Annotated in this window: 56 protein-coding genes, 1 tRNA gene, 1 pseudogene and 1 other annotated feature (1 of these 59 running past the window's edge); of the genes and pseudogenes, 44 read left to right on the forward strand and 14 right to left on the reverse strand. The window is 65.6% G+C overall.

Annotated features, from left to right (window positions below; all coding sequences use genetic code 11):
• Together rsmG and QME71_09230 are read left to right on the forward strand one after the other, a co-directional pair.
• Positions 1-840 (forward strand): 16S rRNA (guanine(527)-N(7))-methyltransferase RsmG (gene rsmG / locus QME71_09225; protein ID MDI6858479.1); only part of this gene is annotated, 840 nt, incomplete at its 5' end.
• Positions 841-981: 141 nt separating this feature from the next.
• Positions 982-1,596: a hypothetical protein gene (locus QME71_09230; protein ID MDI6858480.1), complete on the forward strand. Its 615-nt coding sequence runs from the start codon at positions 982-984 to the stop codon at positions 1,594-1,596.
• 66 nt (positions 1,597-1,662) lie between these two features.
• Here the strand turns inward: QME71_09230 and QME71_09235 are convergent, their stop codons facing one another.
• A complete protein-coding gene (locus QME71_09235) occupies positions 1,663-2,856 on the reverse strand; it encodes a CaiB/BaiF CoA-transferase family protein (GenBank protein MDI6858481.1) in 1,194 nt (397 codons plus the stop codon).
• Between the two features lie 207 nt (positions 2,857-3,063).
• On the opposite strand from QME71_09235, the gene QME71_09240 reads away from it, so the two are divergent.
• The 4 genes from QME71_09240 (at position 3,064) to QME71_09255 (ending at position 7,064) form a co-directional block, all read left to right on the forward strand.
• Positions 3,064-3,139 (forward strand) — tRNA-Ala (locus tag QME71_09240).
• Positions 3,140-3,151: 12 nt separating this feature from the next.
• Positions 3,152-3,390, forward strand: a binding site (T-box leader).
• A gap of 15 nt (positions 3,391-3,405) precedes the next feature.
• Complete coding sequence (locus QME71_09245; protein ID MDI6858482.1) at positions 3,406-3,900, forward strand: MgtC/SapB family protein; 495 nt, start codon at positions 3,406-3,408, stop codon at positions 3,898-3,900.
• On the forward strand, positions 3,884-6,331 hold the full coding sequence (gene leuS / locus QME71_09250; protein MDI6858483.1) for a leucine--tRNA ligase: 2,448 nt from the start codon (positions 3,884-3,886) through the stop codon (positions 6,329-6,331). The genes QME71_09245 and leuS overlap by 17 nt, the downstream gene beginning before the upstream one ends.
• Positions 6,332-6,353: 22 nt before the next feature.
• A complete protein-coding gene (locus QME71_09255) occupies positions 6,354-7,064 on the forward strand; it encodes an alpha/beta fold hydrolase (protein ID MDI6858484.1) in 711 nt (236 codons plus the stop codon).
• Positions 7,065-7,150: 86 nt separating this feature from the next.
• Here QME71_09255 and QME71_09260 read toward each other — a convergent pair whose 3' ends face one another.
• The 5 genes from QME71_09260 to QME71_09280 form a co-directional block, all read right to left on the reverse strand.
• On the reverse strand, positions 7,151-7,597 hold the full coding sequence (locus QME71_09260) for a hypothetical protein (GenBank protein ID MDI6858485.1): 447 nt from the start codon (positions 7,595-7,597) through the stop codon (positions 7,151-7,153).
• A 90-nt stretch (positions 7,598-7,687) separates the two neighbouring features.
• Positions 7,688-8,164, reverse strand: a complete 477-nt coding sequence (gene coaD, locus QME71_09265) for a pantetheine-phosphate adenylyltransferase (protein MDI6858486.1) — start codon at positions 8,162-8,164, stop codon at positions 7,688-7,690.
• Entirely contained in the window at positions 8,161-8,715 is a 555-nt protein-coding gene (gene rsmD / locus QME71_09270; protein MDI6858487.1) for a 16S rRNA (guanine(966)-N(2))-methyltransferase RsmD, read from the reverse strand. Before rsmD ends, coaD begins: the two co-directional genes overlap by 4 nt.
• Before the next feature lie 21 nt (positions 8,716-8,736).
• Positions 8,737-10,395 carry a hypothetical protein gene (locus tag QME71_09275; protein MDI6858488.1) on the reverse strand — a complete coding sequence of 553 codons (1,659 nt, stop codon included), beginning with the start codon at positions 10,393-10,395 and terminating at the stop codon, positions 8,737-8,739.
• On the reverse strand, positions 10,392-11,504 hold the full coding sequence (locus QME71_09280; protein ID MDI6858489.1) for a trypsin-like peptidase domain-containing protein: 1,113 nt from the start codon (positions 11,502-11,504) through the stop codon (positions 10,392-10,394). The genes QME71_09275 and QME71_09280 overlap by 4 nt, the downstream gene beginning before the upstream one ends.
• 269 nt (positions 11,505-11,773) lie before the next feature.
• Between QME71_09280 and greA the strand changes: the two genes are divergently transcribed.
• The 5 genes from greA (at position 11,774) to serS (ending at position 16,496) form a co-directional block, all read left to right on the forward strand.
• Entirely contained in the window at positions 11,774-12,247 is a 474-nt protein-coding gene (gene greA / locus QME71_09285) for a transcription elongation factor GreA (GenBank protein MDI6858490.1), read from the forward strand.
• A gap of 78 nt (positions 12,248-12,325) precedes the next feature.
• The gene (gene lysS, locus QME71_09290) at positions 12,326-13,810 is read left to right on the forward strand and encodes a lysine--tRNA ligase (GenBank protein MDI6858491.1); all 1,485 of its coding nucleotides are present in this window, start codon (positions 12,326-12,328) and stop codon (positions 13,808-13,810) included.
• A 2-nt stretch (positions 13,811-13,812) separates the two neighbouring features.
• Positions 13,813-14,463, forward strand: coding sequence for an HAD family phosphatase (locus QME71_09295; GenBank protein ID MDI6858492.1), 651 nt, complete (start codon positions 13,813-13,815; stop codon positions 14,461-14,463).
• Between the two features lie 267 nt (positions 14,464-14,730).
• A complete protein-coding gene (locus QME71_09300; GenBank protein MDI6858493.1) occupies positions 14,731-15,231 on the forward strand; it encodes an NUDIX domain-containing protein in 501 nt (166 codons plus the stop codon).
• Positions 15,225-16,496 (forward strand): serine--tRNA ligase, encoded by a 1,272-nt coding sequence (serS, locus tag QME71_09305; GenBank protein MDI6858494.1) that lies wholly within the window; start codon positions 15,225-15,227, stop codon positions 16,494-16,496. The genes QME71_09300 and serS overlap by 7 nt, the downstream gene beginning before the upstream one ends.
• Before the next feature lie 51 nt (positions 16,497-16,547).
• Here the strand turns inward: serS and QME71_09310 are convergent, their stop codons facing one another.
• Positions 16,548-16,835, reverse strand: a complete 288-nt coding sequence (locus QME71_09310) for a GYD domain-containing protein (protein MDI6858495.1) — start codon at positions 16,833-16,835, stop codon at positions 16,548-16,550.
• 153 nt (positions 16,836-16,988) lie between these two features.
• Positions 16,989-17,276 carry a GYD domain-containing protein gene (locus QME71_09315; protein MDI6858496.1) on the reverse strand — a complete coding sequence of 96 codons (288 nt, stop codon included), beginning with the start codon at positions 17,274-17,276 and terminating at the stop codon, positions 16,989-16,991.
• Between the two features lie 132 nt (positions 17,277-17,408).
• Between QME71_09315 and QME71_09320 the strand changes: the two genes are divergently transcribed.
• Positions 17,409-18,506 (forward strand): DUF1786 family protein, encoded by a 1,098-nt coding sequence (locus QME71_09320; GenBank protein ID MDI6858497.1) that lies wholly within the window; start codon positions 17,409-17,411, stop codon positions 18,504-18,506.
• 80 nt (positions 18,507-18,586) lie between these two features.
• Here QME71_09320 and QME71_09325 read toward each other — a convergent pair whose 3' ends face one another.
• Positions 18,587-19,876, reverse strand: a complete 1,290-nt coding sequence (locus QME71_09325) for a hypothetical protein (GenBank protein MDI6858498.1) — start codon at positions 19,874-19,876, stop codon at positions 18,587-18,589.
• Positions 19,877-20,880: 1,004 nt separating this feature from the next.
• On the opposite strand from QME71_09325, the gene QME71_09330 reads away from it, so the two are divergent.
• The 3 genes from QME71_09330 (at position 20,881) to QME71_09340 (ending at position 25,087) form a co-directional block, all read left to right on the forward strand.
• A complete protein-coding gene (locus QME71_09330) occupies positions 20,881-22,287 on the forward strand; it encodes an OB-fold domain-containing protein (protein ID MDI6858499.1) in 1,407 nt (468 codons plus the stop codon).
• A 14-nt stretch (positions 22,288-22,301) separates the two neighbouring features.
• Positions 22,302-23,477 (forward strand): acetyl-CoA acetyltransferase, encoded by a 1,176-nt coding sequence (locus QME71_09335; protein ID MDI6858500.1) that lies wholly within the window; start codon positions 22,302-22,304, stop codon positions 23,475-23,477.
• A gap of 179 nt (positions 23,478-23,656) precedes the next feature.
• Entirely contained in the window at positions 23,657-25,087 is a 1,431-nt protein-coding gene (locus QME71_09340; protein ID MDI6858501.1) for a CoA-binding protein, read from the forward strand.
• A gap of 18 nt (positions 25,088-25,105) precedes the next feature.
• Here QME71_09340 and QME71_09345 read toward each other — a convergent pair whose 3' ends face one another.
• Positions 25,106-25,837, reverse strand: a complete 732-nt coding sequence (locus QME71_09345; protein ID MDI6858502.1) for an HD domain-containing phosphohydrolase — start codon at positions 25,835-25,837, stop codon at positions 25,106-25,108.
• Positions 25,838-25,981: 144 nt separating this feature from the next.
• Here QME71_09345 and QME71_09350 point away from each other — a divergent pair, with 144 nt between their 5' ends.
• Both QME71_09350 and QME71_09355 read left to right on the forward strand, forming a co-directional pair.
• Positions 25,982-26,176 (forward strand): hypothetical protein, encoded by a 195-nt coding sequence (locus tag QME71_09350; protein ID MDI6858503.1) that lies wholly within the window; start codon positions 25,982-25,984, stop codon positions 26,174-26,176.
• Between the two features lie 136 nt (positions 26,177-26,312).
• Complete coding sequence (locus QME71_09355; protein ID MDI6858504.1) at positions 26,313-28,136, forward strand: AMP-binding protein; 1,824 nt, start codon at positions 26,313-26,315, stop codon at positions 28,134-28,136.
• Positions 28,137-28,385: 249 nt separating this feature from the next.
• On the opposite strand, the gene hpt is transcribed toward QME71_09355, so the two are convergent.
• Positions 28,386-29,297: a hypoxanthine phosphoribosyltransferase gene (gene hpt, locus QME71_09360; GenBank protein ID MDI6858505.1), complete on the reverse strand. Its 912-nt coding sequence runs from the start codon at positions 29,295-29,297 to the stop codon at positions 28,386-28,388.
• Between the two features lie 180 nt (positions 29,298-29,477).
• On the opposite strand from hpt, the gene QME71_09365 reads away from it, so the two are divergent.
• The 27 genes and pseudogenes from QME71_09365 (at position 29,478) to QME71_09495 (ending at position 55,062) form a co-directional block, all read left to right on the forward strand.
• Positions 29,478-30,206, forward strand: coding sequence for an ABC transporter permease (locus QME71_09365; GenBank protein MDI6858506.1), 729 nt, complete (start codon positions 29,478-29,480; stop codon positions 30,204-30,206).
• Complete coding sequence (locus tag QME71_09370) at positions 30,196-30,981, forward strand: ABC transporter ATP-binding protein (protein MDI6858507.1); 786 nt, start codon at positions 30,196-30,198, stop codon at positions 30,979-30,981. Before QME71_09365 ends, QME71_09370 begins: the two co-directional genes overlap by 11 nt.
• 2 nt (positions 30,982-30,983) lie before the next feature.
• Positions 30,984-31,580 carry a methyltransferase domain-containing protein gene (locus tag QME71_09375; protein MDI6858508.1) on the forward strand — a complete coding sequence of 199 codons (597 nt, stop codon included), beginning with the start codon at positions 30,984-30,986 and terminating at the stop codon, positions 31,578-31,580.
• Between the two features lie 63 nt (positions 31,581-31,643).
• Positions 31,644-32,456 carry a class I SAM-dependent methyltransferase gene (locus tag QME71_09380; GenBank protein MDI6858509.1) on the forward strand — a complete coding sequence of 271 codons (813 nt, stop codon included), beginning with the start codon at positions 31,644-31,646 and terminating at the stop codon, positions 32,454-32,456.
• Between the two features lie 3 nt (positions 32,457-32,459).
• A complete protein-coding gene (locus tag QME71_09385) occupies positions 32,460-33,089 on the forward strand; it encodes a hypothetical protein (protein ID MDI6858510.1) in 630 nt (209 codons plus the stop codon).
• Entirely contained in the window at positions 33,082-33,693 is a 612-nt protein-coding gene (locus QME71_09390) for a hypothetical protein (protein ID MDI6858511.1), read from the forward strand. Before QME71_09385 ends, QME71_09390 begins: the two co-directional genes overlap by 8 nt.
• Positions 33,690-34,199, forward strand: coding sequence for a dual specificity protein phosphatase (locus QME71_09395; GenBank protein MDI6858512.1), 510 nt, complete (start codon positions 33,690-33,692; stop codon positions 34,197-34,199). Before QME71_09390 ends, QME71_09395 begins: the two co-directional genes overlap by 4 nt.
• Before the next feature lie 165 nt (positions 34,200-34,364).
• A complete protein-coding gene (locus QME71_09400; protein MDI6858513.1) occupies positions 34,365-35,777 on the forward strand; it encodes a polysaccharide biosynthesis tyrosine autokinase in 1,413 nt (470 codons plus the stop codon).
• Positions 35,777-36,403 (forward strand): class F sortase, encoded by a 627-nt coding sequence (locus tag QME71_09405; protein ID MDI6858514.1) that lies wholly within the window; start codon positions 35,777-35,779, stop codon positions 36,401-36,403. The genes QME71_09400 and QME71_09405 overlap by 1 nt, the downstream gene beginning before the upstream one ends.
• A 79-nt stretch (positions 36,404-36,482) precedes the next feature.
• Positions 36,483-37,058: an Ig-like domain-containing protein gene (locus QME71_09410; GenBank protein MDI6858515.1), complete on the forward strand. Its 576-nt coding sequence runs from the start codon at positions 36,483-36,485 to the stop codon at positions 37,056-37,058.
• A 110-nt stretch (positions 37,059-37,168) separates the two neighbouring features.
• On the forward strand, positions 37,169-39,070 hold the full coding sequence (locus tag QME71_09415; protein MDI6858516.1) for a DUF4012 domain-containing protein: 1,902 nt from the start codon (positions 37,169-37,171) through the stop codon (positions 39,068-39,070).
• A gap of 11 nt (positions 39,071-39,081) precedes the next feature.
• Complete coding sequence (gene gmhB / locus QME71_09420) at positions 39,082-39,648, forward strand: D-glycero-beta-D-manno-heptose 1,7-bisphosphate 7-phosphatase (GenBank protein ID MDI6858517.1); 567 nt, start codon at positions 39,082-39,084, stop codon at positions 39,646-39,648.
• Complete coding sequence (locus tag QME71_09425) at positions 39,645-40,415, forward strand: nucleotidyltransferase family protein (GenBank protein MDI6858518.1); 771 nt, start codon at positions 39,645-39,647, stop codon at positions 40,413-40,415. Before gmhB ends, QME71_09425 begins: the two co-directional genes overlap by 4 nt.
• 32 nt (positions 40,416-40,447) lie before the next feature.
• A complete protein-coding gene (locus tag QME71_09430; protein MDI6858519.1) occupies positions 40,448-41,479 on the forward strand; it encodes a GHMP kinase in 1,032 nt (343 codons plus the stop codon).
• A 2-nt stretch (positions 41,480-41,481) separates the two neighbouring features.
• Positions 41,482-42,906: a sugar transferase gene (locus tag QME71_09435; GenBank protein ID MDI6858520.1), complete on the forward strand. Its 1,425-nt coding sequence runs from the start codon at positions 41,482-41,484 to the stop codon at positions 42,904-42,906.
• Positions 42,903-43,625, forward strand: coding sequence for an SIS domain-containing protein (locus QME71_09440; GenBank protein ID MDI6858521.1), 723 nt, complete (start codon positions 42,903-42,905; stop codon positions 43,623-43,625). The genes QME71_09435 and QME71_09440 overlap by 4 nt, the downstream gene beginning before the upstream one ends.
• Before the next feature lie 51 nt (positions 43,626-43,676).
• Positions 43,677-45,245, forward strand: a complete 1,569-nt coding sequence (gene murJ, locus QME71_09445) for a murein biosynthesis integral membrane protein MurJ (protein ID MDI6858522.1) — start codon at positions 43,677-43,679, stop codon at positions 45,243-45,245.
• A gap of 1 nt (position 45,246) precedes the next feature.
• A complete protein-coding gene (locus QME71_09450; protein MDI6858523.1) occupies positions 45,247-45,969 on the forward strand; it encodes a class I SAM-dependent methyltransferase in 723 nt (240 codons plus the stop codon).
• A complete protein-coding gene (locus QME71_09455) occupies positions 45,962-47,143 on the forward strand; it encodes a polysaccharide pyruvyl transferase family protein (GenBank protein ID MDI6858524.1) in 1,182 nt (393 codons plus the stop codon). The genes QME71_09450 and QME71_09455 overlap by 8 nt, the downstream gene beginning before the upstream one ends.
• An 11-nt stretch (positions 47,144-47,154) precedes the next feature.
• Positions 47,155-48,369: a glycosyltransferase family 4 protein gene (locus QME71_09460; protein MDI6858525.1), complete on the forward strand. Its 1,215-nt coding sequence runs from the start codon at positions 47,155-47,157 to the stop codon at positions 48,367-48,369.
• A 21-nt stretch (positions 48,370-48,390) separates the two neighbouring features.
• Positions 48,391-49,632, forward strand: coding sequence for a glycosyltransferase family 1 protein (locus QME71_09465; protein MDI6858526.1), 1,242 nt, complete (start codon positions 48,391-48,393; stop codon positions 49,630-49,632).
• On the forward strand, positions 49,629-51,038 hold the full coding sequence (locus QME71_09470; protein ID MDI6858527.1) for an O-antigen ligase family protein: 1,410 nt from the start codon (positions 49,629-49,631) through the stop codon (positions 51,036-51,038). Before QME71_09465 ends, QME71_09470 begins: the two co-directional genes overlap by 4 nt.
• A complete protein-coding gene (locus QME71_09475) occupies positions 51,022-52,218 on the forward strand; it encodes a glycosyltransferase family 1 protein (protein MDI6858528.1) in 1,197 nt (398 codons plus the stop codon). The genes QME71_09470 and QME71_09475 overlap by 17 nt, the downstream gene beginning before the upstream one ends.
• A pseudogene (locus tag QME71_09480) lies at positions 52,215-52,313 on the forward strand (DUF1972 domain-containing protein). The gene QME71_09475 and the pseudogene QME71_09480 overlap by 4 nt, the downstream one beginning before the upstream one ends.
• 297 nt (positions 52,314-52,610) lie before the next feature.
• Positions 52,611-53,867: a DUF1972 domain-containing protein gene (locus QME71_09485; GenBank protein MDI6858529.1), complete on the forward strand. Its 1,257-nt coding sequence runs from the start codon at positions 52,611-52,613 to the stop codon at positions 53,865-53,867.
• Entirely contained in the window at positions 53,807-54,505 is a 699-nt protein-coding gene (locus QME71_09490; protein ID MDI6858530.1) for an exopolysaccharide biosynthesis polyprenyl glycosylphosphotransferase, read from the forward strand. The genes QME71_09485 and QME71_09490 overlap by 61 nt, the downstream gene beginning before the upstream one ends.
• A 98-nt stretch (positions 54,506-54,603) precedes the next feature.
• Positions 54,604-55,062, forward strand: a complete 459-nt coding sequence (locus QME71_09495; GenBank protein MDI6858531.1) for a dTDP-4-dehydrorhamnose 3,5-epimerase family protein — start codon at positions 54,604-54,606, stop codon at positions 55,060-55,062.
• Here the strand turns inward: QME71_09495 and QME71_09500 are convergent.
• The 3 genes in view from QME71_09500 to QME71_09510 are tightly spaced (at most 36 nt apart) and all read right to left on the reverse strand, a layout consistent with a single transcriptional unit that may run on beyond the window.
• A complete protein-coding gene (locus QME71_09500; GenBank protein ID MDI6858532.1) occupies positions 55,029-56,138 on the reverse strand; it encodes a hypothetical protein in 1,110 nt (369 codons plus the stop codon). The two genes, QME71_09495 and QME71_09500, sit on opposite strands and share 34 nt — an antisense overlap.
• 36 nt (positions 56,139-56,174) lie before the next feature.
• Entirely contained in the window at positions 56,175-56,891 is a 717-nt protein-coding gene (locus QME71_09505) for a DUF3047 domain-containing protein (GenBank protein ID MDI6858533.1), read from the reverse strand.
• 13 nt (positions 56,892-56,904) lie between these two features.
• Positions 56,905-57,197, reverse strand: partial view of a CaiB/BaiF CoA-transferase family protein gene (locus tag QME71_09510; protein ID MDI6858534.1) — the final stretch only. It continues 859 nt past the right edge of the window; 293 of the gene's 1,152 nt are visible here — the last part of the coding sequence; its start codon lies off the right edge, out of view; its stop codon occupies positions 56,905-56,907.

Here is a 57,197-nt window from a genome sequence, read left to right on the forward strand (position 1 = left end):
TTCCTCTCCCCACGTGGCATTATGGTGTACGGAATGTATCTGGACGAGCGCACTCAAGCCGGCGTGCGCTTTGCTATAATCTCTCTTCCGGAGGCGCCAGTGCTTGAAGTCCTGTCACAAGGCGCCCGCGAGCTCGGCCTTGAACTGGACGCGCTGCAGCTAGAGCGGTTCGAGCGCTACTACCGGCTGCTCGCGACCTCGGGCAGGAGGGCGGGCGTCACATCGATAACGGACTACGAAGAGGTGCAGCGACGGCACTTTCTGGAATCGCTCGCGGTTGCCGCAACCCTGCTCCAGCTCGGCGTCCTCGGCGGCGCATCGCCGGGCTCTGCGCTCGATCTCGGCAGCGGCGGCGGCTTCCCCGGCCTGCCGATGAAGATCCTGCTTCCCGCGCTGGAGATGACGTTGCTGGAGGCGAGCGCGCGAAAGAGCGCCTTCCTGCGGGAGACGGTCGACGCGCTGGGGCTGGAGGGCGCGCAGGTGGTGACGGCGAGGGCGGAGGAGGCGGCGCAGCAGCCGGCGTACCGCGAGCGGTTCGATCTCGTGGTCGCGCGGGCGGTGGCGCCGCTGCCGGCGCTCGTCGAGCTGGCATTGCCGTTCCTGAGGGTCGGCGGCCATCTCGCCGCGCCGAAGGGCAGCCGCGCGTCAAGCGAGGTGAAACAGGCGTCGTTTGCCCTCGAGGCACTGCATGGGGAAGTCGTCGGGCGATGGCCGCTGCCGCTCGCGGGCGCAGCGCACTCGCAGACGCTCGTCTTAGTCCGCAAGACGGCGCCGACGCCTGAGCGCTACCCGAGAAGGGCGGGGGTCCCCGCTAAGCGGCCGCTGCTGCAAAGAAAATGATCTTCCGCTAAATCTTTTGCTCTTTTCTCTACCCTTTCCCGCAACAGGGTGCTAAAATACCGCCAAGAAAACGCAAGGAGGTGAGAGAGGGAGCTCGACAGATCGGTGGGCGACACTTGAACAGGACAAGGAGGACGTGCATTGGACTACCAGGTAACGACTAACCGTCTGATGCGGTTGCTGCGGCTGGATACTGCGGTATTCGACGAGGTCCGGCTGGACGCTACAGCCACCGCTTCTTCCCTTGTGGTGGCGGCGGTAGCGACGTTTCTCGCCGGATTCGGCGGCTGGCTCTGGTGGGTCATCGCCTCCGACTTTGAGGGAGGCTCAGGCGATGTCCTGCTCAAGTCAGCCATCCTGGGCAGCATCTTCTCGATCGCCCTTTGGGTAGCGTGGGTGCTGGTGACCTACGTGGTTCTGACCCAGGTGTTCCAGGCGCAGGCCGACCCGCAGCAGCTCGTCCGTACGATGGGGATGGCGGCGGCGCCCTTGGGGCTGAGCATACTGATGTTCATCCCCGAGATCAGCTTCGGCATAGCGCTGGCTTCGGTGGCGCTTTTCTTCGGGTTGAGCTACGTCGCGGCCATGGCCTCGACGAACGCCGGCCCGGGGCAGACGCTGGTGGCAACCATCGCCGGCTTTGCCGTCTGGGCCATCGTGCTGACCATCCTGTCGGGCGATATAAGCGTTGGCCTGGGTGGCATCTCGCCCGACATCTATGCGCCGGGCATATTCATATTCGGGATCGGCAGCTAGCGGGGGGCCCTGAACGGCCCGGACTGCGTGGTAACCTGAAGCAGCGGCCGACAGCCATTACGGCCTTCAGCTAATCGCGCCCAGTCGCCTGAGGGTGTCGATTTGCGCCCGGTCGTGGCCGAGGGCGGCAAGCACCTCGTCGGTGTGCTGGCCGGGCCGCGGCGCCAAGGAGCGCACGGCCCCCGGCGTCTCCGAGAACTTCGTCCCGATCCCCACCTGACGCACCTTCCCCAGCGTCGGGTGGTCTATCTCCAGCACCATGCCCCGGTGCCGGTTGTGCGCGTCCTCTGCCGCCTCGTCGAGACCGTACACCGGCGCCACGCAGACGTCCGTTTGCCGCAGCAAGTCGAACCACTCATCGCGCGTCTTCTCTCGGAACGCTTCGCGCAGGAAGGTGGACAACTCGTCCCAGCGCGACGTGTCGCCCTGCAGCGGAACGAAGTCCTCGCGGCCAAGGGCGCGGCAGAGGTTGGCGTAGAAGTGGGGCTCGAGGCTGCCGATGCTCAGCCAGCGGCCGTCTTTCGTTTCGTAGACGTTGTAGAAGGGGGCGCCGCCGTTCAGCATCTCGGCGCCCGGACGGAGCGGGCGGCCGCTCGCGAAGTACTGCATGAAAGGCAGCGCCAGCAGGTAGATGACGCCGTCGGACATCGCGATGTCGAGGTACTGGCCGCGGCCCGTCCGTTCGCGGGCGAGCAGGGCGGCGAGGATGGCGTATGCGGCGTGCAGCCCGCCGGCCGCGAAATCGGCGATGATGTTGAAGGGGATCGCCGGAGGCCCGTCAGGCGAGCCGATGATGCCGAGGGCGCCGCCGATTGAGATGTAATTGATGTCGTGGCCCACGAGGCCGCTGTACGGCCCGTCCTGCCCGTAGCCGGAAAGCGAGCAGTACACGATGCGCGGGTTGATCTCTCTGAGCGTCTGGTAGTCGACCGCCAGCCGCGTGACGACGCCGGGCCGGAACCCCTCGAGGACGACGTCCGCCGTCTCCGCCAGCCGGTAGAAGATGCGGCGGCCCTCCTCGTGGCGGAGGTTGAGGACGATACTGCGCTTGTTGCGTCCGAGGGCATTGAAGGCGGCCGCGCGTTCTGCGCCTTCGTCTTCGCCTGCGAGGGCGGGACGGGCGCCGCCGCTGGGCAGCGCATCGGCGGGGGCCTCGACGAGAAGGACGTCGGCGCCGAGATCGCCGAGGAGCATGGTGCAGAAGGGCCCAGGGGCGAGGCGTGAGAGATCGAGGACGCGTATACCTTCCAGCGGCATCATGTCGAGCGCACCTCCGTGGTCAGCTAGGGCGATGATGGGTCAGGGCCGTCGGTGGTGTCAAGGAGCGCTGCCGGACACTCTCGTTGCGGGATGCAGACGACGCGGCATTGTTGGAAGTCCGGTGTAAGCTCATGCCGCGCCCTTCAGGCCGCCGGTCCCCAAACCTGTTGCGCCGCGCCATTCGCATCTGCTACGATATGAAAGCGTGGGGCTGTAGCTCAATTGGGAGAGCGTTTGTCTGGCAGACAAAAGGTAGGGGGTTCGAATCCCCCCAGCTCCACCAGATTCATATTCGAGAACTGCGGGGAACAGGAGTAGTAGGCCCCGATGCCCGTCCAGAGAGCCGGCGGTCGGTGCGAGCCGGCAAGTGAGGGCTGAACTCGCCTGGGAGCAGCGCCGGTCAGCGAAAGCAGCCGGCGACGGCGGCGCCCGTTATCGCGCCTCTGAGCGTCCCGGTTGCGGCGATGGCTGCGAGCCGTCGTTTCACAACCGGGAAATCAGGGTGGTACCGCGGAGCAGCCCTCCGTCCCTGGGACGGGGGGTTTTCGTTTGAGGGATAACGCACTGGACGCAATCGACCAGATCGAGATCGTGGGCAGGGTCGCCCTCGCCGCCGTCCTTGGCGGGGCCGTCGGCCTCGAGCGGGCACTCCGCGGCCATCCCGCCGGAGTGCGCACCATGGCGCTCGTCACCGCCGGCGCCGCGCTCTTCAGCGACATATCGCGGCTCAGCGGAGGCGACGACCGCATCGCCGCAAGCATCGTCACCGGCATCGGCTTTTTGGGCGCGGGCGCAATCGTCCGTGAAGGCTTCACCGTCGAGGGCATAACCACCGCCGCAACCATCTGGGCGACGGCCGCCGTCGGCATGGCCATCGGCCACGAGCTGTACCTAACAGGGCTGCTGGGAGCGGTCCTGATACTGCTCATCCTGGCGGCGCGTCCTTTCGTCCGCAGGGCCGACGAGCTTATCAAGCGACAGACCGGCGGCGGTGGCGGTGAGACCGGACATAGAGAAGAGAGAGAAGATGAGCGACAGGCATAACCCGCCGGAGATCGAGAAGAAGTGGCAGCGACGCTGGGACGCCGATGGGCTCTACCGGACGCCGGACGATGACCCGCGCCCCAAGTGGTACGCCCTTACGATGTTCCCCTACACCTCCGGCGACCTCCACATCGGCCACTGGTACGCCATGGCCCCCTCCGACGTCCAGGCGCGCTACAAGCGCATGCGCGGCTACAACGTCCTCTTCCCCATGGGCTTCGACTCCTTCGGCCTGCCCGCGGAGAACGCCGCCATCAAGTACCAGATACACCCCTACGAGTGGACGATGAACAACGTCGAGCACATGCGCAAGCAGCTCCGCTCGATGGGGGCGATGTTCGACTGGGAGCGCGAGGTCATAACGTCCGACCCCGACTACTACAAGTGGACGCAATGGTGGTTCCTCCAGTTCTATAAGAACGGCCTCGCCTACAAGGGGCTGGCGCCTGCCAACTGGTGCCCGTCCTGCCAGACCGTCCTCGCGAACGAGCAGGTGCTCCCCGACGGCACCTGCGAACGCTGCCACACGCCCGTCGTGCGGCGGCTGCTCGAGCAGTGGTTCTTCCGCATCACCCGCTACGCCGACGAACTGCTCGACTTTGGCGGTATCGAGTGGCCGGAGCGCATCGTGACGATGCAGCGCAACTGGATCGGGCGCAGCGAAGGGACGGTGATCGCGTTCGGCCTCGACGCGCCGGGAGCGGAGGAAAAGGAGATACGCGTCTTCACCACCCGCCCCGACACCGTGTACGGCGTGACCTTCATGGTCATCGCGCCCGAGCACCCGCTTGTCGAGAAGCTGACGACACCGGAGCGGCGGGCGGAAGTGGAGGCGTACGTGGAAAACAGCCGCCGCATCACGGAGATCGAGCGGCTGTCGACGGAGCGGGAGAAGACGGGCGTCTTCACGGGCTCGCACTGCATCAACCTGCTCAACGGCGAGCGCGTCCCCATACTCGTCGCCGATTACGTGCTGCTCACTTACGGGACGGGCATCGTGATGGGCGTGCCCGCCCACGACGAGCGCGACTTCGAGTTCGCGCGGAAGTACGGCATCCCCGTGCGCGTCGTCATCGCCCCGCCCAACTACGACGGCAGTCCCCTGAGCGAGGCCTATCTCGAGCCGGGGGTAATGGTGAACTCCGGCCCCTTCGACGGCACGCCCAACGAAGAGGGAAAGGCTGCGGTCACCCGCTACCTCGAGGAACGCGGCTGGGGCGGCCCGACGGTCAGCTACCGCCTGCGCGACTGGCTGCTGTCGCGGCAGCGCTACTGGGGCGCGCCCATCCCCATCGTCTACTGCGAAAAGTGCGGCACGGTGCCGGTGCCCGAGAAGGACCTGCCGGTGCTTCTGCCCTCCGACGCCGAGTTCCGGCCGACGGGGGAGTCGCCGCTGGCCAGGCACGAGGGGTTCGTCAACACTAGCTGTCCGCAGTGCGGCGGCGCGGCAAGGCGCGAGACCGACACGATGGACACCTTCGTTTGCTCGAGCTGGTACATGTACCGCTACGTCGACCCCCACAACCCCGAGCGGCCGATGTCGCGGGAGCTGGCCCGAAAGTGGCTCCCCGTCGACCAGTACACGGGAGGCGCCGAGCACGCCGTCATGCACCTGCTCTACTCTCGCTTCTTCGCCCGCGCGGCGCGCGACATGGGCCTCGTCGAGTTCGCCGAGCCCTTCCTGCGGCTGTTCAACCAGGGGATCATCGTCTCCGGCAAGGCGAAGATGAGCAAATCGCGCGGCAACGTCGTCGCCCCCGACGAGTACGTGGCCCGCCAGGGCGCCGACGCCGTGCGCGTCTACCTCATGTTCATCGGGCCGTGGGAGCAGGGCGGCGAATGGGACGACTCCGGGCTCGCGGGCGTCTCGCGCTGGCTCAATCGCGTGTGGAACCTGGTGCTGACGCCCGCGAAAACGGTGGCGGAAGCCGACCCGACCGCCGTCCGCGAGCTGCGGCGCATGACCCACAAGACAATCCGTCGCGTCACCGAGGACGTGGAGCGCTTCCGCTTCAACACGATGGTCGCAGCGCTCATGGAGTACACCAACTACCTGACGCGCATCCGCGATGCCGGCCCCGTGCCCGAAGCCGCCTGGAACGAAGCAATGGAAACGCTGCTCCTGTTGCTCGCGCCGTCGGCGCCGCACCTGGCGGAAGAGCTGTGGGAGCGCACAGGGCGTCCGTACAGCATCCACAACCAGCGCTGGCCGGAGTGGGATGCGGGTCTCGCCGCCGAAGAGCAAATTACGCTCGTGGTGCAGGTAAACGGGAAGCTGCGCGACCGAATCCTGGTGCCGGCCGATATCGGCGAGGCGGAGGCGACGGAGCGGGCGCTAGCGAGCGCGAAGGTGAAGCCACATCTTGAAGAAAAGTCCATACAGCGGGTAATCTACGTACCGCAGCGGCTCGTGAACATCGTCGTGAGATGAGGGCCGTCAGGGACGTGGAAACGTGCGCGCGCGGACGAAAGCACTCCTGCCGCTAATCGCCATTGCGGCCGCCGTCTTCCTCTCGTGTGGGGACGACGAAGAGGCGACGCCGACGCCGGCGCCGCTCACATCGGAGAAAGTTAGCTTCCACACCGAGGACGGCATCACCATCCGCGGCCACCTCTTCGGCGACGGCGATGTGGCCGTCATCCTCTGCCACATGCGCCCCAGCGACCAGACATCGTGGTACCCGTTCGCCGAGGAGCTGGCGGATGCCGGCTACGCTGCCCTGACGTTCGACTTCCGCGGGTACGGCGAGTCGGACGGCGAGCAAGAGCTCTCGCTGGTGGACCTGGACGTCGAGGCAGCGCTGCGGGCGATGCGCGAGCGCGGCCACGACACGGTGTATCTCGTCGGCGCGAGCATGGGCGGGACGGCCTCGCTGATGGTCGCCGCGCGCGAAGAAGTGGCGGGCGTGGTGGCGATATCGGCGCCGGCGCAGTTCGAGGGGTTGAACGCGGAAGAGGTGATAGCGGAGGTGGGGGAGCCGAAGCTGTTCATCGCCGCCGAGGGGGACGCATCGGCGACAACCAGCCTGGAGACATTGTTTGAGCTGGCGCCGGAGCCCAAGGAGCAGCGCGTGTTCGGAGGGTCGGCGCACGGGACGGCGTTGCTGGAGGAGGAGCACGCCGCGGAGGTGAAGGCGGCCATCACCTCCTTCCTCTCACGGTAAGGGGGCAATTCTGGGGAAGTCCAGAGAGGGTAACCCCCTCCGACGGGGGTCTGGGCTGCCCGCCGGCAGGCAGGGCGTCCCCCAGACTACCTGATCTGGGCCTTGTTCTCCATGCTTTCGATGCCCGCGCGCACGCTCGCCAGGAACGCCGATAACTGCGACTCCAGCTTCTTCAGCATCTCCATCGCGTAGCGGTCCGCCTCGTCCATCTGCTGCGCCGCCACCGATTCCGCCTGGCTCAGCCGCGCTCTCATCCGCTCCTCCGTCTCCTTGAGCAGCGCCTCCGCCTGCTCCTCCGCCTTGCGCGCGATCTCTTCGCCGCGGGCGTGCGCTGCCTTCACGATCTCGCTCTCGCTCAGACGTTCCTCCACCTCCTCCTGGGCGCGGGCGATCATGAGCTGTGCCTCCTCGCGCGCCTCCGACAGCACCTCCTCCTTCCGCGAAAGCACCTCCTGCGCCTCCCGCAGCTCACCGGGCGCGGCGACGCGCATCTGGTCGATGAGGTCCAGCAGGCGGCGCCTGTCGACGGCCACGCGGCCGCCGATGGGCAGTCTCGTCCCTTCGCCTACCAGCTCTTCCAGCCGGTCTATCAGGTGCAGGATGTCGATTTCGCGCCTCCTTCTTTACTCCCGCCCGAACTTCCTCCGCAGGGCCTCAGCGACGTGCGGCGGCACGAGGTCGGCCACGTCGTAGCCCAGGCTGGCGACCTCCCGGATGCGGGCGCCGCTGATGAACAGGTGCTCGAGGCTGGCCATGAGATAGACGGACTCGATCTCCGGCGCCATGATCTTGTTCATCAGCGCCATGTCGAACTCCGTCTCGAAGCCGGTGACGGCGCGGATCCCCCGCACGAGCACGGTCGCTCCCTGGCTGCGCGCGAAGTTCACCACTAGCCCGCGGAACGGCTCGACGGTGACGGCCGGGTTGTCCTTCACCGCCTCGCGAAAGAGCGCCAGCCGTTCTTCGGTGGAGAACAACACTTCCTCCAGATCGTAGACGGCGACGACGACGCGGTCGAAGAGCGAGGCAGCCCTCCTGACGATATTGAGATGACCGTTGGTGACGGGATCAAAGCGTCCGGGGTACATTGCGATGGTCAAGGGCTACCTCCTGCGCGATAGAAAGAAATGACGGTGTCGCCGTGCCGCCGGCTGGTCACGAGGGGGCGCCGGCCCAGAGCCGGGGGCGGAGGGCGCCGGCGCGAATGTTCCATCACTATTACGGCCTCCGGCTCCACAAGCGGTGAATCGCCGATTCTCTGGAGGACGTCCTCCGCCTTTTCGTCCCCGTAAGGCGGGTCCGCCAGAATGAGGCTATACCGACCCTGCAATCTCGTCAAGACCTTTTCCACCGGCCAGCAATGAACGGCGGCGTTTTCGGAAAGGCCGGTCGTTTCCAGGTTCTGGCGGATGAGGCGGCAGGCGCGCTCGTCCTTCTCCACGAAGTCGCACCGGCCTCCGCCCCTGCTCAGCGCCTCGATCCCCAGCGCGCCCGTGCCGGCATAGAGGTCGAGGACGCGCGAAAGGTCGGCGCCCATGGCCGCCAGCATATCGAAGATCGCTCCCCGGATCAGGTCGGATGTCGGCCTGAGATCGCGGCCGCGCGGCCCCTTGAGCGGGCGTCCTCTGGCTGTTCCGGCGATTACGCGCATTCCCTGCCGCGCTGCGGGACGCTATTCTCCGACATCGATGCTGAGGCGCTGCCCGAGGCGGGCGAGGCCGTCACTCACGATGAGGGCGACCCGGTAGGTGCCCGGCTCGTCAGGGGCCTTCCACGTAATCGATCCGTCGCCGGCGTCCTGGATTTCGCCCGCTTCCGCCTCCCATTGCGGGGCAAGCATCGTCCCGTTGGGCTTTGCGAGCGACGCCTTCCCCGTGCTCATGAACTCGTCGAGCAGCGGCCAGATGTCGCCGAGGCCGGGGCCGGTCGAAACATCCTCCAGAGCGACGCCGGCGAGGTGAAAACGGGAGACGAGGTTCAGCCTGAAGGCGAAGCTGAAGGAGTTCTCGATCCAGACGGTCCGCGCGCCGCCGAGGCCGGGATAGGTGAAAGAAACGGCGGCCGCTTCCTCGTCCCAGTGGATGCCGGAAGCGCCATCCTCCTGACAGATGTTCTCGCCCAGCACCCGTACGCGCCCGCCGGGGGCGACGGGCCCGTCGTCGCGGTCCAGCTTCATGCTGCCCGCGATCGAAAGCGCTTCCAGCAGGCTGAGGTTGCGTATCCCCTCGCCCCCTTTCTCGTGCGCCCAGGGGCTGAGAACGAGGGACAGCTTCGCCGGTGGTATTTTCTGGTCCTTGATCAGAAAGTCGAGCGCCTGCTCCATCTTCCTATAGTAGCGGGACGGGTCCGGGTCGGGCCGTATCTTAACGGTGTCGGCGGCGGCCGCGAGCTGCTGCCAGTCGTAGGCGCCGGTGTCCCACTCGCTTCCCTGAAGGATGGGGAGCGGCGCCGTGAGCGTCAGCGCGAGGTCGCGTCGGTGCAACTGCTCGGCGAGGGCGGCGACGAATTCCGTGAACTCGTCCCGTCGCAGCGGGTCCAGCGCGCCGTAGTCGATATCCACGCCCCCGTAGGGGCCGGACTCCGCCATTTCGAGGATGGCGTCGATGTGGGCGTCGCGCAGGTCAGGGGAGCCCATGATCGCGTTCACGGCCTCCGTCTCCTCCGGCGTGGAGGCGCGCACCGATGGCTGGACCTCGTAGGCAGGCTCTCCTTCGGGGGGCGCCGGCGCCTCACCTATGAGCGAGCCGTCGAAGGCGGGGGCAAAGGCCACCGGGTTGAGCACGGAGAGGAGCGGCGCCGCCTCCGCGTTCAATTGCGAGCCGGCGGGCAGCCATCCTGAAAGCTCGTTGGGGGCGCCGGTGCTCTTCAGGACAGCGAGGTTGCCGGGGATTTCGGCCAGGTCCGCCTGGGCGGCGGCGCCTTCCAAGGCAAGCCGGACGGATGCGATGCGCCGCCATTCGCCGTCCTCGAACGTGTAGAAGGAAAGGCCGCGCGCGTTCCCGAGGGGCGATGGGAGGCTGAGGGTGATCTGGGTGGGCCCTTCAATCTCGCCCGAGACGGAAATGTCGTAAAGAGGGGTCACCGCCTCCAGCCCTTCGGGCAGAGACGGCATGTTCTTGCGCGCCTTCGCCTCGATCTTCACCTCCTCTCCAGCGCCCCCGTCGCCGTCGCCTCCGCCTCCGCTGAGTATGGAGACGGGCGGCAGTACGAGCACCAGCAGGAAGAGTCCGAGGACGATCATCGCGCCGATGACGAAGGGGGCGCGCCGGTCGCGCCGCTCCGGCTCCTGGCGCAGTATCTTGTCGAACGGGCCGGGTTCCTCGTCCGTCATCGGTCTCTCGGCACCAGCTTCACGCGCAGGGTCATTTCTTCGCCCTCGCGGTTCACGAGAAAGTCGACTTCGGCGTCGGGTGGGAGCCTGCCAAGGGCGTTGATGAAGGGCATGTCAGGCGTGAGGTCCATGTCGCCCATCCGCAGGATTATATCACCCTCGAGCAGGCCGGCCTCGTCGGCGGGAGTATCGGGGGAGACGCGCAGGACGAGGGCGCCCCGGTCGGAGAAAAGGCCCAGCGGGACAAGCGATGGATCGACGTCCTGGTGCGCGATGCCCAGGTACGCTCTCGGATAGCGCCCGTCGGCGATGATGGCGTCGACAATCGGCGCCGCCACCTTACTGGAAATCGCGAAGCCGATCCCCTCGACGATGTCGCCGCCGTCGGTGCTGCGGATTATCGTGCTGTTTATGCCGACAAGCTCGCCCCGCGAGTTTATCAGCGCGCCACCGCTGTTGCCGTGATTGATGGCGGCGTCCGTCTGCACCAGGTCTTCCATAACCACGCCCTCGCGGGCCCAGCGGCGGTGCAGGCCGCTGACGACGCCCACGGTTACCGACCCCTCGAACTCGTGGAGGGCGGTGCCGATGGCGATCACTTTCTCACCCGGCCGCAGCGCATCGGAATCGCCCCAGCGAAGGGCGGGCAGCCCGGACGCGTCGATCTTGATGACGGCCAGATCGGTGAAGGGGTCGTCCGCCGCGACGAGGGTTGCCTCGTGTTCCTCGCCGCCGGGCATGACCACGGTGAGACGGGCGGCGTTGCGGACGACGTGCTCGTTGGTGACGATAAACCCGTCACTGTCGACGATCACGCCGGAGCCCACCGCTACCGATTCCAGCGCATCGCCGAACGTGTTCCTGGCGGGCAGCAGCTCGTTGACGACCGTGACTACCGAGCGCGCCGCCTCACCTGCCACATCGGCGTCCGGCGAGTCGACGGCGCTGGTCGGCTGCGGCCCGTCCGTGGGCTCAGAGACGATCGAAGGACGGCCCGAGTCATCGTCGTCGAGAAAGTGGACGGTGACTCCGCCTGCTGCGCCTCCCAGCGCGGCCGCGAGGAACAGCAACGCAACGAGTGGAAACAGACTGAGTGGTCTTCCCGCCATCTCCTCCACCGATCACAGAGGGGACCAATACGACGGTCGGCTGCGTTCAGTCATTTTAGCACGACGGTTTTCGCTGCCGGAAGCCGCCCCTCCTCAGTGTCGAACCGCCGCTTCAGAGAGGCGCGCTGACTGCCGATTACTTGACATGATAGGGGAGACCACTTTACAACGGACGGCCCGCTCTTTATAATAAGGCCACCGTATATACAAGCGACTGAGGGCTCGGCGCGCTCAGTCTCTTTTTTCAGTAACGTTTCAGGAGCAGCGAGATGCCGGAGAAGCCGGTTCCCCTCACCAAAGAGGGCTTGGCCAAGCTGGAGAAAGAGCTTGAATACCTGCGGACGGTGCGCCGCCAGGAAGTAGCCACGCGTATCCATCAGGCCAAGGAGCTGGCGAGTACGCAGAACAACGCCGAATACGAGGACGCGAAGAACGAACAGGCGTTCGTAGAGGGCCGCATCCTCACTCTCGAGAAGATAATCGCCAACGCTGAGATAATCAACCAGGAGGAGGCGCACCGCTCGAAGAAGGTGCAGCTCGGCTCCAGGGTCACGGTCCTTACCCCCAAGGGCACGAAGGAGACTTACACCATCGTAGGTAGCGCCGAGGCGCAGCCCCGGGAGGGCCGCATCAGCAACGAATCGCCTGTCGGTCAGGGGCTGATCGGCAAGGGCGTCGGCGACGCCGTACTCATCGAGGCGCCGGCGGGAACGCTCAGGCTCACGATCACGGACGTATCCTGACAGCAACGTTGAAGTAAGCGAGCGGGGCGGGCGAGGCCGGACGGCGGACGCCCGCCATCGATTATCCAGGACTATTCAATGGCGGGAAGAGAAGAAAGCTATCAGCTCCGGCGGGAAAAACTGGAGCGACTGCGCACTCGGGGAGTTGATCCTTATCCCCCACGGTTCAGGCGGACTCACACCGCCCGGCAGGCAGTCGAGGCGTTTCTCGAATGGGAGAAAGCGAAGCCCGTGGAACAGGCGCCGGAGGTCACGGTCGCGGGCCGCCTCACGGCCATGCGCGACATGGGGAAGGCGACGTTTGCCGACCTCCGCGATGGCAGCGGCCGCATCCAGGTCTATCTTAAGAGCGACGCGCTCGGCGCTCAGGCGTACGCCATGCTCGAAGACATCGACCTGGGCGATTTTCTCGGGGCGCACGGCCGCCTGTTCCGCACGCGCGCCGGCGAAGTGACGGTCGAGGCGGCGGGATACGTGGTGCTCGCGAAGTCGCTGCGCCCGCTTCCCGAGAAGTGGCACGGCCTGGTGGACACCGAGACCAGGTACCGGCAGCGCTACCTCGACCTTGTCGCCAATGAGGAGGTGCGCGATCTCTTCCGCACACGCGTGCAGATAATCGCTGCTATCCGGCAGTACATGAACGACCGCGGCTTCCTTGAGGTCGAGACGCCCGTTCTTCTGCCGGAGGCGGGCGGCGCGGCAGCGCGGCCCTTCGTCACTCACCACCGCGCGCTCGACCGCGACCTGTACCTGCGCATCGCTACCGAGCTCTATCTCAAGCGGCTGATCATAGGCGGGTTCGACAAGGTGTATGAGATCGGCCGCATCTTTCGCAACGAGGGGATTTCGACGAAGCACAACCCTGAGTTCACGATGATGGAGAGCTACGAGGCCTACGCCGACTACAACGACGTAGCGGCAATGGTCGAGGAACTCGTGGCCTACGTGGCGCAGGAAGTGCTCGGCACGACCCGCCTTACTGTCGGCGAAAGCGAAATCGACCTCGCGCCGCCCTGGCGACGCCTCACCGTGCATGAGGCGCTGCGCGAGTACGTGGGGCTTGAACTCGAACAGTACCGCCGCGATGAGGCCGGTCTGCGCGCCGTCGTCCATGGCATGGGAATCGAGGTGCCGGAAGAGGCCGGCTGGGCGAAGCTCATCGATGAGTTGCTGTCGGAGCGGGTGGAGCCCAGACTCATCGAGCCCACGTTCCTCATGGACTACCCTGCGCCGCTTTCGCCGCTGGCCAAGCGCAAGGCCGAGAACCCCGACCTCGTGGAGCGCTTCGAGCCGTTCGCGGGCGGCCTCGAGTTGGGCAACGCCTACACGGAGCTTAACGACCCGCTCGATCAGAGAGAGCGCTTCCTCGAGCAGTCGCGCCGTCGCGCCGCCGGTGAGGAAGAGGTCGAGATGCTTGACGAGGACTTCCTGCTCGCCCTCGAGCACGGCATGCCCCCCACGGGCGGCCTCGGCATCGGCATCGACCGGCTGGTCATGCTCCTCACGGGCCAGCGCTCCATCCGCGAGGTCATCCTCTTCCCGCAGCTTCGCACGAAGGACTAACGTTGGGCCGCTTCCACGCCGTGATCTTCGATATGGACGGCGTCCTCGCCGACAGCGAGCCGGCGTACCTGGAAGGGATAAACCGGGTGCTGGCGCGATTCGGCGTGCGGCTGAGCGAGGGCGAGAACACGGCGATCATGGGCACGACGGTCGAGGTGACGTGGGGCGCCGTAATCGAGAAGTTCCGCCTGCCGCCGGAGAAGTACGAGGAGTGCGTCGCGAGCTACGATAAGGCGATGGAGGAGTTGCTGCGACGGCCGCGCGAGCCGCTGCCAGGAGCGCGGTGGCTCTTACAGGAGCTGCGGTCGCGCAAGGTGCCGTACGCGCTCGCCTCTTCCGCGTGGCCGAACTGGATCGCCTCGCTGCTCGAGGCGACGGGGCTCGACGGTTCGTTCGACGTCATCGTCTCGCGGACGATGGTAGAGCACGGCAAGCCCGCGCCCGACATCTACCTGTACGCGGCGGAGAAGCTGGGCAGAGAGCCGGGGCGTTGCGTCGCGCTGGAGGACACGCCGACGGGGATCGCGGCAGCGAAGGCGGCGGGGATGTTCGCAGTGCAGATGCGGGGCGCTTCCACGGCGTTTCCGCCGCTGCCCGAAGCAGACCTCGTCCTCGAATCGCTCGAAGCGTTCCCGCTTTCTCTTCTTGGCTGACGGCCCTGCTCTTCTCCGGGTTTCGGGAGTGCAGAGGGTGTCCCTCTGCCGGGGGTTTCAGGGCCCGCCTGCCGGCAGGGTAGGGGTGTCCCCCTGATTGTTCAAGACGCCTCGCGGGCGGGTGGGCCTCCCTACCGGCAGGCAGGTGGGAAGATCGGCGCAAATGTTGGCGGAAGCGGCAGCGAGGCGCGGGGCAGCGTCGGTGCCTTGGCAGGGAGACCACTCTCTATCGACGTGGCAACACGCGGCTGCTAGAATCGGCTTCTGATGAAGAAACACTTCACCGTCACCGGCTTCGTCGTCCACGAAGACGCCACCCTCTTCCTCTGGCACCCGCTCCTCCAGATGTGGGTGCCGCCCGGCGGCCACGTTGAGGAGAACGAGGACCCGGCCGGGGCGGTGCTGCGCGAGATACGCGAGGAGACGGGGCTACAGGCTGAGATCGTGGCGGAGGAGGAACCCCTCGGTCTGGACTACCCTGAACAGTTGCCGGCGCCCCATACGGTCCTCCTGGAGAGGAGCTTCGAGGCCGGGCCGCCGCACCAGCACGTCGACCTCATCTACTTCTGCTCCGTGCGGGGACGGCCGCCTGCGCTCCGGCGCGACGAAAGCGCCCTGACATGGGTCGACGAGGGCCGGCTGGAGCGGAACGAGCCGCTCGCTGCGGGTGGAGGCGCCGCCGCGCGCGTCCCCGATGACGTCCGGCTCCTGGCGCTGCGGGCGATTGCGACGGTTCGACGCTTGCTGAAGGCGAGGGAGCCATGCTGAGTCTGCAGTTCATCCGTGAGAACCCGGAGACGGTGCGCAAGGCGCTCATCGACCGCGGCATGCAAGACGGCCTCGACCAGATACTCGACGTCGACAGAAAGCGGCGCGAGCTGCTGGTCGAGATCGAGGCGCTGAAGGCGGAGCGCAACGCCGGCGGCAGGCGCGTCGGCGCCGCGCGCGACGAGGCGGAACGCAGCAAGCTGATCGAGGAAATGCGCCGGGTATCGGAGGAGATTAGCGCCCGCGAGCCACACGTGAAAGAGATCGAGGAGCGGCTCAACGGCCTGTTGCAGGAGCTACCGAACATCCCCAGCGCTAATACGCCCGTCGGCGAAGGCGAGGAGCAGAACGTCATCGTCCGCACCGAGGGCGAGCCGCCGCCGTTCGACTTCGAGCCGCGGCCCCACTGGGAGTTGGGCGAGCGCCTGGGCATCATCGATTTCGAGCGCGGCGCCAGGATGTCGGGCTCGCGCTTCTACGTGCTGATAGACGCGGGAGCGCGGCTCGAGCGCGCCCTCATCGCCTGGATGCTCGACCTGCACCGCGAGCAGGGCTACAGGGAGGTCTATCCGCCATTCATCGTGCGGGAGGAGACGATGTGGGCCTCCGGCCAGCTCCCCAAGTTCCGCGACAACCTGTACCACGACGTGGAGGACGACGTCTGGCTCGTTCCTACGGCCGAGGTGCCGCTGACCAGCCTCCACCGCGACGAGATCATGGAGCCGGGTGTGCTGCCGCTGCGCTACGTCGCCTACACGCCCTGCTTCCGCCGCGAGAAGATGAGCGCCGGCCGGGATGTGCGCGGGATCAAGCGCGGCCACCAGTTCGACAAGGTGGAGATGTACAAGTTCTGTCAGCCCGAGCTATCGGACGAGGAGTTGCAGGCGATGGTGCGCGACGCCGAAGCCGTCTGCCGCGGACTGGGTCTGCGCTTCCGGGTGAAGCAGCTCTGCACGGGCGACCTGGGCTTCAGCGCCGCTGAGGCCTACGACGTGGACGTGTGGGCGCCCGGCTCCGGCGAGTGGCTCGAGGTGAGCACCTGCTCCAACTGCACCGATTACCAGGCCCGACGCGCGAACATCCGCTTCCGCCGCGAGAAAGGGGCGCGCCCCGAGTTCGTGCATACGCTGAATGGATCGGGGCTGGGCTTGCCGCGGACGCTGGCGGCGGTGATGGAGACGCACCAGCAGCGTGACGGCTCAATCGTCGTGCCGGAGGCGCTGCGCCCCTACCTGGGCGGCCTGCAAGTCATAGCAAAGGCTTAGCGAAGGAATACCGCCGTTGGCTGATAGGCGCGGCTTCTTACCACGCCCAGGCTACGGCGCGACGCGGGAAACGAACTCGTCGATCTTGATCGCGGGCAGCGTCATGAGCTGCACCGTCGCCCGCGACCCCAGCTCGACGGCGATCCGGACCATCACCTCGTTGTTCGCCGCCTCCAGGATGTTGATGAAGTCGTAGGGGCCCAAAACGGCGTACTGGGCCAGCACCTTGCCGCCCATCGCCTCGATCTCTTTGTTGACTTCGCGGATCCGCTCCGGCCGGCTCTTTATCGTCTTTCGACCCTGATCGGTCAGATTACTGAGCACCACGTAGATAGCCAACGCCTTCTCCTTTCCCTGCCAGAGACCCTCCTGGTTGACGCTATGATACCGGGGCACGCGTGGCAGTCAAGGGGCAAGGCAGGGCGGAGGGCGCAACAAGGCCCCGGTGGCTTTGAAAGCGCGACCGCGGGTGCCGCCCGCAGGGTCTCGACGCTAGCGCTTGATCCGCTCGATGAAGCTGTCGACGGGGATGGCGGGCATCGTCATGAGCTGAAGCGTGCCGCGCGCCCCCAGCTCAACAGAGATGCGCGCCACCATCTCGTTGTCCGCCGCGTCGATCACGTTGACGAAGTCGTACGGCCCCAGGGTGGCGTATTGCGCCAGCACCCTCGCCCCCATCGCCTCGACCTCGCTGTTCACCTCCTTGATCCGCTCCGGCTTGTTCTTGACCGTCTTGCGGCCCTCATCGGTCAGAGTCGTGAGCATGACGTAGATTCCCATCGCATTCCCTCCTGGAGCGCTGAATCGCAGCCCAACGCGATGACCTGCTGAGTGAACCGGATCATATCCGTTTGGAGAAGAAAGTCAATATCGGCAGCCGCTCAAATGCTAAAATGAAACGGGTTCGTTTCGATGAAGATTCTCGCCGTCGACACAGGCACCGGGACACAGGACATTCTTCTGTTCGACACCTCGGACCCCGTCGAAAATAGCGTCAAGCTGGTCGTGCCCAGCCCGACGCTACGGGTGGCGGAACAGATACGCCGGGCGACGCACCAGAAACAGCCCATCCTCTTCACCGGCGTGACCATGGGCGGGGGCCCCTCGCGCTGGGAGCTGGAACGGCACCTTCAGGCGGGCCTCGCCGCCTTCGCGACACCCGACGCCGCCCACACTTTCGACGACGACCTGGAAGAGGTGGAGCGTATGGGCGTACAGGTGGTCGGCGAGGACGAGGTCAACCGGCTGTGGTGGGCGGCGCAGATCGGGATGCGCGACCTCGACCTCGAAGGGCTGCGGGAGGCGCTCGCGCGCCTGGGCGTGGACACCGGCATCGACGGCGCGGCCCTCGCCTGCCTCGATCACGGCGCCGCGCCACCCGGCTACTCCGACCGTCTGTTCCGCTTCGAGCACATGCGCCGCGTCGTTGAGGCCAACAACGACCTGCTGGCGTTCGCTTTCAAGCCGGAGGAGGTTCCGGAGTACTTGACCCGCGCCCGCGCCCTCCTCGCCAGCGTCGACGCGGACGTGCCGCTGGTCTTTCTCGATACCGCGCCAGCGGCGGCGCTGGGCGCCCTCCAGGACCCGCTTGTCGCGCAGGCGGAAGAGCAGCTCGTGCTCAACCTGGGCAATTCCCACGCCCTCGCGTTCCACCTGCGCGGCACGCACATCTTCAGCCTCTTCGAGCACCATACGGGCCTGCTCAGCCGCGAAGACGTGGAGTCGATGGCGGAGCGCCTTCTGGCGGGGACGCTGCGCCACGAGGATGTGTTCGAGGGCAACGGACACGGTGTGTACTACGCCGACCAGCCGGACGGCGGCGACCCGTTTGTTGCGGTGACGGGGCCGCAGAGGGGGAAGCTGCGGGGGAGCCGGCTGGCCCCGCACTTTGCCGTCCCGCACGGCGACATGATGCTCTCCGGCTGCTTCGGGCTGCTGGAAGCGTTTGCCGCCAGGTACGCCGAGCACCGGGAAGAGGTGGAAGCGGCGCTCCGGCCGGAAACGACCTGACGGCAACCGCGGCCGATGCAAAAGAGTAGGGGCGACGCGCTGGCATCGCCCCTATCGATTGTGTTCGCTGGGTTCGTGCGCTAGCGGCGGCTCTTGACCGCTCGCAGCAATGCCCCGGCTGCTGCGACGCTTACTCCCGCAGCGGCCAGACCGAGCCACGGCGTCGAGCTATTGCCCGTGCCAGAGCCTTGACCCGTGGGTGGCGCCTGAATCTCAGGCATTCCGCCGCCCGTCGGCGTCGGGGCGGGTGGCGGCGGCGGTGGCGGCGTCGGCGTGTCCGCCGGCACGGGTGTATCGGTGGGCTCTGCTGTTGCCGTTGGGGTGGGTGTGTCGGTCGGGTTCCTCCGGAAGGGCGTGGGGGTTGCCCCGATGAACGGCGGCGGTTCGCCGGGCTCCGCCGCGAATAGCGAGGCCGAGACGGTGACCGACTCGCCTGGTTCGAGGTGGATCGCGTCCTGCGCGTTCGGCCCCCAGTAGTAGAGCACCGCGCTGTCGTTCTCATCGCCGTCCGCGCTCGCCACATCGAGCGACGGGCTAGTCACGTAGTCGAACGCCTCGTCGTCGGCAGGCGACCAGGCGACGAACATAAGGGTGTCCGGCGCTACCGGCGGCGGCTCGACTGCAGCGGGGCCGTTCACGGTGCCGTACACGACGAACAGAGGAGCGCCCGCCTCATCGTTGTCCTGAATCGCGTAGGCGGTGAAGGCCGGCGAAACGTAGGTCTGCTCCGTGACAACGGCCGCTCCGTCGGGATCGATGGGGGTGAACGAAGGTCCGTCATCATCGCCGATATCCCAGTCCCACAGATAGCGGATGCCGATATCTACGGCTTCATCGCCATCGTTGGTGACGGACGTGGTGATCTCGACGCTGGAGTCGCTCAGCGTTGAGCCGTTGATGTTCACGTCTTCGACGATGGTCAGGTCGTCCAGCTGTGCCGCGGCCGAAGTGACGACGTAGGTCGTGCGGGTGCCGGTCGTGCCGATGGGCTCGACCGTTGCATACGGGTCCAGGACCACTACGTTGAAGCTGCTATTCTTGCCGCTGTAATCGTCATTTATGTAGTCGGTTTGGGACGTGTAGGAGCGAATCGTGCTCCAACTGGTGCCCGGGCTTTCGCTGGCGCCGCCGTAGAGGACGTCCTGGTGCGCTTCCGTCTCGATCGTGATGGGGTGGTTATCGCCCGTGCGGGCGGTGTACTGGCCCATCCCGTCGTCGGAGTCCTCCACCGACGCGTCGTAGATTCCGTTGCCGGTGGTGACTGTGCCGTGGTCGCTGCCCTTGGGATCGTCGGCGAGGGCGGCATGCGCGACGGTTAGCGCCAGCGCAAACGCTGCGAGCGCCACGAATAGCTTCTTGCCTCTGAGCATCTGGACCTCCTGTCACAGCAGTATGATTGCTCGCTTTACGTCGGATCAATGTTATGATCAATTTGCGAGCCTGTTGACGTCATTCTACGCTTGAATAGACGGCGGACGCAAGCGGGTGTACTCGTCCGGTACATTCCGTACACTCACCCCCTTTCCGCTTGTTTCTTGAGCCATGACTGGTAGAATTGTGCTGGTGTTCGTTGCCCGAGGGCCTGATGAGGCCGGATCGTGTTGTAGACCGTCTCGTAGGCCCGCCGTATCCGCTCGAACATGAGCCGCGGCAGCGGGAAGATACCTGGCGACCGCGGCAGCGCCCGGTAAAACAGCTCCGTACACCTGCATAGGCACTCCATATCTTCCTCTCCCCACGTGGCATTATGGTGTACGGAATGTATCTGGACGAGCGCACGAAAGACCCAAGGTTGCGGCTCTTTCAGCGCGAGCGCTGTTTGGGAGGAGCTAACTCGCCTTGCCGGGTGGGGGATCGCGTTATGGAATGACGCATGGAGCAGGCGATACGGCGGGCCAACGGCTTTGCGGGGCGGTCTAGTTGCAGAAATGAAGCGGCGAAGGTTTGACCAGGGCCGGCCAGAGCGCTTTCTTCATGGCGGCTCCTCCGCCACAAGCGCGATTCGAAGAGCAAGCCCCCGGCCGTTGCCGCAGCCGCTTATCCGTTTCGCATCCGTTGACGGATGGTGCTGGCTGGTCGGGCAGGGACGCCCGACCCTACCGGTGTTTGAGGCCATCCGCTACCCGTTTCCCATCCGTTGACAGGCTCTGATGCTCATGCACCGCGCCCTGAAGGACGCGGCATGAGAGTCAGCCGTTCGCTGTAGGACGGGGTGTTTTTGATTCCCGCGCCCCGGCAACGCGACGTGAGACGACGGCCGGCCGGGCCCCTCCTTCGTCTGAGATGCTGGCCCGTGATTGACTTATTCCGCGCCCCTGGAATAGGTTCAAGTCGCGAAGTCCCCAACCGAAAGCGCGGACCAAAGGAGGTTGCCATGGCAGGAATCAGGTCTGCGGGAGCATATATTCCCAAGTACCGTTTGGGAAAGGAGACCGCGGGCTGGCGCGCCCCCGGCGAAAAAGCGGTCGCCAACTTCGACGAAGACAGCGTGACCATGGCCGTCGCCGCCGGGGCCGACTGCCTCCGCGGTATCGATAGGGCGGAGGTCGACAGCATCCTCTTCGCCACCACGACGCCTCCCTATCTGGAGAAGCAGAACGCCGCCCTCATCGCCACCGCGCTCGACCTGCGCAATGACATATCGAGCGCGGACATCGCGAACGTGCTGCGAGCCGGCACCACGGCGGTGAAGATCGCCCTCGAGAGCGTGAACGCGGGCTCGGCGAAGAACGTCCTCGTCGTTGCCGCCGACTCTCGGCTCGCCGTGCCGCGCGACCCCATGGAGCCCGCCATCGGCGACGGCGCCGCTGCCCTGCTCATCTCGAAGGACGGCGTCTTTGCCGAAATCACCGCTAGCCATCACGTGACCGACAGCATGCTCGACGTCTGGCGCGCCCGCGACGACACGTTCGTCCGTTCGTGGGAAGACCGCTTTGTCATCGAAGAGGGGCTTTTGCGCGTTTTGCCGCAGGCCGTCGGCGCCTTCATGGAAAAGAGCGGCCTCAAGCCTGCGGACTTCTCCAAGGCCGTCTACTACTCGAACGACGCCCGCCGCCACGCCCAGCTCGCGCGGCAGATGGGCTTCAAGGAGGAGCAGGTCCAGGACCCGATGTACGGCGTCGTCGGGAACACGGGCGTCGCCTTCCCCCTCATGCTGCTGGTCGCCGCGCTGGAGGAAGCGAAATCCGGTGACAGGCTGCTCCTCGCAGGCTACGGCGACGGCGCCGACGTCTTCTCGATCGAGGTGAAACGCGGCGCGGACGGCTCGAAGAATGGATGGCGCGGCGTCAAGAAACACGTGGAGTCGAAGCGCCTCCTCAAGACGTACGATGAGTACGCGCGCTGGCGCGAACTGATGACGACGGCAGCCGCGCGCCGGCCGCCCCTTCCCACGCCGTCCGTTTCCGCCCTCTGGCGCGAGACCGACAAGAACATCCGCCTGCACGCTTCGCGCTGCAAGAGCTGCGGCTACCTCCAGTACCCGCCGCAGCGCGTCTGCATCAAGTGCATGACCAGGGACAGCTTCGAGCCGGTAAGACTCTCCGATAAGAAGGCGGAGATATTCACCTATTCGATGGACTACGTGGCCGGTACGCCGGACGTCCCCCTCGTCGTCACCGTCGTCAACTTCGAGGGCGGCGGACGGATGATCTGCATGATGACGGACCGCGAGGTCGAAGAGGTGCGGGTGGGCTTGCCCGTCGAGATGAGCTTCCGAAAGCTGCACACCGTCGGCGGCGTCCACAACTACTACTGGAAGTCGACGCCCGTAAGGGCATAGCCGCGGGAGGAAGAATCATGGAAGGGATCAAAGACAGAGTAGCCATCGTCGGCATGGGCTGCACGAGGTTCGGCGAGCGCTGGGACGTGGACGGCATCGACCTGCTGGTCGAGGCCTGCTATGAGGCGTACGAGGACGCGGGCATCGAGCCGAAAGACATCCAGGCCGCCTGGTTCGGGACGGTGGGAAGCTTCAGCACCGGACAACCCCTGGCGACGGCGACGAAGCTGAACTACATCCCCATCACCCGCGTAGAGAACGCCTGCGCCACCGCCACCGACGCCTTCCGCAACGCCGCCTACGCGGTCGCCGCGGGCATCTACGACATCGTGCTCGCCGCGGGCGTCGAAAAGCTGAAGGACACCGGGTTCACCGGCCTCTCGGGCGCCGCTGCCGCCGGCTCCAACGTCGACCCGCCGGTGCCGCCGCCGTCGCAGTTCGCGCTCGCCGCCACGCGCTACTTCCACCACTACGGCATTCCCTACGAAGAGGGGAAGAAGACGCTGGCCCAGATAGCGGTGAAGAACCACCAGAACGGCGCGCTGAACCCCAAGGCCCACCTGCGCCGCGAGATCACCATCGAAGACGCCCTCAAGGCGCCGATGATCGCCTGGCCGCTGGGCCTGTTCGACTGCTGCGGCGTGAGCGACGGCGGGGCCGCTGCCATCATCACCCGGCCGGAGATCGCGAAGAGCATGCGATCAGACTACGTGCTGGTGAAGGGCATCGGGCTGGCCGTCAGCGGAATGCAGGGTATCCTTCAGGACGACTACGATTTCGTCCACTTCCCCGAGAGCGTGAACGCCGCCAGACAGGCGTACGCTGAGGCTGGAATCAAAGACCCGCGGCAGGAGATCGACCTCGCGGAAGTGCACGACTGCTTCACCATCACCGAGCTGATCATCTACGAGGACCTGGGGTTCAGCGCCCGCGGCAAGGCGCCGGAGGATGTCGCTGCGGGCTCGTTCACGCTGCGCGAAGGCGACCTGCCGGTCAACCCGGACGGCGGCCTCAAGTGCTTTGGCCATCCTATCGGCGCCAGCGGCCTGCGCATGATCTACGAAGTGTATAAACAAATACAGGGGAAAGCCGGTGAACGCCAGCTAAAGAAGGCCGATATCGGGCTGACGCACAATCTCGGCGGACGCCCCGGCTCGTTCACCTGCTCGGTGGCCATCTTCGGCCGCTAGCCGGGAGCGGCGGACGGTGGCAGCGCACGGAGAGTTTAGAGGGGGCGAGTAGTCGATCAAACCCGTTCTCCGGCCGCCGCGGGTGAAAGGGGAAACGCCGCAGCGTGAGCGTCTCAACCGGAAGGCAGCCGCAATACGGGCAGGGGGCGCCGCTCCCTGCCCCTTGACGAATGGTGAGAATGGAAGAAGGTAAGCACCCTCTCGACTTCGTGTTTCATCCACGCTCGATCGCTATCGTCGGCGTGTCCAGCAGGCCGCGCGATTGGGGTGGCGGCAATATGTTCCTCCGCATGCAGCTCAATGCCGGCTTCCACGGTCCCGTGTACCCCGTCAACCCGAACGTCGATGAGGTCATGGGCCTCAAATGCTACCCCTCGCTTACAGCTATCCCCGGCCCCGTCGATCACGTCATCTCCAGCATCCCCGCAGCGGGCGTCCTCGACCTCATGGACGACGCCGCCGCCAAGAAGGTGCGCTGCGTCCACTTCTTCACCGCCGGCTTCCGCGAGACCGGCGACCCGGAGCGCATCGAGCTCGAGCGCAAGGTGCTGGAGAAAGCGCGGGCCGCGGGGATCAGGATCGTCGGGCCGAACTGCATGGGCATCTATTGCCCCGCGTCAGGGATCACGTTCGGCATGGACTTCCCGAAGGAGCCGGGCGACGTAGCCTTCATCTCGCAGAGCGGGCTCAACGGCGAGGACTTCATCCATCATGCCGCCGTCCTGGGCGTCCGCTTCAGCAAGGCCGTCAGCTACGGCAATGCCGTCGATCTGGATGAGAGCGACTTCTTTGAGTACTGCGCCGCCGACCCCGAGACGAAGATAATCACCGCCTACATCGAGGGCGTCAAAGACGGGCCGCGATTCCGCCGCGCTCTCATGGCTGCTTCGGCGGCGAAACCCGTCATCATCCTCAAAGGCGGGCTTACCAGTGCGGGCAGCCGCGCCGCCGATTCGCACACGGGCAGTATGGCGGGCTCGCCGCAGGTGTGGGATGCCCTGTGCAAGCAGGCGCGCGTCATCAGCGCGGAGAGCTTGGAGGAGCTGGCCGACCTTGCCGTCACCTTCGCGCGTTTCCCGAGGCCGGCCGGCCGCGGCCTTGCCGTCATCGTCGTCGGCGGCGGCGCCAGCGTCATGATCTCCGACCGCGCCGAAAAGATGGGCCTGCCGCTTCCCGAAATATCGAGCGAAGTGCAAGCGGAGCTCCGCAAGTTCACACCCCTTGCCGGCACAAGCATCCGCAACCCTCTCGACACCGTCGCTCTCGAAGACAAAGACGGCCTCAACCAGACCGTAAACATCGTCGCCCGCTCGCCGGGCATCCACGCCGTCCTGATCCTTCCTCGTCTTGACTGGGGGATTGACCGTGCGGACGACCTCGAAGCGTTTGTGAGGGGAAACGTGGACAGGTTTGCCGAGTCTGCGCGCCGGAGCAAGATTCCAGTCGCGCTCGCCCTTCGGGCCCCGGACGAACCCAAGACAATGGCCGCGCTCCGGCTCTTCTTCCGCTTTGCCGCAGAGGCGGGGATCGCGACCTATCCCGACTTCCCGCGCGCGCTGAACGCTATCGCCAAGTTCATCGCCTGGCATGAGGACCGCGACGACGGCTAGCGCAGAGGACGGAAGGCCCTACGCCGTCGACTTCTTCCCATCGAGGGACACGATGCCCGGGTACTGCTGACCGAGCCGCACGGCGCGGATAAACTGCTGCACGAGATAAGGGTCGAACTGCTCGCCCGCTTTCTCCGCGATCTCTTCCAGCGCCACCTTGGGGGTCCGCGCATGACGGTAGGGGGAATCGAGGATCATTGCTGTGAAGGCGTCCGCTATCGCCATTATGCGCGCGTGCAGCGGGATTTCGTCGCCGTGCTTCCCCTTGAGATAGCCGCCGCCGTCCCATCGTTCGTGGTGGAACAGCACGACTTCCAGCACCAGGTCGTGCAGCCAGCGAGGGCAGGAGCGCAGGATGTCCCAATCGCGAAGCAGGTCGTAGCCGATGGAAACGTGGGAACGCAGCGCGAAAAGCTCCGCGTCTGAGAGCGGCCCCTCCTTTGTCAAGAGGTTCGGCGGCAGGGCGATCTTGCCGAGGTCATATACGTGGCCTGCCACCCACAGGCCGCCGATCAGGTCGGTTGAGAGCTGCAGCCGGCGCGCCAGGGCGAGGGCGTGCTGGGCCGCCAGTTGCGAATGCGCTCCCGAATAGTTGTCCCTGCTGTCCAGATCGCGTTCCCACTGCTCGAAGAGCGCCTCGATCTGGAGACGCATGCGGCGGGGAAGGACATCAGCGAGCGTCTCGATAATGCGCCCATCATCCGAAGCAGAGATCGTAGCTTTGCCGTCTAACCCTTGCCAGCGAAACATAACGGGTCAATGGGCCCTACATAAACGCAGGCTGGGTGGACACGCGCCACCAAACCCGCAGTCTTTCCTACATATATAACGGCATCAGCGGCCGTTCCCTTTAATCGTTTGACCGTTGTTGTACAATCGAAATTGGAGGGCAGGATGACAATCGAGAACATTGGGGACCCCGTCGAACAGGCGCCGGCAGGCGAGGAACAGTATCGCGTCCGCCTCGGCGACCTGCAGTGCCCGCGCTGCAAGAAGACGTTCACGGCCACTTACTGGAACGGAGAGCAACTGATCCAGGCGCGCTGCTTGAGCTGCGACCTCAAGTGGCCGCGGCCCGACGTCGTCTGAGCAGTGCCCCCGGCCGACTGCGGGGCGGGAGCCGCTTTCTCCCGGCGGGAACGGCTCTTCCCGATGTGTTTGCCCGTTTGCCCGTATATATCGTCGATATTAGAATCACTGCAATATTGCCGCGAAGAGGGACGACATGGCGCAAATGACAATCCCTGCGATGTTCGAGGAAGCGGTCCGCCGCCACGAAAGGAAAGCGGCGTTCCAGATGAAGGTAGGCAGGGAGTACAGGGAACTCACGTACGGCGATCTTTACCGGCGGGCCCGCGCGTTTGCCTCCGGACTCGTCGCCCTGGGAATGAGGCCCGGCGACAGGGTGGGCCTGGTGGCCGAGAACGGCTTCGAGTGGGTGACCGCCTACCTCGGGCTGTCGATGGCCGGCGGCGTCGGCGTGCCGGTGTACTACGAACTGAAGCCGCCCGAGATCGAAGACGCCCTCAAGCGCGCCGAGGCCCGATTTGTCGTTACCTCCGCGAAGGTGCTTCCCAAGATCCCCGAGCGGCTGTCCGAGCTGGAGACCGTCTTCGTCATCGGCGACGGCGCCGCCGCGGTCGAAGCACGGTCATCACTCGTCGGCTTCCTCTACCGCCGTCCCCGCGCGCGTCTGCTGCCCTTCGAGGCGGTAGCGGAGCAGGCCACGCCCGAAAGCGACACCGCCCTCGCTGCTATCGGCATCAAGCCGGAAGACCTCGCGTCCATCGTCTACACCTCCGGCACGACCGGCGGCGCCAAGGGCGTGATGCTCACCCACGGCAACTTCGTCTCGAACGTGAGCGGAGTCCCGCAGATCATGCCGGTCGGCGAGAGGGACAAGATCCTGCTTCTTCTGCCCCTCCATCACGCATATCCGTTCACCGTCGAATTCCTCCTCCCCCTTGCGGTGGGAGCGACGGTGGTCATTGAAAACGACCTCGTGCGCGTCCGCGACCGCCTCTCGGAGACGCATCCCACCGTTTTCGCCGGCGTCCCGGCGTTGTTCGACATCATGCTGCGCGCCATACGGAGCCAGGCGGAGGCGCAGGGCCGCGGGCAGATATTCCAGCGCGGCCTCGACCTTGTGGCGCGGGTCAAAGAGCGCACGGGCATAAACATCGGCCATCTCGTCTTCCGCGAGCTGCACGCGCGGCTGGGCGGCCGCCTGCGCTTCATGGCCAGCGGCGGCGCTGCCCTCAGCCCCGACACGGCGCGGACTTACTACAAGCTCGGCCTCCTCTTGCTCCAGGGATGGGGTCTGACCGAGACCTCACCCATTATCACCGGCCAGCGCTTTTACCCCAGCAGGTTCAGGCTGACCAACTACTATGAGAAACAGCTCGGATCTGTGGGCAAGCCCCTCCCCGCGGTCGACGTTACCCTCATAGACGTGCCGGAAAAGGAAATATACGTCCTCCTGCACGACGAAGGCGAGCTCACCGTCCGTGGCCCAAACGTGACCCCGGGCTACTGGAAGGCGGAGCCGGAGACGCGCGCCGCCAAGATCGGAGAGTGGCTCCGAACAGGCGACGTGGGCCGGATCGACAAGGACGGCAACGTGTTCATCACCGGGCGCAGCAAGTACGTCATAGTCCTCGAATCCGGCGAAAAGGTCCACCCCGACGAGGTGGAAGGCCTTCTCCAGACAAGCCCCCTCATCGAGGACGTCGCGGTCGTCGGCCGTAACGTGAGGGGAAAGACGCAGGTATCGTGCGTCGTCTACCCGAATTACGCCGCGGTCAGCGAGCGGCTGGCCGGCAATGGGCAGTCCGTGGACGAGAGGACGGTGCGGGAGATCGTGACGTCGGAGATCGATCGGCTGGAAGAGACGATAGCCCCCTACAAGCGCACCGTCGACTGCACCCTCACGGACTCGCCCCTGCCCAAGACGGCGCTGCGAAAAGTGGCCCGCGAACTGCTCTCGGAGAGCTACTCTTTCGACGTGAAGCGCTGGCAGGAGAGCAGCGCGAGCCTCAGCCTTACATAACCCACGGTTTTTTTGAAATTTGTGGCGATTTTTCGCCCGCTGGGCTTGACAAGCCTTGCCCGGAATGGTATGTTGACAAGTGCTCCGAGTGGCGGAGTAATCCCGGTGGACAAACCTGAGCCGGTAAGCCAAGGGCGAAAGCCTGAGGCAGAAAACTCAGGGGCGGATGAAACCAGGAAAGCAAGGTCACTCGGGGCTTTGCTTTGTGGCGCGTCGACTCCCGTCGGCGGACGCGAGAGGCGCCGCAACCTAGGGCTGCTGCGGCGGCTTGAGGGTGGCGATGAACGACAGGTTGCGGTAGAGCTGGTGGTAATCGAGGCCGTACCCGATGACAAACTCGTCCGGTATCTCAAAGCCTACGTACGCTATGGGGATGTCCACCAGCCGCCGCGCCCTGCGGTCGAGCAAAGTGCACACCTTCAGGCTGGCCGGGCGATGCGCCTCTAAATAGCCCAGCAGGTAGTTCAGCGTCATCCCCGTGTCGATGATGTCCTCCACGACCAGCACATCGCGCCCCTCGACGTTCTCGTCCAGGTCCTTCAGTATGCGCACCGACGTCCCGCTCTCGTTCTCGTAAGATGATATCGCCATGAAATCGACGGCAAGGGGAAGCGATATCTGGCGCATGAGGTCGGCCATGAAGCAGGTAACCCCCTTGAGGACGCCCACGAGCAGCGGCGTCTTGCCGCGATAGTCCTTCGTGATCTGGGCCCCCAGCTCGCTGACGCGGCGCTTGAGCTGAGGCGCGCTGATGAGCACCCGCTCGATGCGCTCGATGCTCTTCGAGGAGGGCGGACCGAAGCCGTACTTCGCCAGGAGCCGCAGGTAGTCGCGCTTATTCAGCAGCTTTATTTTCGTGTGCGGGTAGAGCTGGCGCATGAGGCGGACCTTGCGGTGCTTATCCGTCATCAGCCCCTGCCGGAGCGTCGTCAGCTCAATATACGTATCGATGTCGGGCAGATAGAAATCGGGGGTGAACGCTTCCGTCACGCGGTCTTCTTCGGTCCGAAGGGGGAATGTCCGCGGTTCGTACTGCCAGCTTATGCCGTAGAAGTCGAGTATCTTCGCGAACTCCTCTTCGCTGGCGTGCGCAAACACAGTCGGTCGGGCCTTCTCGATGTCTGTCGCGTCGGCCGGCGTCGGTTCGATTTCGCCCTTCATTTCCTCTCCTGTTTCACCCTACCCTTTCACAACAAAACATTCAAGTGTCTTAGCGATATGAAAATGTCTGTTGATTTCTGGCCGTTCGCCTGCTAGTCTTGTACCCGAGCCCGCAACGAAAGAGGTGGGGCAGCCATTACCCTTCGACGATTCCGCAGAACCTGGGAGCTGCTGTACCTGATCACCGCGAGGGAGCTAAAGCTAAGGTACCAGGATACCGCGCTCGGTTTCATCTGGTCGTTGCTCAAGCCCCTCCTGCTGGGGGCCGTTCTGTATTTTGCCCTCCAGCGCGTCGTCCGCATCAGAGTAGACGACTATCACCTCGTGCTGCTCTCCGCCCTCTTCCCCTGGATCTGGTTTCAGACGTCGGTGCTGCTCGCTTCGCCCGTGATCTCTCACAACGGCAACCTCATCAAGAAAGTGCACTTTCCCCGCTACGTGCTGCCGTTCGCGACCGTCGCCAACAACATGGTCCATTTTCTGCTCACGCTGCCCGTTCTCGCCATCTTCGTCGTCGCCTCCGGTTACCGGCCCTCCCTGACGTGGATCGTCGGTATTCCCGTTCTCACGCTCGTCGAGCTCGTGCTGCTCATGGGCGTTGTGCTCTTCATCTCGTCCATCAACGTCTACTTCCGAGACCTGGAGCACCTGGTCGAGGTATTCCTCAACCTGCTGTTCTACGTCACACCCATCATCTATCCGCTCGACATCGTGCCCGACAGGTACCAGAACCTTCTTCTGGTGAACCCGCTTACCTCGCTTATGGAGGCCTGGCGCGATCTCTTCATCGACAACGCGCTCCCCAGTCCGGAGGCGCTCTGGCCGTGTCTGTTATTTACCGCGCTCGCCTGCGCCGTCGGCAGCGCCGTGTTCGGGCGGTTGGAGAGGGGTTTCGCCGATGCGTTATGACGACCCGAACGTGATAACGCTGGAGCACGTGTCGAAGCGCTACTACCTGCGGTCGCAGCGTCCGACTGAGCTAAAAACGGCGCTGCTGCACCTGCCTTCTTTTCTTCAACGCAGCGATCGCGGCCGGCGCCCCTTCTGGGCCCTCGACGACATCTCCTTCAGCGTGCGCAGAGGCGAGAGCCTGGGTGTCATCGGGCCTAACGGCTCCGGCAAGAGCACCCTGCTCAAGATCATTGCAGACCTCGCCGCGCCGACGAAGGGTAAGGTCACCGTCAACGGGCGCATCTCCGCCCTCCTCGAGCTCGGCGCCGGCTTTCACCCCCAGATCACCGGCCGCGAGAATGCGATCCTGAACGCCGTGCTGCTTGGTCTCAGCAGGAAGGAAGCGGAAGAGCGGCTGCCGGAGATAATCGATTTTTCCGAGCTGCACGACTTCATCGACCAGCCCATGCGCACTTATTCTTCCGGCATGTACATCCGTCTCGGTTTCGCGGTGGCGGTGCACGTGAAGGCGGACGTCCTTCTCGTCGACGAGGTGCTGGCGGTAGGAGACACGCAGTTCCAGCAGAAGTGCTTCGACCACATCGAAAAGCTGCGGCGGGACGGCGTCACTATCGTCGTCGTCTCGCATGACCTAGGAGCGGTAACGCGCTTTTGTGACCGCGCCATCCTTCTTCAGCACGGCCGTCTGCAGATAGACGGGCCCTCGCAGCCCGTGGTCCACGAATACCTCTCGCGCATCACCGCTTTCCTGGGCCAGGCGATATCATCCTAGAGATCGGAGGCCGGAAGCGAATGGTCACTCTGGACATAAACGGCATTCGCAGGCGACGCGGCGCGCTCAAGGTCAGCAGGAACCTTGCCCCCGGCGTCACTGTCCTTGCCGACTTGGAGTACGGCCTGCCCTTCAAGGATGACACGGTGGAGGAAGTCTACCTCGACCACACGCTGGAGAACGTGCAGGACCTCATGAAGGTGATGAGGGAGCTCTGGCGCGTCTGCCGCGCCGGCGCCCTTCTGCATATCTGGGCTTCCCATGCCACCTCCGCCTGGGCAAGCACGCGTAACCCGGGCCAGAAGCGGCTGTACACCATCGAGACCTTCGAGTTCTTCGACCCGCAGAAGAACCGGCTTGCGCCCCCGGACGCGGCCTTCGAGATCGAGCACTCGCGGCTGTATCTCACGACGATGCGACAGGGGCAGCGGCCGCGGCTTACCGGCGGTCTCATCTCTTCCGTCGTGGAATCACTCGCGAACAAGGACCGCGGCAGCCAGTACCGCTGGGAGCGCTGGCTCGGCCCCCTCATCGGTTTTGAAGAGTTCTTCGTTCTCCTCGCCACCGTCAAGGCCCCGCCGTGGGCGGAAGAACCCTGATGTAGTGGCGCCCCGACAGGTGCCGCCTCCTCTCGAAACGGGGGACTGAACAGTAAAAACGCTATGCTGGAACCTGCCGTCGACCTGGACTACGACCTCGACGAAGACAAGGGCCTGTACACGGGCTGGCTCTTCCAGGGCCTCTGCCGCGCCCACCACTTCTTCTTCGACCGGGTGCGGCAGGCGGTCGTCGACACCACGGTGGACGGCCCGCCGGGACGCGTTCTGGACGTAGGCTGCGGCATAGCCTACGAAGCGGCGATCTTCTCCCGCCGCGGCTGGCAGTCGTGGGGTCTCGAGCCCTCCCCGGCCATGCTGGCCCGCGCGCGGACGAACGTCGAGCGATCGCGGGCGCGGGTGACGCTGGTCCGGGGGATCGCCGAGCGCCTGCCCTTCAAGGACGACGCCTTCGACCGCGTCCTTTGCCAGGGCTCGCTCGACCATTTCGCCGACCCGCAGGCGTTTGTCGCCGAGCTCGCGCGTATCCTCAAGCCGGAGGGCCGGGCCGTAATCGCCCTAACCAATTACGACAGCCTCTCTTGCCGCCTGGGGCGCGTTGTCTTCGCCGTCAGACGCGCTTTCGGCCTTCCCCTGCCGCCGCCGGAGTACCGCTACTGGCAGCCGCCCGTCACCCACACCTTCCGGGGGAACCACGCCTCCATCGCCGGGCTGGGCGGGTCCCGGCTGCGAATGGAGCGCTGTTTTGGTATCTCTCTCCTGTGGCTATTGCCCCGCTGGACGCAGATCGTCGAGCGCATGCCGGCGCCCCTCGGCGAGGCGGCGCTGCGGGCGCTTGACGGAGTGGCCTATCGGTTACCCGCCCTGGCGGATATGATTGTCTCGGTGTGGACTCCCTTCGGGAGGTGGAAAGCCTGAAGCATGTTTGAGACAGTCCGCGAAGACTACGACCGCTACCTTTACACCAGCTTCGTCTGGGTGCCCGACTACAAGCGCCGCTCCGAGTTCTCGCGCCGCCTCGAGCGCTGGGACGCCATCGTCTTCCGTGGCCTCTGGCCCTCGGTATGCCTTTATCGGTTTCGTGAATGGGCGAGCGCGCGCGGCGTTCCCCTCCTCCCCTGGCTGGCCGAGGCGCTCAACCGGCTCATGTTCAAAGTGATAATCGGGAAGGACGTGAAGATAGGCCCCGGCTTCTGCATCTCCCACGGCGACATCGTCATCGACGGCATCGTGCGCATCGGTAGGAACTGCACCGTCAACCCCTTCGTCACCATCGGCCTTGCCACAGGAAGCGACATCGGGCTCAGCTTCGTCGGCCCCACGATGGGCGACAACGTGTACGTGGGGACGGGCGCCAAAGTGCTTGGGCCCATCACCATCGGCGACAACGCCAAGATCGGCGCCAACGCCGTCGTCCTCAGCGACGTCCCCGCGGGCCACACGGCCGTCGGGGTGCCCGCGCGCACCTTCCCATCGAAGCCGCCGAAGAAAAGAGCGCATCCGGCTAAGAACAGCGCGGCCGCGAGCGCCAACGATCCGCCAAATGTTTGAGAACGTAAAGGAAGACTTCAAAGTCTATGCCAATCTGACCGGCGTCAAGGAGATAAAGGGGGTGCCCGGGGCCTCTCAGCTCAACGACATCCGCCGCTTCCTTGCCGCCCTCTGGCTCTTCCCCTTCTCCGCCGTATTGCTGTACCGGTTCAAGGTCTGGCTGCGCGCGCACCACGTGCCCTTCTTCCCCCGTCTCGTCGACTGGATAAACATGCTCGTCTGGCGCGTCCAGATCGCCGATAACGTCTCCATCGGGCCGGGGCTCTGCATATCACACGGCGACGTTATGGTCGCGGGCGAGGTCAAGATCGGCCGCAACTGCACCTTGAACCCGTGGTCAGGGCTGGGGCTGGCGCACCGACGGCGAGTGGCGCACCCCTGGGAGGCGCTGGTCGGCCCGACGGTGGGCGATAACGTCTTCGTCGGCGTCGGCTCGCGCGTCGTCGGCGCCATAACGATCGGCGACAACGTGCGCATCGGCGGCAACTCGCTCGTGATCCGCGACGTGCCAAGCAATTCGGTGGTCGCCGGCAACCCCGCACGGGTGATCGAGGATACGGAGGCCGACGCCGATCTGCTGGCGGAGCGCGAGGAGGTGGAATGATCGCTGTGCCCTCCCTGCTGCGCCGCGCGTACGCGCTCGTTCGTCCGGCACGCTTGACGGTCTGGATAACGCCGGAGCTGGCGCTCGGCCCCGCCTTCACCAACGAGCAGATACCGGTCCTCGAGCGGGAAGGGGTGGGCGCCGTCATCGAAGTGCGCAGCGCTCCGGTCGACGACGAGGAAGCGCTGGCGCGCCGTGGGATCGTCCTCAGGCGGGTGCCCGTCAAGGACCGCCATGCGCCGACGCAACGGCAGTTGCAGGCCACGACGCGCTGGGCGCTGAAGCAGATAGCGTCCGGCCGCAAAGTATACGTCCATTGCCTCAGCGGCCTCGGGCGCAGCCCCTGCATGGCAATCGCCGTCCTCATCGCCATGGGACACCCCTTCTCCGACGCTTATTCGGCCGTGAAGGCGCGCCGGCCCTGGCTCAACCTGTCCGCCTCGCAGCGGGAAGCGCTCGAGCGGTTCGAGCGGGGACTGCGCGAAGGCGGCCCTGCAACCGGCTGAATCGCCCCGAATCCGTCCCCCTGCTTGTCTTTCCCTTCAGTTCAGGGTTTCCCGCTCCCCGCGTAAGGGTTTCTCTGATTGAGCGGCCTCTTGCGAATAGGCGACCATCTTTCAAGCGGCGCCTCGGCAGGCGCGACGCACCTACCGTGGTAGAAAGGAAGCTCCATGGGATTCGCTCGCTATCTCTCGCTTCTACGCCGGTGGTGGTGGCTCCTCTGCCTCGGCACTCTCGTCGCCGGGGGTGTGAGCTACGCCGTGAGCAGGACCCTTACCCCCGTATACAGCGCCAGCGCTACCCTCCTCGTCAACCAAACGCAGGTGCCCGGCACAATCGCCTATAACGACATCCTCACCAGCGAGCGGCTCACCCGCACCTACAAGGAGCTGATCGAAAAACGGCCCGTCCTCGAAGAGGTCGTCGACAGGCTCGATGTCCCGTTTGGCTGGCAGGAGCTGGCGGGGATGATAACCGTGAGCGTTGTCCCTGATACCCAACTCCTGCGTCTCTCGGTGGAGAATGCCGATCCCGCCCTTGCCAGCCGTCTCGCCAACTCGACCGCTTCCGTCTTCATCGAGCAGAACACGGCGAACGAGCTTTCGCGCCCGGGCGACGTGAGCATCATCGAGGCGGCGACGCCGCCGTCCTCGCCCGTTAGCCCGAACGTCATACTGAACACGGCCGTTGCCGCTTTCGTCGGCCTGCTGCTGGCTGGCGGCATCGCCTTCCTCTTCGAGTACCTCGATGACACCGTGAAGTCGACGGAAGACCTGGAATCGGGCGGACTTGTCTGCCTCGGCGGCATTGCCCGCTTCCACCGGACGAGGCACCCGCACGATAACCTCGTCGCCGGCAGTCGGTCGCGGCACCACCTCGCCGAGGCGTACCGCATCCTGCGCACGAACGTCCAGTTCAGCACCATCGACCGCCCCGGCCAGACCCTCCTCGTTACCAGCGCTAACCCGGGCGAGGGGAAGAGCACGACGGCCGCCAACCTCGCGCTGGTGATGGCGCAGGCGGGGAAGCGCGTCCTGCTCATCGACTCCGATCTGCGCCGTCCCTCGATCCACCGTCTCTTCGGCCTCGCCAACGACAGGGGCCTGACCAACCTGTTGCTTTCGCCGCACCCCTCGCCGAACGGCTGCGCTCAGGTCACCCGCCACGACAACCTGGCGGTGATAACCAGCGGACCGCTCCCGCCTAACCCGTCTGAGCTGCTCGCGTCAAAGCGGTTCGATGCCCTTCTCGACAACATCAAGACCCAGGCGGACGTAATCATCTTCGACAGTCCTCCCATGCTGGCCGTCACCGACGCCAGCATCCTCGCCGCCAAGGCTGACGGCGCCGTGCTTGTCGTTGACTCCAGCCGGACGCGCGCCGAGGCCCTCCAGAGGGCGAAGGATGCCCTGCTGCGCTCGAAGACGCAGCTCCTGGGAGCGGTGCTGAACAAGCTCAAACTGCGGGGAGCGGGCGACTACTACTACCACTACTACTATGAGTCGCCTGAGAAGGAGTCGAAGCGCAAGCGCGCGAAAAGGACAGGCAGCCGCGTCGAAAGCGGCGTCGCAGGAGGGCGCTGATGCGGAAGAAAGGACGGCGCCTCCGGCTAACGCTGGTCGCCGCACTCGCGGTCGCAGGCATCGTTTTCTTCGCGTTGACTGTGACTGACGGAGGCGAAGACAGGCGCAGTGCCGCTGCCCTGCCGTCTCCGGGGAGCGGAGACGCCACCCTCACCCCGACCCCGCCCGGCGCCGAGGCCGTCGCTTCCGTGCCGGCGCGTCTCGTCATCCCCCAGATTGGCGTCGACGCGCCCGTGACCGTGAAGGGAATCGACGCCGCGGGGGTGATGGAACCGCCCGACGGACCGGAGGACGTCGCCTGGTACGCCTTCACCTCTCGGCCGGGAGAGGGCAGCAACGCCGTCTTCTCCGCCCACGTCGACTACCACGATTACGGGCCCGCCGTCTTCGCGCGGCTGGGCGATTTGCAGAAGGGCGATCTCGTGGAGGTGCGCCTCGCCGACGCCTCGGTCTACCGCTACGCGGTGGTGCTGAGCCGCGTCTATGAGACCGCCGTCGCCCCCACGGAGGAAATCGTCGGGCCGACCAGTAGAGAGGTTGTGACGCTCATAACCTGTACCGGCCGGTTCGATGGCGTGTCCCGGCAATACAGCCATCGACTGGTCGTCCGGGCTGAGCGTGTGTAACTGGAGGTGAAACGGGCCGCAACGCGAGGAGAGGCGAGAGGCCGGTTTCACCGCGGTAGCAGAAGACAAGGAGGACGTCATGAAGTGGTTCAGTCTCAAGCTAGCCGCTCTGGGTATGGTGGCGGTGCTGCTAGGGCTGGTGTCTGTGCAGTCGGCAGCCGCCAACTACCCGCCGCCGGCAGGATCGGCGACCCTCAGCGCGTCGGCCACGACGGCGGCAACGGGCACTGACGTGGCCCTGACCCTGACGGTCGTCGACAGCGCGGGCAGCGCCCTCGCCGGCAAGGCCTGCACGCTTTACGTCGCCAGCCAGCCCGGCTCCGACGCGAGCGTCAGCCAGAGCGGCTCCACGACGGACGCGAACGGCGTGCTCACCGGAAGCCTCTACACGGGGACCACGCCCGGCGCAGTGCAGGTCGTCGCGAACTGCGGCAACCTGTTCGCCGGCGTCACCGTGTTGGTGTCCGGCGCCGTCGTGCCGCCGCAGGCGCCCGTCGAGCCGGTAGGGATCACGTTGCCGCCGACCGGCTTCGCGCCCGCGGCCGGGACGCTGTGGACCGGCATCGTCGCCGCCATGCTGTGCGGCGGGATTCTGGCCGTCGGCGCCGGCTGCGCCCTGCGTCTGGCAGGAACCCGCGTCAGAGACAACTCGTAGGGAAAACCAAAAGCCGGAGAGCGTGTCGTAGCCTGAGCGGGCTCGCTCTCAGCGGGCCCTCGAGAGGACCGGTGGGAGCATTGGCAAGAGCAGGGAAGCACAAACGCAAATTGCCTCTGCTCCTGCTCGCTCTCGCGCTGACGGCAGCGCTGGGCACCCTCGCCCTGCTGCACTACCGCGGCCTCTACAGCGACGCGGAGGGCGCAAAAGACCTCCTGCTCGCCGCCCAGGAATCGCTGCGGGAAAGCAGGCTGGATGCGACCGCCGCCGACCTGGAGCGGGCCGAGGCCGACCTGACGGAGGCTGAGGCAGGTTTTCGCCGCACCCGCGACTCCCTCCGCAGCGACCCGCTGCTCCGGCTCCTGGCATGGACGCCGTGGCTGGGCGAGCAGGTCGATGCGGCCGAGGAAGTGCTGGCGATGGGCGCCGAAGCGAGCGCCATCGGCCTCAACGGCGTGGCCGTGGCCAGGGAGTATCAGGCCGTCCGCTCTGAGCAGGACAGCCGGATTACTGAGAAAGCGATGACTTTACTCGACAACGTAGAGCCGCACATGACGGCGATGAACGCCGCGCTCAACAGCATACTGGCGAGGCGGGAACGGCTTGACGGCCATCCGCTCCTGCCGCCGCTTCGCAGCGCCGTCGCGGAAGTCGATAAGCGTCGCGGCGAACTGGAGGAACTGGTCGACACCTACGAGGAGGCGGCCGCCCTCTTCCCCGATTTCCTCGGTTTCAACGGGCCGCGCACCTACCTCGTCCTCGCCCAAAACAACGCCGAACTGCTGCCCACCGGCGGTCTCATCTCCGCATATGGCGTCGTCACCTTCAATCAGGGCCGCGTCGAGGAGATGACGTTCGCCGATGCCATCGCCTTTGGAGAGCGCTGGCAGGAGGAGACGGGCGAGTACGTCGAGCCGCCGGCGCCCCTCAAGCAGTACCTGCTCAAGGACTATAGCTGGAACCTCGACGTGGCCAACTGGTCGCCCGACTTCCCGACGGCGGCCCGCCAGGCGCTCTTCTTCTTCGAGAAGGGCGGCGGCCGCCCCGTCGACGGCGTGATCGGAATAAACGTGAGCACGCTGCAAGAGCTGCTTTCGGTGACCGGCCCTGTGACTGTGGAGGAATACGGCGTGACCGTCAACACGGAGAACGCGCTTGAAGTAACGGAGGCGCTGACGCGCACGCCCCTCGAGCCGCAAGGCGACAGGAAGGCGTTCGTAGCGTTTCTGGCGGAGGAGATGCTCCAGCGCCTCATGCGCCTGCCGTCCGACCGCTGGACGCCGCTCCTCGACGCACTGGAGGAGCTGCGCGACGAGAAAGAGGTCCTCTTCTATTCGCTTGACCCGCAGCTCCAGGCGGTGGCGGAGAGGATGGGCCTCGACGGCGGTCTCCGCGAAACGCCGGGCGACTATCTCATGCTCGTGGAGGCGAGCGTCAACAGCACCAAGCTCAACATCGTCATCGATCAGGAGATCGAAGTCCGGTTGGCGCTCGATGACCTCGGCAACGCCGAAAAAGAGGTGCGCGTCCGCTATCGCAACGACCTCCCGTCGTGGGAGCAGGGACGCGACCCCGATCTTGTCCGGCGGCTCATGCTTGACGGCCTCTACGGCGGCTACCTGCGCCTCTTCACTGCCGCCAAAAGCCGGCTCGTTAGCGTGGAGATCGACGGCGCGGAGGCGGGCCCGAGCGAGATCGGGGAGGAGCAGGGAAAGGGCGTTTTCGGCCGGTTCTTCGCGTTGCCGAGCGGCGCCGCGAGAGAAGTGGCGTTCCACTGGGCAACGCCTGCGGTCGTCGATTTCCGCGGCGAGCTTGCCGAGTACCGTCTGCTGTTCCAGAAGCAGCCCGGCGCGGCGGCCGCGCCGCTCATGGTGACCGTTTCGATTCCGCCCGGCGCGGAGCTGGTGTCCCTCGAGCTCGACGGCAGGGCGCTCGAGGACGCCGGCTTACGCGTCCGGACGGATCTGTCGCGCGACCGCGAGATCGTGGTCAAGTACAAGCCTGTGGGCTGAAGGAGGGGCGAATGAAGCCCTTGACAGTCCTGATCGACCGGGACGGGGTCATAAACCGCAACCGCAACGATTACGTGAAATCATGGGAGGAGTTCGAGTTCCTGCCCGGATCGCTGGCGGCGCTTAAGTCGCTTGCCCAGCGGCGCGCGCAGGTAATCGTTGTCACCAACCAATCGGTAGTGGGACGGGGCATCATCTCGCTCGACGAACTAGAGGAGATACACGCCTGCATGCGGGAGGAGATCGAGCGGCGCGGCGCCTACGTCGACGCCGTCTTCTGCTGCCCGCATGCGCCCGAAGAGGGCTGTTCCTGTCGCAAACCGCAGCCGGGCCTGCTGGCCGAGGCCCTAGAGCTCTTCGACGTCGACAAGCAGCGCTGCTACGTCGTCGGCGACAGCTTCAGCGACCTGCTCGCCGCCCGCGCGCTCGGGCTTCCGTTCATCCTTGTCCTCACCGGACGGGGACGGCATGAGCTGGCGCATCAAGCGGGGTGCCTTCCCAGCCTTGTCGCCAGCGACCTTCAAGCGGCCGTCCGCTGGATCCTGAGGCAGGAACGATCGGCAGAGGAGGCGGCATGAAGGCGATGATCCTGGCGGCGGGAGAAGGCACGCGCCTGCGGCCCCTGACCATCGACCGCCCCAAGCCCATGCTCGATCTCGCGGGCCGGCCCCTGATCGCCCACCTCATCGAGCTGCTCCGCCGCCACGGGGTGACGGAGATAGCGGTGAACCTGCACCACAGGCCGGAAGCCTTGCAGTCCTATCTGGGCGACGGCTCCGCCCTTGGCGTCCACGTCACCTACTCGTATGAGGACACGCTGCTGGGGACGGCGGGCGCAGTCAAGAAGCTCGCGTCTTTCTTCGACGAGACGTTTTTCGTGCTCTACGGCGACGTCCTCACCGACATGGACCTTTCTGCTCTCGCCGGGTTCCACCGGCGAGCCCGCGCAGTCCTCACGATCGCGCTTCACCGCGCCGAGGACCCGACCCGCTGCGGCATCGTCGAGATCGACGGCAGAGGCCGGGTGAAGCGCTTTGTCGAGAAGCCGGAGATGTGGGAGGTCTTTTCGCCTTGGGCGAACGCGGGCGTGTATGTGGTGGAGCCGGAGGCGCTGCAGCGGGTACCGGAGAACTCATTCTTCGATTTCGGGTCTGATCTCATCCCTCTTCTCATCGAAGCCGGAGCGCCGGTGATGGGGTACGTCAGCAGCGGTTACTTCCTCGATATCGGTTCGCCGGCGCGCTACCGGCAGGCCCAGTCGGATCTGGCGTCCGGCCTGCTGATGAGTTTTCCTGACGAGGTTCCCGTCGTTGAACGAATGGAGAGCATGCAGAGCAGTGGCTAGGAGTTTGCGTCATGTTATTGGCAAGAGCGCCAGTGAGGATAAGTTTCGCCGGCGGCGGCACCGATCTTGAAGATTACTACGCCCGCTACGGTGGGATGGTAGTGAGCGCTGCAATCGATAAGTACTTCTACGTCTTCGTCAGCGCCAACGGCGGCCAGGGCGTTCACATCGGCTCCTCCGATTATCGCTGCTTCCACCGGTGGTCGGGGAGAAACGGCGGGCACTGGGACGGTGACCTTCGTCTACCGCGCGCCATCCTGGACGAGTTTGACATAAGTGGAGGGCTGTCCATCTTCCTCGCCTCTGAGATACCGCCGGGGACGGGTCTCGGCTCGTCAAGCACCGTCGCCGCCGCGCTCATAAAGGCGCTCAGCACCCTCACCGGCCACCGGCTCGATCCGATCCAGATCGCGGAAACGGCCTATCGCGTGGAAAGCGGGAAGCTGGGGCGGCCCTGCGGCAAGCAGGACCACTATGCGGCGGCCTTCGGCGGGCTGAACGCGATCTACTTCGAAAGCAGCGGCGTCCGCGTGGAGCCTCTGGACATCGATCTCGAGACGCGGGAACGCCTCTGCGAACGTCTCCTCCTGTTTTTCCTCGGCCGCTCGCGCAACGCCAGCGAGATCGGGAAAGCCCAGCAACAGGCGACGCGCGAGGGGAAACAGGACGTAATCGAGTCGCTCCACTATCTCAAGGAGACCGCCCGCGTGGCCCGGGAAGCGCTGAAAAGGGGCGACCTGCCGGTCCTGGGCGAAGTGTTGCGCGACTCCTGGGAGCGCAAGAAGAAGCTGGCCAGCGGCGTCAGCAATCCGCACATCGACGAGATATACGAACGGGCGCTGGCTAAAGGCGCCGTCGGCGGCAAGATTACGGGTGCCGGCGGCGGGGGCTTCCTTCTCCTCTACTGCGAGCCCCCGTACAGGGAACAGGTGTGCAAGGAGATGGAAGCGCTCAAGCTTTACCGAATGGACTTTCACTTCGACACAGGCGGCGCCCGCGTGCTCATGAACTCGGTCTCCGGAAACGGACACGCCGCCGCCGTCAATTGTCTGCAGGGTTCGTAATCATGTTCAGGGCAAGACACGCGGTCATAGCGGCACTTCTGGCGGGCGACCTGCTGATGCTGGCGGGCGCGCTTGCCCTCGGGCTCGCCCTCGACCGCGGCCTCTTCGATCCTTCATCGCCGACGACGGCCGGCGTAGCCTTCGCCGCCGCGCTACCGCCGCTCATGCTCGTGTTCTTCGCCTTCAACCGGCTGTACGACTCCGATACCCTTTTCGCCGGGCACAGCGAGTACGCGGCCATCGTCAAGGGCAGCGCCACCGGCGGCGCGCTGTTGCTGATAGCCGCCTTCCTCTCCGATCAGCTGGTTTCGAGGGGCAGTCTGGTGTTGCCCGTGCTCTTTTCCGCGCCGTTCGTGATCGGTTGGCGCTTCATGGTCCGGCGGCTCGTCTTCCGGTTGCACGAAGCGGGCCTCTTCGTCCGGAAGTGGCTCATCGTGGGCGCTGACCAGCACGCCGCGGCCGTCGCCCTCCATCTCAACGCGCCGAAGTCGAAAGGCATCCGCGTCGTCGGCTTTCTCGATGACTACCGGCCCCTAGGAAGCCGCGTCACCGACGGACTCTCCGTGCTCGGCGACCCGCGCTCCGCCTTCAAAGTGGCGCGTGAACAGGGGGCGTCGGCGATCGTTATCGTGCCGCATGCCATCGGTTGGGAGAGCTACCGCGACCTGCTGGAAATGGCGACGGAGAACGAGGGGATCAGGATTAAGGTCGCGCCCGGACTGCAACATCTCGTTCTGATGGGCGCACAGATGACGGACAGCAGCTTCCTCCCCATCGTGCGGTTGCAGCCGTTGCGCATCACCGGACTCAACGCGGTCCTCAAGCGGTCGCTTGACTACGTTGGGTCGCTGCTGCTGTTGGTTTTCGCCGGGCCTGTCGTGGCGCTTGGATGGCTGGCGTCGCGCTTGGGCGGCGGCGGCCCGGTCCTTCTGCGGCAGGCCGTTATCGGGCGAAAGAAGCGTCCGTTCACCCTTCTGACGATCGCTGCGCCAAGCGGGCCGCCGCCGCCGGGGCTGCTGCCGGGACTGGCCTGGGCCTGCCGTAACCGCATATCCTCGGGACGCCTCGCCAAGCTCCCCAACGTGCTCAACGTGCTCGGCGGCCACATGAGCCTCGTCGGCCCGCGCGCCCTGCCCGAAATGGAACGCCTCGAAGAAGACTGGATGCGCAATTTGCTGCTCGTGCGCCCCGGCCTCACCGGCCCCGCCGCAGGTTCCTCCGGCAGGGATGGGCTGGAAGAGCAAACACTTAAAGATGTCGCCTATGTCCGCAATTATTCTCTCTGGCTCGACCTTCGCCTGCTGTTCGCTTCTTTCAAGCGGATGCTGGCAGGGGAGCGAAGCGTCCCGGCGTCCTACACATCTGTGCACATTCACGGCAAGTCAGGGTCCAGCGTCGTAACAGAGATCGCAGGGAGAGCAACATGAGACCGATCAGACTGGGAAACCACAGAGGCAGCAAGAACGGCGGGAGGGGACGATCGCCGAACGGCGAGCTGCCGCGCACGCGGGTCCTTTTCCTGCTTGAGGAGTACCTGCGGCAGGTGCAGGACACCCTGGAACTGCTGCCCCTCGTTGACCTGGCGAGAGTGGGCGAGGAGCTGCTGCGGGCGCGCGCCCGCGGAAGAACGGTATACGTTATGGGCAACGGCGGCAGCGCCGCTACCGCCAGCCACGCCGTCGCGGACTGGATGAAGCCCAACAGGCGCGGCAATTCGGGCTGCCTGCGCACGTTTTCGCTGGTCGACAACGTCTCCCTGGTGACGGCGTGGGCGAACGACACCTCGTTCGATAACGTCTTCGCCGCCCAGCTTGAGTCGCTGCTCAGACCCGGCGACGTCGTCGTCGCCATTTCGGGCAGCGGCAACTCCCCCAACGTGCTCCGCGCCGTGGAAACGGCGACGAAAGCAGGAGCCGTCACTATCGGGTTCTCCGGTTTCAGCGGCGGAAGGCTCGGCAGGGTGGTCGACATCGACGTCGTCGTGCCCTGCGACAACCAGAAGATGATCGAGGACATCCACGTGATTCTGGTACACGCCCTTACGTCGGTTCTCGTTCAGAGCGCCGAGATGGACGTCCGAAAGGAAGCGGAAGAGATCGAGGACGAAGAGGTCGAAGAGCCGGCGACGCAGAGCGCGGCCGGCTAGGCGCGTCGCGCGGACTGCTGCCGGGCGCTCGATCGTCGTGAGGACTGAAGCATGAAGAGACTTTACGGTCTTGTGGGTGTCGTCGGAACGCTGACCCTCGCCGGCAGCGTCCTGGGATACGTCCGCAACGCCTCGATTACGTCCGTCTTCGGCCTCTCCGGCGACTCCGACGCCTACTTCGTCGCCATCTTCCTGCCCAACATCCTCCAGGCCGTCCTCGTTCTCGGCGCGCTGGCGCCCGCGCTCGTGCACGTCTACGTCAACTACGTCGAGGCGGGCCGGCCGGACGACGCGCGGATCACCTTCAGCTCCGTGCTGAACCTCGTCGCCGTCGTTGTCGGGCTCATTGTGCTTACCGGCGTGTTCTTCAGCCGCTCGCTTGTGGGCGTCATCGCGCCCGGCCTGTCGAACGAGAGCGCGGACACGAGCGCCGGGCTTATGAGCTTCACCCTTCCGTTGCTGCTGCTCCTCTGCCTCGCCGGCGTGCTGGGTCCCGTGCTCAACACGAAAGACCACTTCTTTACGCCCGCTCTCAACTCGTTCATCATCAACGCCTGCACAATTGCCTTCGTCGTCATCGGCGGCAAAAGAATCGGAATCGAGGCGGCGGCTGCCGGCGTCTTGCTGGGTGGCGTACTGCACGTCGCCCTCCTGCTGTTTTTCGTAAGGCGTAAGGGCATCGCCTACTCCCTGAAGATGCGCCTCGGCCATCCCGGCGTGAGGCGCGTGCTTGTCCAGTCGGCGCCGGTGGTGCTCTACATGGGCATCGCCTACTGCGCGCCCCTCCTCGACCGCGCCCTCGCCTCGATGGCCACGGAGGGCGGCGTTTCGATCGTCACCATCGCCGTGACGGTGTTTGTGCTGCCCACCATCGTCTTCAACGGATCGCTCGGCATCGTCCTCTATCCCCAGCTTGTCCGCGACGCCGCCACCGACCGCGAGAAGTATGCGCGTACGCTTGCGCAGGCGGCGAGGGTGTTGCTGGCGGTGCTCATCCCTGTCTCCGTCCTCATGGCCGCCGCCTCCGTGCCGCTGATGCGCCTCGCCTACGGGCCCGGCGACGTTTCTTCCTCAGACGTCCACACCGGGGCGGCCGTCCTCGCCATCTATCTTGTCGCCCTCTCTTTCGTCGGCCTGACGCAGATCCTCCAGAAGGCGATCTACGCTGGGGGCGACTTCACGACGCCGCTCAAGGTGGAGCTGATGACCCTTGGCTTGTACGCGACGGCGGCGATTGCCCTCAGTCACGTCTGGGCGCTCGTGGGCCTCGCGATGGCAAGGGCCGGCCACCACATATTGACCACGTTCGTAATGTTCCGGATGGTGCGCCGTGTGCGCGAAGTCCCGTCGTTGCGACGCCTGGGGCTGTTTGCGCTCCGCCCCCTTCTGGCGAGCGCGCCCGCCGTCGCCTTCTATGGCGTCGCGTTCCTGGCGCTCGACCGCGCCTATCCTTCTCCGTCGTACCTTCTGATGGGGGTAGAGCAAATGACCCTGCTGCTGCTGGCGGGGGGCGTGTATTTGGCGGCCGCGTCGTTCCTGCGGGTCGAGGAGGTGCGCGTCCTGTGGCGACTCGCGCCGACGGGGCGGCGGCAGGCGGCAGTAACGCAGGAGGCGGCGTGAAATGACAATTGGAGAGGCAGGAACGGCGGTAACGAGCGCGCCCGCAGGCGGGTACTCGCAGGAGTACTACGACGCCCGTGGCGGCCCCATGTTTCGCCTGGAGATAAGGCATCTGCTGGCGCTGGCCGCTCCGTCGCGGGATGACAGGGTGCTGGAGCTTGGCTGCGGCGCCGGCCTCCTGCTCGCCGCCTGCCATCGTGAACGCCGTGCCTCCCTCACGATGGGAGTGGACGTAAACCATACCGCTGTCTCGCTGGCCAGTCGCGTCGCGCCCGTGGCACTTGCCGATGCGACGCGTCTTCCCCTGGCCAGCGGCAGCTTTCAGGCTGTCGTGGCGCAGCACTTGATCGAGCACTTCGAGCGGCCGGAGGAGGCGCTGCGCGAGTGGTATCGCGTCCTCGCCCCCGGTGGGCGGGTCGTCGTCGCTACTCCTAATGCCGCCTACCCCGACCCTGCTCTATTCGATGACCCGACCCATCATCACGTGTATCTGTTGCATGAGCTGCGCCGCCTGTTCGAAGAGAGCGGATTCCGCGTGGAGCGCTGCTATACGTTGATGCCCTTTCTGGGGAACCGCCGGCTCACATGGGCCGCAACAAAGCTATTTGGCGGCGCGTTGCCCGCCCTGCGCTTCCTTCCTTACTTCCGCACACGCGGCCTCACCCTGTTCCTATCGGCAACGAAAAGGGAGCGGCCTGAACGACGTGAGGGTGACGATGAGTAGGCTCATCCTCATGGCCGGCGCGTTCGGCTTTGGCAATCTGGGCGATGACGCAATCGCCCTGGCGACCTCCCGCCTTCTCGCCGAAACCGCCGTCGATACCCAGACCGTCATTCTCGGGAACACGCGCGTCGCTATCCGGCGCTTCACCGGGCTCGACGGCGCCCGCCTCTCCTGGCGGTCTCCCCGTCAGACCGCCCGTCTCATCGCGCTCATCCGGAGGTCATCGGCTGTCCTCATTGGCGGCGGAGGTCTGCTCCAGGACGTGCTGCCGCACTTCTACCGTCCCTATCTGCTGCTGGCCGTTGTGGCGAAGGCGCTGCGCCGGCCGGTGATGTTCTACGCCGTGGGGGTGCATCCACCGCGCACGTCGGTCTTCCGGCAGACGTTGCGTCTCGCCGCCAATGCGGTTGACGTTGTGACGGTCCGCGACGAGTTCTCGGCCCGCAACCTGCGACGGGCGGGTGTACGCCGCGACGTGACCGTGACAGCCGATGCGGCAATCGTCATGGCCGCGGACGGGCCCGCCGAGCGCGCGTCGAAGAAGACGCTGATCGGCGTTTCGCTGCGGCCCTGGTTCCATCTCGACCCGATCCGTCGCGGCGGCGACCCGGCGCGCCTTGTCGATTCACTGGCGCAGTGTCTGGACGCCGTAGTCGAGGCCGCGGGCGCCCGGCTGCTCTTCGTCCCTCTGCAGCACGGCGGCGCGGACGACGACGTGGCGTCTCAGCGAGAGGTGATATCGCGCATGCGGTACGCGCACGAGACCGACACGGCAACCTGCCACACTCCTTTCGACGCGGTCGCTGCCATCAGCCACTGTGACATCGTTCTCGGCATGCGGCTGCATTCAAACGTACTGGCGGCAGCCTGCGGCGTGCCCAGCATCGCCATCGCCTACGACCCGAAGGTGCGCGAGTTCATGAAACGACTGCACTGCGAAGAACAGGTCGTGGGCCTCGATGAGCTGCGGCCGGCGGAGGTGGCAACGCGCGTCCGCGCGGCGCTCGAGTCGCGGGACGAGATCAAGGAGCGAATACGACCCCACGTAGAGGAGATGCAGGCTTCGGCGCGCGAGTGCGCCGCGATGGCGGCAAGGCTCGCTGGCGCGACGCTTCTGCCTTCCTGGCTGCGAAGCGGCGATAACGACGCCACGGCTTGTCAGGAGGCCGCCTGAAAGGACGAGCGATGAAGATCGCGATACTGCTCTCTGATCTGACGGTGCAGGGCGGCGGCGACCGCCAGGCCGTCTATCTCGCCAGGGAGCTTCAGGAGATGGGGCACGACCTCACCGTCTACACCCCCGCGTTCGATGGGGGCTGCTACCCCGACGTCTGCTCGCGGTTGCGCATCGTCGTCACGGGGAAGCACCCGTCGGCGGCGCTGATGCCGTCGCGGCGGCTGCGCGCCTTCCTCGATATGAGGCGCATGGCCCGCGGGATCGAGGACGGGTTCGACGTCCTCAACCCGCACCACTGGCCGCCGCATTGGGCCGCCGTCAGCGCCGCCCGGCGCATGGCCCGCCGGCCGGCCATCGTCTGGATGTGCAACGACCCGCCCTGGCCGCCGGACGCGGCTCGGGGCCTCTCGCCGCGCGCGCTCTTGCGCCGCCTCTTCTTCCGCTACGACTCCGCCGCCGTGCAAGAGATCGACCGCGTCGTCGTCCTCTCCCGCTACGCGAAGGGAATCCTCGACGCGACGTACGGGATCGACGCGGCCGTCGTGAGAAGCGGCGTGGATATCGAGGCGCTGCGGCTCGGCCCGGGAGGGGACGCGGGCGAGATCAGGCGGCGGCGCCGCATACCGGCAGACTGCTTCCTCGTCCTCGCTCTGGGGATACTGATGCCCCATCGTCGCATTGAGGACGCCCTCGAAGCCGTGGCCTCGCTCCTCAACGAGGGGCGGCGGCTCCATCTGCTCATCGCTGGCTCTCCGGAGCAGTACCCCGAGTACGCGTACAGCCTGCGCGAGATGGCGCGCCGCCTGCGCATCACGGAGCACGTCACCTTCGCGGGCGCCGTCGACGAGAACGAACTGAAGCTCTACTACCACGCCTGCGACGCCTTCCTCTTTCCGAACGAGAACCAGACCTGGGCCCTCGCCGTCATCGAGGCGATGGCCTGCGGGAAACCGGTCGTGGTGTCGCGTGGGGCCGCCGTGCAGGAGGTGCTGGAAGACGGCAAGACCGCGCTGCTCGTCCCTCCGCGCGATCCTGACGCCATCGCCGCTGCCCTGCGCCGATTGATGGACGGACCCGGGCTCGCGGCGCAGGTGGCGGGGAACGGACAGCGCTTCGTGGCCGATACGTTTTCCTGGCGGCGCTACGCCCAGTCGATGCTTGCGATATTCGAGGAGCATGTCGCGAAAGGCGTTGTGGAGGCGGCGGGGGAGAAGGCGGCGTAAATACGGTTTGTGGGGTACAAAGTGGACTCGGAGACGACTGAGAAGCGGCCGGTAGGGTCTGACGGCGAAGAGCAGGCCACGACGGACCTCGACGGAGAGGGCCTGCACGTCGTCTGGGACATGACGCACGCCGGCCGCATCCGGACAGGGACCGGCGTTTACGCGCAAAACGTGACGGCCGCGCTGCAAAAAACGTTCGGGGTGTGCGTCAGTACGCTGATTGCTCCGCGGCCCCTGGACCACCGCTCAAGTCTTCCGGCGAGAGCGATGCGCGGCGCCCACCAGGTGATGTGGACGCAGTTTGGCCTCAGAGCGGGATTGCGGCGGCTGAAGCCCGACCTCCTGCATGCCCCTGCTTTCGTCAGCACGCTGGTGCCGCCCTGCCCGCTGGTCGTGACCATCCACGACATGGCGTACGTGCGCTTCCCGCAGCACTACAGCAAGCCATGGCTCTGGTACACAAGGCTTCTCGTCCCGCTGGCGGCGCGACGCGCCCGCGCGGTCATCGCCGTCTCCGAGCACGCCCGACGCGATGTCCTGCGATACCTCCGTCTGCCGCCAAAGAAGGTGCATGTTGTGCTTCAGGGAGTCGACCTTCAGCGTTTCCGGCCGCTTTCCGGCCTCGCGACGGAAGGGGTCGCGCGGCGCTACGGCCTCGACACACCATTCATTCTTCACGTGGGCAATCTCGCTGCTCGCAAGAACATCCCCACCCTTCTGAGCGCTGTCTTTCGGCTGAAGCGGGCCCATTCCTGGGGGGCAAGAAAGGTCGTCCTGGCCGGCGGCGTGAGCCCCGGTCTTCCCGGCTACGCCGACATCGAGGCGACAGTCGAAGCGCTTGGTCTGGAGACGGACGTCGTCTTTCTGGGTCACGTTCCCGACGACGATCTACCCGCAATCTACAACCTCGCCGATGCCGTGGTCATGCCGACATTGCACGAGGGCTTCGGCGTGCCGGTCATCGAGGGCATGGCCTGTGGGCGCCCGGTCATCGCCGCGGACACGTCATCGATCCCCGAAGTGGCGGGCGATGCGGCTATCCTGGTGGACCCGAAGGACGTCGACGCCTGGGCGGGCGCGCTCTCCCGAGTCCTCTCTAACAGGGCCCTGCGTCAGGAGATGGCCGAACGGGGGCTCGCGAGGGCCCGCGGGTTCACGTGGGAGAACACGGCCCGAAACACCCTGGCAGTCTACCGCCACGTGCTCGGCAACGGCAGTCACTCAGATAGCGGCGGCGCAGCGAGCGCGGGGGGCGGAAGATGAGAGCCTGCGCGCCTTACGCGTCGCTCGAATCGAGCGAAAGGGCGGGAGGAATCGCCTTCCCCCTGCTGCTGGTCTACTTCGTTGTCGCGGGCGCCGGCTTGCTGGTCCCGTTGCTTAACCGTCCGGTGCTTGTCCTCGCGCCGATCGGGCTTGCGGCGGCCTTCATGCTGGTGGCGCGCCGTATGGACCTCGGGATTTATCTGCTCATCGCTTCAACGGCCTTCAACCGCTACAACTTTGAGGTCGCGGGCTGGAATGCCAAGGTGGAGAACATCGTTCTGCTGGTAGTGCTGACGGCCTGGGCGTTGCGCGTCACCTCCGGCCGTGATCGCGCTCAGCGGCTGCCCTTCGCCCTGCTGATCGGCCTTTTCCTGCTGACAAATGTCTTGTCTTCGGTCATGAACTCGGCGGATGTCTACAAGAGCATGCGGATAGTCGTCCGGATGACTCTCGCCGTCGCCCTCTTCTACCTCATATTCGGGTACGTCTCAGACCGGGCGAAACTCCTGGCGGCGCTGCGGGCGCTGCTCATTACGGGGGCAGGGGCGTGCGCATTCGGCGTGGGGGCGCTCATTGTCTGGCACCTAAATGGGTGGGACGTGGGCGTGCAGCATGACCCAATCACCGGCGTTGTCTCGGCCAAGGGGACACTGTGGGAGGGGAACATCTTCGGCTCCTACGCCGCCGGCATAGCTGTTCTCAGCGGTTCTCTTCTTGTGTCACGGGCTCCCACTCTTCAGCGCGGGTTGCTGTCCGTCGTCTTCGTTCTGGCGATGGCGGCGCTGATCATGAGCCTGACCCGGGCAGCTTGGGTGGCCTTCGCCGCCGCCGCGGTGCTCGCCGTCGTCTTCCTGCGGGGCGTGCGGTTGCGGACGGCGTTACTGGTGACAGGAATGGCCGCGGTTGCCCTGACGCTGGTATTCCGGTTCGACCTCGGTGGGGTGCCCGACGACGTTTCTGCGCGCTTTGCCACGCTCTCCGCCATACGATCCGACACGAACACCGTGTCGCGGCTGAAAAACATCGACCTTGGTCTCGATGAGTGGCGGTCAAAGCCCTTGCTTGGCTGGGGCACCGACGGCTTTCACATCAACCACCCCGAAATACTATCGGCGTTGCCCAGTCCTCAACTGGCCACTCTGTACGATACGGGAATCGTCGGTCTTGTTCTTTTCGCTGGCCTTGTTGGCGCGCTGCTGTTCCACTCCGTGCGGGCTTCGGCGCGCGCCGGCGACGAACAGGTGGGGGCAATGCTGGGAGCATTGACCATCGCTGCCGTCGCTCAGCTCGTCGCGTTTCAGGCAACCGACGCCTTCTGGCTGGGCTTCATCTGGGTGTATTTCGGACTGATGATGGGAGCGGTGAGGCTGCTCGAGAAAGGGACCCGCGTTGAAGATTGCGATTGACGCTCACATGGTAGGGCATCAGGCGACCGGCAACGAGACCTACACTCTAAATCTCATCGATGCCCTGGCGCGCCTCGACGGAGCGGGTCGCGAGTACACCGTCTACGTCGACCGGCGCGGTCTGAGCAGCCTTCCCCCTTCCCTGAACGGTCGCGTGAGGGTGCGCGTCCTGCCGCTGCATTCGCCGCTGGTGCGGATTCCCTTCCTCTTGCCCGTCGAGCTGTGGCGACGTCGAGCGGACGTGGCGCACATGCACTACATCCTGCCGCCGGTCGTTCCTCGCTGTGCCACCGTCCTCACAGTCCACGATATCTCTTTCGAACGCTATCCTGACTTCTTCAGTCGCAGCGAGCTGCTGCGGGCGCGGACCCTTGTCCCCTTTTCCGCTCGCCGCGCCGATGTCGTGATCGCGGTCTCCGAATTCACGAAGGCAGATCTCGTCAGCTTCTACGGCATCGACCCGGAGAAGATCGTGGTCACGTCGGCGGCGCCGGCCCCCCACTTTCATCCGCTGGACGACCGCCGGCGGATCGATGCCGTGCGCAGGGAGTACGGGATCGACGGCCCGTTCATTCTGTACGTGGGCAACATTCAGCCGCGGAAGAACCTGCGGCGCCTGATAGAGGCCTTCGCTGCCACAGCATGCGAAAGCGACATTCCTCATCGCCTGGTTATCGTCGGCAAGAAGGCGTGGCTGCATTCGCCCGTTCTCGAAGCGGCGCGAGCTTCGAGGTTGAGCGAGAGGATAACGTTCACAGGTTACGTCCCGGATAAAGACCTGCCCGCCCTCTACAACGCCGCTGACCTATTCGTCTATCCGTCCATCTTTGAAGGCTTCGGCCTTCCCGTCCTGGAGGCGATGTCCTGCGGCACTCCCGTTATCACGTCCAACACGTCGTCTCTTCCCGAAGTGGGAGGCGATGCCGCGGTCTATTTCGATCCTTTGGACGCCGGCGACATCGCCCGCGCGATTCGAGCCGCGCTGGCGGACCCGGAGCTACGGTCGAGGCTTTCGGCGCGCGGGCTGGCGCGGGCGAAAGAGTTTTCTTGGGCGGCCACCGCCCGGAAGACCGTCGAAGCGTACGAGCAGGCGTTCAGGGCACGTTTCGGTGCGTCGAAGGCAGCCACTGCAATAGCGGAGCACAAGACGGTTATTAGCGGAAGGAGTCAGCGCTCATGAGGATCGCGATGGTCGGAAGCAGGGGCATTCCGGCGCGATACGGTGGTTCGGAGACCGCAATCGAGGAGATCGGCTGGCGGCTGGTTGAGCGCGGGCGGTTGCTTTGCCTACGAGTTCAACGGGAGGCGCCGCTTCGCCGTGCGGAGGCTCGTTTCGGGAACCAGCTATTTGCTGCGCGCCCTAGTGGCGGCCGCACGGAGGCGGTTGCTCGGGAAGCCGGTGGACCCGGGATATACGGTCGCAGCCGCCTGGCGGGGATGCAGAGTCTCGTCGCAGGAGATCCGAAAGATGTGCGCCGAATGCGGTCTCGTGATTGACCGCGTGGTCGGCGAGGGGAGCGACCAGATGCTGGTCATCGGCCATAAACTATCCGAGAGCGAGGGGGCATAGCCGTGTCGTCAGCGAGAATAATCGCCTTCGGCAACAAAGAAAGGCCGGCCGCCGGAGGGCTTCGTATCGCGATCATCGGCGCGCGCGGGATTCCCGCCCGCTGGGGAGGCTTCGAGACGGTCGCCTCGGAGCTGGCTCCTCGCCTCGTGGAGCGTGGCCACGACGTGACGGTCTACTGCCGGCCCCGCTACTCGCTTCCCTCGCGGCCGGAGACGTATCGAAGCGTAAAGCTGCGCTATTTGCCCGCCCTCTACACGAAGTCGCTGGAAACGCTTTCCCACGAGTCCCTGAGCGCGGCCCACTCGTTCCTGTCGCGGTTCGATCTCTTGTACGTGCTCGGTTTCCGGGCCAGCTTCCTGTACCTGCTGGCGCGGCTGATAGGGATACCGGTGGTGATGAACACCGACGGCTTCGATTGGCGCCGCCGGAAGTGGGGGAAGGTCGGGCGCCTCTATTTGCGCATCGCGGAGGCGATCGGTGCCCGCTGGACGGCAACCCACCTCATCTGCGACTCGCGCGCCCTCCAGCCTTACTTTCGGCGCGAGTACGGCCGCGACAGCAAGTTCATCGCCTACGGCGCCAATCTCTTTGAGTCCAGCAATCCAGCCGTTCTCGACAGGTACGGCCTCGTCTCGGGGGACTACTTTCTGGTGGTGGCCCGCATCGAGCCTGAGAACAACATCGACCTCATCGTCCGCGCCTTCTCCCAGGTTGAGACCGACAAGAAGCTGGCGGTGGTGGGCGCCGCCAACTATCGCAGCCGTTACCTGGAAGACCTGAAGCGCACGGCTGACCCCCGCGTGCGCTTTCTGGGCGGCGTCTACGAGCCCGGACACATCGAAGAGATATTCGCGAACTCATTCGCCTACCTGCATGGTCATGAAGTGGGCGGGACAAACCCTGCCTTGCTGCACGCGATGGGGTGCGGCTGCTGCGCCGCGGCGCTGGATGTGCCGTTCAACCGCGAGATCGTGGGTGACGCCGGCCTATTGTGGCGGAAGTCGGGGAGAGAGCTGAGCGCGCTCTTGAACGCTCTGCTCAATGACCCCGCTCGCGCCGACGCGCTTCGGGTCGCCGCCAGGGAGCGCGTACGCAAGCGCTATTCCTGGGACGCCATCGCCGACGATTATGATCGCTTCTTCCGCGAGATTGCCGGGCGAAAGCGTCACCGCAGGAGCGATCGTCAGGAGGAACGGAATTGGCTACAGACTCAGCAATCAGAGCCGAGCGAGACCGAACCGAGACGGCGGGCGGCGTAACGCCGTTTTCCCGTGAGCTCACGGATGCGCCTCGCCTGCAGCTTGCCCTGAAGCGGGCGATGGACATCGCCGTGGCGACCGTCCTGCTCGCAATTCTCGCCCCCCTGTTTCTGCTTCTCGCCCTCGTCGTCAAGCTCACGTCGCCCGGCCCGATTCTCTACCGATGGCGAGTGGTCGGCCGCGGAGGCCGCTACTTCACCGGCTACAAATTCCGCACGATGGTCCAGGACGCCGACCGAATGAAGAGCGATCTGCTGGCGCACAATGAAATGATCGGCCCGGCGTTCAAGATGAAGAATGACCCGCGCGTGACGCCTGTGGGCCGGTTTCTGCGGCGCCGCTCCCTCGACGAGCTACCCCAGCTCTGGAGCGTCCTCAAGGGCGACATGAGCCTGGTGGGCCCGCGGCCGGCGCTTCAGGAGGACTATGAGCGGTTCACGGACTGGCAGAAACTGAGGGTGGCCGTGAAGCCGGGCATAACCTGTCTCTGGCAGGTCTCCGGCCGGAACCGTATCAGTGACTTCGATGAGTGGGTGCGCCTCGACCTGAAGTACATCGAAGAGTGGTCGCTCTGGCTTGACATCACGATTCTCTTGAAGACGATTCCCGCGGTAATCAGCGGGCGCGGCGCTTCTTGATAGAGGGCCGTTCGAGGAGAAGTCGTGGCAGTTCCCATTTGCCCGAGGGCCGGGCGCTGCTATACTAGGCGGCGACTCAGCAGGGAAGGCTGCCGTTTGTGATCGAAGGCGTTGAGATAAAGACCCTGGTTACCCACTCCGACGAGCGCGGCTTCTTTCGCGAGGTCGTGCGCGCCACCGAGGGCATCGTCCGCGAGGGCTGGGCGCAGGTAAGCCACTCCCTCATGTTCCCGGGCGTGGCCAAGGCGTGGCACGTCCACCCGACGCAGACCGATTGGTGGTACGTGGTGGCCGGCGATTTGAAGGTGGCGCTGTACGACCTGCGGGACGGCTCGCCGACGAAGGGAGAGCTACAGGAGGTCTTTCTCGGCGAGCACTACGAGGCGCAACTGCTGAAGATACCGCCCGGCGTCGCCCACGGCTGCAAAGCGATCGGCGGGCAGGCGCACCTCGTTTACCTGACCTCCAGCGTGTACGACCCGAAAGAAGAGGGGCGCATCCCCCACGACGACCCGACCATCGGCTACGACTGGCTGGCGCTGCCGCCCATAACCTGACCCGCGCCCTGCAGCTCTCCGAACGCCTCGCCGATGATCCGCCACACGACCTCCGGCCGCGCGCACCGAATCCGCGAGATGCTCTCCGACGCGCCGTAGCTCCAGGCGGCGACGTAGTCCGCTCCCAGGGCCGCTGCCCGGCGCAGCCCCTCCTTCAACTCCTCCTCGCGTCCCTCCGGCACGAGGAACGCCTGTACCCACACCTGCGACTTGAGTCCGTTGCGCCGGGCCAGCGCCAGCGCCTTCTCGACGAAGACGGAGAAGAACGGCTCCCGGTCGACGGCGAGCGCGAACCAGTAGGGGTCGGTGCCCAGCATGTCGAGCGCGGGGATAGCGGCGGCCGCCTCCCAGTCTAAGATGCCGAACTGGAGCAGCGGGTTCGCGTCCGGGTCGCTGCTGCCGACAAGCCGGGCGAGCCGCGACGCCAGCTCCGGGAAACCGGCGGCGACGAAATCGACGGGGAAGAGGCAGAGGTCGTTCTGGAGACCGAGCCGCCGCGCTTCGGTGGACAGCTCGTCGATCAGCTCGATTACGGAGGCGTCGCGGAACGCTTTCACTTCCGCGTCGAACGTCTCCGGCATCGCGTGCCCCGCGCGCTCGCGAAACTTCTGCTGACAGACGTCGCAGCGGCAGGCCCACGCGGTCGACCGCTCCTCGCGCATGAGCGGGACGAAGAAGTGGGGCTCGTCCCAGACCACGCCGTCGCCGCCCGTCTCCGCTGCCGCCCGCACCCACTCTTTCAGGAAGCGCCGCGTCTCCGGGTGGTTGGGGCAGGCCGCGGGCGCGCGTCTTCCGTCCGATAGCACCTGCAGCGTCTCCACGTTGTCCAGCGGGAAGCGCGACAGCGTTTCGCCGCTGAACACTCCGGCGACGCCCCAGGGGTCGAGCCATACACCGAGTCCTGCCGCCTTCGTCGCAGCGACGATTTCGCGCATGGTGTCCCGGTAGAAGAGAAGGTCGGTCTCGGTGAGGCAGTGGACGACGTAGCTGCAGTGGTGGGCGAGCATGTCGTCGAGGTCGGCGCGGAAGTGGCGCAGGGTGCGGGAACTGAAATAGCTGACGCCCGTCTCCACCACGGTTGCCCCCTTACCGGTGAGAATGTGTGCGCAAGATCAGGGATGGGACGGAGCGCCGGCTTTGCTCCCCAGGTAGAGGTCGTCGTAGTAGACGTCGCCGTGCATTTCGCCGGTGATCAGGCCCGGCGCGTCATAGCGCGCCTCGAAGAAGACGCGCAGCTCATCCAGCTCCTGCGGCACCTCTCCCCACAGCTCGCGGAAGTCCTGGGCCACGTCTCGCTCGAAATAGACCCATTCGCCGGTGCGCGGCTCGTCCTTTCCCACGAAGACGAACCGGGCGTTGCTGATCTCGAACGGTTCGGCGTCCGCGCCCGCGAGAAGGTAGCGGATCTGAATGTTGCCCTGGCCGCCCTTGGGGAAGGCGATGACGACGAACTGCAGGTACTGAAAGGGCGCATCCTTGCGCCAGTTCTCCACCCGGTAGAAGCCGGAAAGGAACTCGGGGAAGCTATCGGGCTTGAGACTTTGCACGACGCCGAAAACGCGGTGCTGCGCCGGCTCGGAGGGCGGACGCAGCTTCAGGAGGGCGCTGCGCGCGCCTGAGTGGGCGACGTCCTCGCTGATCTCGAACGGCTCTCCCCAACCGCGCGTCTCCATCGAGTACCAGGGGTCCGCGCCTTCCTCGAACCCTGGGTTTACGAGCAGGTTGCCGGAGGCGCCCTCTTCGGCGTCGCCGTCGCACGCCGCAATGAGAAGGGCCCCCGCAAGCAGGAAACAGGAGAGCAGGAGGGCGACGAAACGCTTCGTGGACACGCTTCCCTCCCGGCTAGACCGCATTGTTTTCATGCAACCTGCGTATCTCGTCGTCACCGTAGCCGAGCTGGCGCAGCAACTCGTCGGTGTGCTCTCCCAGAGCGGGCGCGGGGAGCCGCATGGCGGCGGGCGTCTCCGAGAAGCGTATCGGGTGATTGACCAGCTTCTCCACACGGCCGTCCGGCGCCTCCCATTGGAACACCATCTGACGCGCCTGTATCTGAGGATGCGCCGCTACCTCTTCTAACGTGAGCACCGGCCCCGAGGGCACGTCGCCCGCGGCCAGCAGGTCGACCCACTCGTCGC

The sequence above is a fragment of the Dehalococcoidia bacterium genome, assembly GCA_030018455.1.
Taxonomy (GTDB): domain Bacteria; phylum Chloroflexota; class Dehalococcoidia; order DSTF01; family JALHUB01; genus JASEFU01.

What these genes read in the sequence shown, in the direction of transcription:
- QME71_09235 (MDI6858481.1), bottom strand. Translation starts at nt 2,856, where the DNA reads ATGATGCCGCTGGAAGGTATACGCGTCCTCGATCTCTCACGCCTCGCC.
- leuS (MDI6858483.1), top strand. Translation starts at nt 3,884, where the DNA reads ATGAGCGACAGGCATAACCCGCCGGAGATCGAGAAGAAGTGGCAGCGA.
- rsmD (MDI6858487.1), bottom strand. Translation starts at nt 8,715, where the DNA reads ATGCGCGTAATCGCCGGAACAGCCAGAGGACGCCCGCTCAAGGGGCCG.
- QME71_09275 (MDI6858488.1), bottom strand. Translation starts at nt 10,395, where the DNA reads ATGACGGACGAGGAACCCGGCCCGTTCGACAAGATACTGCGCCAGGAG.
- QME71_09280 (MDI6858489.1), bottom strand. Translation starts at nt 11,504, where the DNA reads ATGGCGGGAAGACCACTCAGTCTGTTTCCACTCGTTGCGTTGCTGTTC.
- greA (MDI6858490.1), top strand. Translation starts at nt 11,774, where the DNA reads ATGCCGGAGAAGCCGGTTCCCCTCACCAAAGAGGGCTTGGCCAAGCTG.
- lysS (MDI6858491.1), top strand. Translation starts at nt 12,326, where the DNA reads ATGGCGGGAAGAGAAGAAAGCTATCAGCTCCGGCGGGAAAAACTGGAG.
- QME71_09300 (MDI6858493.1), top strand. Translation starts at nt 14,731, where the DNA reads ATGAAGAAACACTTCACCGTCACCGGCTTCGTCGTCCACGAAGACGCC.
- serS (MDI6858494.1), top strand. Translation starts at nt 15,225, where the DNA reads ATGCTGAGTCTGCAGTTCATCCGTGAGAACCCGGAGACGGTGCGCAAG.
- QME71_09315 (MDI6858496.1), bottom strand. Translation starts at nt 17,276, where the DNA reads ATGGGAATCTACGTCATGCTCACGACTCTGACCGATGAGGGCCGCAAG.
- QME71_09320 (MDI6858497.1), top strand. Translation starts at nt 17,409, where the DNA reads ATGAAGATTCTCGCCGTCGACACAGGCACCGGGACACAGGACATTCTT.
- QME71_09325 (MDI6858498.1), bottom strand. Translation starts at nt 19,876, where the DNA reads ATGCTCAGAGGCAAGAAGCTATTCGTGGCGCTCGCAGCGTTTGCGCTG.
- QME71_09330 (MDI6858499.1), top strand. Translation starts at nt 20,881, where the DNA reads ATGGCAGGAATCAGGTCTGCGGGAGCATATATTCCCAAGTACCGTTTG.
- QME71_09340 (MDI6858501.1), top strand. Translation starts at nt 23,657, where the DNA reads ATGGAAGAAGGTAAGCACCCTCTCGACTTCGTGTTTCATCCACGCTCG.
- QME71_09345 (MDI6858502.1), bottom strand. Translation starts at nt 25,837, where the DNA reads ATGTTTCGCTGGCAAGGGTTAGACGGCAAAGCTACGATCTCTGCTTCG.
- QME71_09350 (MDI6858503.1), top strand. Translation starts at nt 25,982, where the DNA reads ATGACAATCGAGAACATTGGGGACCCCGTCGAACAGGCGCCGGCAGGC.
- QME71_09355 (MDI6858504.1), top strand. Translation starts at nt 26,313, where the DNA reads ATGGCGCAAATGACAATCCCTGCGATGTTCGAGGAAGCGGTCCGCCGC.
- hpt (MDI6858505.1), bottom strand. Translation starts at nt 29,297, where the DNA reads ATGAAGGGCGAAATCGAACCGACGCCGGCCGACGCGACAGACATCGAG.
- QME71_09370 (MDI6858507.1), top strand. Translation starts at nt 30,196, where the DNA reads ATGCGTTATGACGACCCGAACGTGATAACGCTGGAGCACGTGTCGAAG.
- QME71_09380 (MDI6858509.1), top strand. Translation starts at nt 31,644, where the DNA reads ATGCTGGAACCTGCCGTCGACCTGGACTACGACCTCGACGAAGACAAG.
- QME71_09385 (MDI6858510.1), top strand. Translation starts at nt 32,460, where the DNA reads ATGTTTGAGACAGTCCGCGAAGACTACGACCGCTACCTTTACACCAGC.
- QME71_09390 (MDI6858511.1), top strand. Translation starts at nt 33,082, where the DNA reads ATGTTTGAGAACGTAAAGGAAGACTTCAAAGTCTATGCCAATCTGACC.
- QME71_09395 (MDI6858512.1), top strand. Translation starts at nt 33,690, where the DNA reads ATGATCGCTGTGCCCTCCCTGCTGCGCCGCGCGTACGCGCTCGTTCGT.
- QME71_09400 (MDI6858513.1), top strand. Translation starts at nt 34,365, where the DNA reads ATGGGATTCGCTCGCTATCTCTCGCTTCTACGCCGGTGGTGGTGGCTC.
- QME71_09405 (MDI6858514.1), top strand. Translation starts at nt 35,777, where the DNA reads ATGCGGAAGAAAGGACGGCGCCTCCGGCTAACGCTGGTCGCCGCACTC.
- QME71_09410 (MDI6858515.1), top strand. Translation starts at nt 36,483, where the DNA reads ATGAAGTGGTTCAGTCTCAAGCTAGCCGCTCTGGGTATGGTGGCGGTG.
- gmhB (MDI6858517.1), top strand. Translation starts at nt 39,082, where the DNA reads ATGAAGCCCTTGACAGTCCTGATCGACCGGGACGGGGTCATAAACCGC.
- QME71_09425 (MDI6858518.1), top strand. Translation starts at nt 39,645, where the DNA reads ATGAAGGCGATGATCCTGGCGGCGGGAGAAGGCACGCGCCTGCGGCCC.
- QME71_09435 (MDI6858520.1), top strand. Translation starts at nt 41,482, where the DNA reads ATGTTCAGGGCAAGACACGCGGTCATAGCGGCACTTCTGGCGGGCGAC.
- QME71_09440 (MDI6858521.1), top strand. Translation starts at nt 42,903, where the DNA reads ATGAGACCGATCAGACTGGGAAACCACAGAGGCAGCAAGAACGGCGGG.
- murJ (MDI6858522.1), top strand. Translation starts at nt 43,677, where the DNA reads ATGAAGAGACTTTACGGTCTTGTGGGTGTCGTCGGAACGCTGACCCTC.
- QME71_09450 (MDI6858523.1), top strand. Translation starts at nt 45,247, where the DNA reads ATGACAATTGGAGAGGCAGGAACGGCGGTAACGAGCGCGCCCGCAGGC.
- QME71_09455 (MDI6858524.1), top strand. Translation starts at nt 45,962, where the DNA reads ATGAGTAGGCTCATCCTCATGGCCGGCGCGTTCGGCTTTGGCAATCTG.
- QME71_09460 (MDI6858525.1), top strand. Translation starts at nt 47,155, where the DNA reads ATGAAGATCGCGATACTGCTCTCTGATCTGACGGTGCAGGGCGGCGGC.
- QME71_09470 (MDI6858527.1), top strand. Translation starts at nt 49,629, where the DNA reads ATGAGAGCCTGCGCGCCTTACGCGTCGCTCGAATCGAGCGAAAGGGCG.